The sequence below is a fragment of the Cupriavidus sp. 22TCCZM04-2 genome (assembly GCF_057798895.1).
This window is the reverse complement of record NZ_JBYOJS010000001.1, coordinates 448,629-504,714: the sequence shown is the minus strand read 5'-3', so window position 1 is coordinate 504,714 and position 56,086 is coordinate 448,629. Positions and strand designations below refer to the sequence as shown.

Sequence of the window (56,086 nt, the reverse complement as noted above, 5' to 3'; positions counted from 1 at the left end):
TCGACGTGTCGAGCTTCGAGATCGCCGACGCCGAGACCACCAAGGAAGTGAAGGGCAAGGACTGGTTCGACGCGGCGAAGTACCCGAAGGCCGTGTTCCAGTCCACCAGCATCAAGAACGGCACGCCGGGCAAGTACGAGGTGGCCGGCAAGCTGACCATCAAGGGCAAGACCCAGGACATCGTCATCCCGGCTACGTATCGCCAGGACGGCGCTGCCCAGGTGTTCGAAGGCGTGCTGCCGATCAAGCGCACGGCCTTCAATATCGGCGACGGCGAATGGAAGGATACTTCCGTGGTCGCCGACGACGTGCAGATCAAGTTCCGTATCGTGACGGCAGCAAAGAAGTGAAGCCCGGCTGCGCCGGTCTTCTCGAACTGAACAGCTGTTGCCATTCCCGTTGATGTTCCTCTCCAACCTTTTGTCGGGAGATCCCATGAAACTGCGTACTCTTATGACCGCCATGGCGGCCGTTGCTGCAACTGCCGCCTTCGGCGTGGCTTCGGCCAACACCGTGACCTATAACCTTGATCCGACCCACACCTACCCGAGCTTCGAAGCCGACCACCTCGGCGGACTGTCGACCTGGCGCGGCAAGTTCGAGAAATCCAGCGGCGTGGTCACGCTGGACCGCGCCGCCAAGAGCGGCACGGTGGACGTGAAGATCGATCCGGCCTCGATCGACTTTGGTAATTCCAAGCTGAACCAGCACGCCAAGAGCCCGGACATGTTCGATGTCGAGGCCTTCCCGGAAGCCAGCTACAAGGGCAAGTTCAGCAAGTTCAAGGGCGACGTCCCGACCGAAGTGGAGGGCATGCTGACCCTGCGCGGCGTGTCCAAGCCGGTCAAGCTGGAAATCCGCGACTTCAAGTGCATCCAGCACCCGATGCTCAAGCGCGAGGCTTGCGGCGCCGACGCGATTGGCCAGTTCAACCGTGCCGACTTCGGCCTCGACTATGGCGTGAAGATGGGCTTCAACCCGCAGGTCAAGCTGGCGATCCAGGTCGAAGGCGTCCGCGCGGAGTAATCCTGGGCGCTGCAGCCCAATTTGAAAAGGCCGGCCTTGCCGGCCTTTTTTGTTTTCCGCATGCTTGCCCACACATGTACCAGGGAGTACGGGGGACGTTTCATCCACTTGGTTGTATGGGCCGCTCTTGCCACAGTACAATGACCCGCAGCAAATTGTCTTGAATCAGATTCTTCCCGATACAGGCGGGCAACCGGAGCACCCCCGGTGACCAAGCCTCCAACAGGCATTCGCGCACCCGACATGAGCATTCGCTGTACATTCCGAAAACGGTAGGCGTCTCCGCGACCCTGTTGCCCCTCCTGTGCTGTACCTGGCCGCCCGGTCCGTCCGGCTGCATGGCCTCCAGCCTTTCTCGGATTTCCCTGGCGTAATACCGTGTATTCCAAAACGCAAATCGATCCGGTAGTCAGCTTTCGCAACTCGCAGGGCGAGCAGGTGCGGGGCACGATCATCAATCTCCAGAGAAAGTCTCTGGTGATGGAAATCTACAATCCGTATTCGATCGTGCAGGTCAGCGAGGTGCTGAGCGAACTCAGCATCCGCATGGGGCCAAAGAACGCCTATCTCGGCAAGGCCGTGGTGATGAGCCTGGTGAATACCGGCCTGACCGCGGTCGTGTCACTCACGCTGATCGACGAGTGGCTGGAGCTGAGCAACCTCGACAACGAGCCGAATTCGGTTGCGCGCGAGTCGCAGCGCTTCGTGCAGGACTGGAACGAGCGTTTCAATATCCGGCGCGACTACCAGATCGTGGTCAATGAAATGCGCGCATTCCTGTCGGAGGTGTCGCGCTGGGTCGAGCAGGTCGACATGTCCAGCGCGTTGCCCAAGGAGGGCGATACGCTGCGCATGGACGTCTTCGAGGAGCTGGCCACGCCGATCGCCCTGAAGATACGCCAGTATTCCGCCGTGCTCGATGGCGAAGCCGCGAATGTGCCGGAAGAGCAGACCGTGATGCACCGCACCTTCACGCAGGCGGCGCTGCATCCGTTGCTGCTGCGCTCGCCATTCGTGTTTCGCACCTACACCAAGCCGCTCGGCTACGCGGGCGACTATGAGATGGTGAACCAGATTCTCTCGGATCCGCGCGAGGGCCCGAACACCTATTTCCAGATCGTCAACGCGACCTTCCTGCAGTCCTCCGTGGCCGCTGCCCACCGCAACCGCATCGACCTGCTGGTCGATTTCCTGGTGCGCGTGGCCGAGCAGGCCAAGGCCGCTGGCAGGCCGTTTCGCCTGCTCAATGTCGGTTGCGGGCCCGCGGTGGAGATCCGCCGTTTCATTGCCGAGTACCCGGAACCGCAGTGGCTGTCGTTCCAGCTGCTCGACTTCAGCGAGGAAACGCTGGATTACACCCGCGCGCGCATCGAGGAAAGTTGCCGGCAGGCCGGTGTGAAGGTCGATGTCGAATACGTCCATCACTCGGTGCATGAGCTGCTCAAGCGGCGCATCGAGATAGATCCGTCGCTGCGCGAGTTCGACGGGGTCTATTGCGCCGGCCTGTTCGACTACCTCTCGGATCGCGTTTGCGCGCGCCTGCTCAATTATTTCTCGTCGCGCACGCACCCCGAGGGACGCATCCTGGCCACCAACGTTCACGTCAACAATCCGGAACGGTACAGCATGGAACATATGCTGGAGTGGTACCTGATCTATCGCGATGAGCCGGGCATGCAAGCGCTGCTGCCCTCCAACACGCGCGACGGCCGCACGTACGTCGATGTCACCGGCGTCAATGTGTTCGTCGAAGCCGTCGTGACCGATCCGGCCAAGGCCTGACTACCATGTTGAAACGGACTGCAGGGCAGTATTCCCGGTACGAGGCCGAGCTGGGCGACTTCCGCCTGATTTCGAGCCGGGCCGGCGCGCTGACGGCCATCGTGCTGGTGATGGCTGGCGTCGGTCTCGACTACGGTATCTATCCCGGCCACCAATTGCAGTTCTTCGTGGCACGCCTGGTGGTCTCGGTATTGATCGGGCTGATTTTCCTGCTGCTGGTAAAGGGGGCCGGACGGCGCTTTGTCCAGCCGCTCACGCTGGCCTGGCTGCTGCTGCCGCAGGTGATGATCGCCTGGATGATTGCCACGACCGACGGCGCCTCCTCTATCTACTATGCGGGACTGAACCTTGTCATCTTCGCGGTCGGCATAGCGATGCCCATGGGCCTGTGGCAGACCGTCGGCTTCGGCGCGGTGACCTATCTGCTGTACTTCGTGGCCTGCCTGGTCCATCCCGAAGGCCTGGCACAGAATGGGCACTTCCTCGTCAATTCGCTGTTCATCGTGTTTTCGATCGTGGCCAGCGCCGTCTACACGTTCATGAACGAGCGCGGTCACTTCCACCTGATCCGGCTCAAGCAGGAGCTGGCGGGCAAGAACGAGGAACTGGCCGACATCAACCGCCGGCTCGCGGACATCAAGGGCCAGATGCTGCAGCAGGAAAAGATGGCGGCCATCGGTACGCTCGCGGCAGGCCTGCTGCATGAGGTGAACAATCCGGTCAACTTCTGCCTGATGGCCATCGAGGTGGCCATGGAAGAGCCGCAGACCAAGGAAAATCCGTCGCTGGAGGAATGCCTGGTCGATGCCAAGCAGGGCATGCAGCGCATCCAGCATATCGTGTCGGACCTGAAGACCTTCGCCTACCGCAAGCCCGGTGCCGAGGTAGAAGGCACGCCGTTCCTGTTCGAGAAGGCGCTCGATTCCTCCGTCCGCCTCACGGCCCACGAGCTGCGCGGCGTCAAGATGACGCGCGAACTGCCCGATGACACGCTGGTGCTCGGCGACGAAGCGGCCGTCATCGGCGTGCTGATCAACCTGTTCTCCAACGCCGCGCTGGCGATGCGCAAGGCAGGCACGGTGGCGCCGGCCATCCATACCACGATCCGTTGGGTGGAAAGCCGCCTGCATGTGCGAGTCCAGGACAACGGCCCGGGCATTGCGCCGGAGAACCTGGCGCGCGTGTTCGAGCCGTTCTTTACCACGCGCGACGTAGGGCAGGGGCTGGGGCTGGGCCTGTCGATCAGCTATGCGGTGATCGAGCGGCACGGCGGCCAGCTGTTTGCCGAGAGCGAATTCGGCAAGTGGGCCGCCTTCAGTTTCGACCTGCCGCGCGCGGAGTGATCTGGCCATGAGCGAAGTCCAGCAGGCACGGCCGACCGTGCTTTACGTCGACGATGAAGACATGGCGCTCAAGTACTTTGCGCGCGCCGTGGGCAACGAGTATGAAGTCCTGACCGCAGCCGGCGCCGACGAGGCGATCGACATTCTGCGTGGCGCCGGCGCGCGCACGGCAATCCTGGTCACCGATTTCCGCATGCCGGGACGCGATGGCGGCGACCTGTTGCGCCAGGTGGCCGAGGAATTCCCGCAGATCGTCCGCATTCTCGTCACGGCGTATGCCGACAAGGACGTGCTGCTGCAGACCGTCAACAGCGGCGAAGTGTTTCGCATCCTGGAAAAGCCGCTGAGCGTCGGCGATGTGCGCAATGTCCTGCGCCTGGCCGTGGAGCGCTCGCGCGAGCGGGCCCTGCGGCAGCAGCGGTTGATGGCGATCGACGAAACGCTGGCCTTCCTGGCCCACGAGCTGAATACGCCGCTCGCGGCCATTGCCAATTTCGCGCGCGGCATCGAGGGGCGCGTGACGGCCGAATACACCGCACAGCGCCAGGGCGAGATCGGCCAGGCCGCCAGCGCCATGCGCGACAACGCCCAGTATTGCCTGGCGGTGCTGTCGTCGTTCCTGCAATCCGTGCGCAGCAGTGCGGGCAGTACGCCGGGGCGGCAGGAGCCGGGCACCGAAGTGAGCGCGGGCGCGCTGGTCGCGTCGCTGCTCGATAGCTATCCGTTCAATGCCGACCAGCGCAACTGGGTCCAGGTGGAGATGCACGGCGATTTTCCCGTGCAGACGCTGCCCAACTGCGTGGCGCTGGTGCTGTCCTCGGTCATGAGCAATGCGCTGCGCGCGCTCGGCGACGTCGGCGCGCCCCTGCTGCGCTTTGTCGTGGTGTCGAAGCCGCGTCAGGAGATCCGCATCTGCGACAACGGCCCGGGGATTCCGCCCGAGGTGATGGAGCGCCTGCTCGTGGACCCCGTCACCACCCACGCGGGGGCCGGCGGCAGCGGCCTCGGCATGATTTTCTGCAACCGCGTCATGCAGTCGTTTGGCGGCGGCATCCGGATCGCCTCAGCGTCCGGAGCCGGCACGACCGTGACGCTGGACTTCCCAAATTTCAAGAATCGAATGAACAGGAGTGACCGATGAACGAACCGAATGCCACCCAGGCACCACCCCCGGCGATTCTGTTCGTCGACGACGAAGCCACGGCCGTCAAATATTTCCAGCGCGCGATCGGCGCGCTGGCCCCTGTGGTGACCGCCGGCTCGGTGGAAGAGGGCAAGGCACAGCTCGAAGCGCACGCCGACAGCCTCGCGGTACTGGTGTCCGACCAGCGCATGCCGGGCGAGTATGGCAACGAGCTGCTGCGCCATGCGCGCGAGCGCTATCCGCATATCGTGCGGATCCTGACCACCGCGTATTCGGAACTGGACCAGACCGTCGAGGCCGTCAACCAGGGGCAGATCCACCGCTATATCAAGAAGCCGTGGGACATCACCGCGCTGCGCATGGAACTGAAGCAGGCACTGGAGATGGCCGGCCTGCGCAAGGAGCGCGACCAGCTCGTGCGCGAAAAGTTGGGCGTGCTGCAGACCCAGACCGTGGCCACGCGCATCGGCATGATCCACGCGCTGTGCGCGAGCCTGATCGGCCCGGGCCGCTTCCAACCCGTCGAGACCTACCTGGCCGGCACGGAGCTGGGCGGCGCGCGCAATGCCGAACCCGACTGGCAGCGCATGGACTATGCCGACCTGGTAGGCGCCGAGAGCGAGCGCAGCGGTACCTTCGGCCATGCCGTGGGCACGCAGCTGGCGGCCTTGCGCACGCAGCATGCCGGGCGCGGCGCCGCCGATGCGCTGCAGGTCGTGGCCGAGGCGCTGGGCGACAGCACCGTGCGCCGCGAAGGCGAGACCGTGGTATGGACCGCACCGTCCGCGCTCAGCGAATTCCTTGCCAAGCCGGTGGGCGAGGCGGTTTCCGCGCAGCATGCGGCGTGGCTGGCCAGCCTGCTGTGGCTCGAAGAAGCCGGCGGCGCGCTGCAGTTCTCGCGCGAAGGCGAGACCATTGCCTGCCGTGCCGGCACACGCACGGCCAGCTTTTCGACGGACCGGCTGGCGATCTGGATCGAGCGGTTTTCGGAACGGGGGTGAGCGGCCGCACCGGCTCAGCAACCTTGATCCGAGCAACAAAAAAGCGCACCGAAAGGTGCGCTTTTTTTGTCCGGCATCAGTCTCAGGCCTGCGCGCCGTAGTTCGGATCATCGCGATCCGTGCCCCCGGCCTTCTTGTCGCCCTTGACCAGGTCTTCGCGCTTGACGCCAAACCACATGGCCAGCGCCGCGGCAACGAACACCGACGAGTAGATACCGAACAGGATACCGACCGTCAGCGCCAGGGCGAAGTAGTGCAGGGTGGGGCCGCCGAAGAAGAACATCGACAGCACCATCATTTCGGTCGAGCCGTGGGTGATGATGGTCCGCGACATCGTGCTGGTGATCGCGTGGTCGATGACCTCGTGCGTGGTCATCTTGCGGTACTTGCGGAAGGCCTCGCGGATCCGGTCGAAGATCACGACCGACTCGTTCACCGAGTAGCCGAGCACCGCCAGGATAGCTGCCAGCACCGACAGCGAGAATTCCCACTGGAAGAACGCGAAGAAGCCCAGGATGATCACCACGTCGTGCAGGTTGGCGATGATGCCCGCCACCGCGAACTTCCACTCGAAGCGGAAAGACAGGTAGATCACGATGCCGATCACCACGCACAGCAAGGCCAGCAGGCCGTCGGTGGCCAGTTCCTTGCCGACCTGCGGGCCGACGAACTCCACGCGTTGCAGCTTGACGTCAGGCGTGGCCGCCTGCAGTGCGCCCATGACCTGCTCGCTCTGCTGGGCCGAGGTGACTGGCTTGCCGTCCGGGCCCTTCTGCAGCGGCAGGCGGATCATGACGTCGCGCGAGGTGCCGAAGTTCTGCACCTGCACGTCGGTATAGCCGAGCTTGCCCACCTGGCCGCGGATCTTTTCGAGATCGGCCGCCTGCTGGTAGTTGACCTCCATCACCGTGCCGCCGGTGAACTCGATCGACAGGTGCAGGCCCTTGTGCCACAGGAAGAATACGGCGGCGGCAAACGTCAGGAAGGACACCACGTTGAAGATCAACGCGTGCTTCATGAACGGAATGTCGCGCCGGATGCGGAAGAATTCCATGATGTTGTCCTGATGTATCCGTGCTTACTTGGCGACCGGGGTGTCCGCACCCGGCTTCCAGATCTGGCCGATGGCCACGCTCTGCAGCTTCTTCTTGCGGCCGTACCAGAGGTTGACCAGGCCGCGGTTGAAGAACACCGCCGAGAACATCGAGGTCAGGATGCCCAGGCAGTGCACCACGGCAAAGCCGCGCACCGGACCGGAGCCGAAGGCCAGCAGCGCCAGGCCCGCGATCAGCGTGGTCACGTTGGAGTCCAGGATGGTGGCCCAGGCGCGCTCGAAGCCGACGGCGATCGCCATCTGCGGCGAAGCGCCCCCGCGCAGTTCCTCGCGGATACGCTCGTTGATCAGTACGTTGGCGTCGATGGCCATGCCCAGCACCAGCGCGATAGCGGCAATGCCCGGCAGCGTCAGCGTGGCCTGCAGCATCGACAGCACCGCAATCAGCAGCAGCAGGTTGATGCCGAGCGCCGCCACCGAGAACACGCCGAACAGCATGTAGTACAGCACCATGAACACGGCGATGGCGCCGAACCCATAGGCCACCGAGTCAAAGCCCTTCTGGATGTTGTCAGCGCCCAGCGACGGGCCGATGGTGCGTTCCTCGATGATTTCCATCGGCGCGGCCAGCGAGCCGGCGCGCAGCAGCAGGGCCAGGTCGTTGGCGGCTTCGGTCGAGTAGGAGCCGGTGATCTGGAAGCTCGAACCGAGTTCGGACTGGATCGTTGCCACGGTCAGGACCTCGCCCTTGCCCTTTTCGAACAGCACGATGCCCATCGGCTTGCCGATGTTTTCGCGCGAGACGTCGCGCAGCACGCGGCCGCCCTGGGCGTCGAGCTTGATGTTGACCGACGGGCGCTGGTTCTGGTCGAAGCCGGCCGATGCGCTTTCGATGCGGTCGCCGGTGAAGATCACCTGCTTGCGCAGGATCACCGGGGCGCCGTTGCCTTGCGTGAACAGTTCGTCGCCAAACGGCACGGGGTCGCCCGGGCGCGGGTTGCGCGGCGCGTCGGGATCGGCCAGACGGGCTTCCAGCGTGGCGGTACGGCCGATGATGTCCTTGGCCTTGGCGGTGTCCTGCACGCCGGGCAGCTGCACCACGATACGATCCGCGCCTTGCTGCTGGATCACGGGCTCGGCCACGCCAAGCTCGTTCACGCGGTTGTGCAGGGTCGTGATGTTCTGCTTGACGGCGGCGTCCTGCACGGCCTTGCGGGCGGCATCCGTAAAGGTGCCGACCACGTTGTTGCCGTCCATGGCGAAGGCGAGTTCGCGCAGGTTGTCGGCCAGGATGGCGAGCGCCTTGTTGGCGTCGTCGGCATTGCTGAAGCGCACGGTCAGCTTGTCGCCGTCGCGGTCGATGCCGCCGTGGCGAACGTTCTTGTCGCGCAGCAGGGTACGGGCATCGCCCGAAAGGCTGTCGAGCTTCTTGTCGACGGCACCCTTCATGTCGACCTGCAGCAGGAAGTGCACGCCGCCGCGCAGGTCCAGGCCCAGGTACATCGGCAGCGCGTGCATGGCGGTCAGCCAGCGCGGCGAGCCCGAGAGCAGGTTCAGCGCCACCACGTAGGTCGGGTCGGCCGCGTCGGGGTTGAGCGTGCGCGTCAGGACGTCCTTGGCCTTGAGTTGGTCGTCGGTGGTGCGAAAGCGCGCCTTGACCGAGCCGGACTGGCCCGAAACATCGAAGAACACGCCGTCAGGCTTGAGCTGGTTCTGGGCCAGGATCTCTTCCACATGCTTCTGCATGGAGAGGTCCACCTTGACCGTAGCCTTGCCCGAGGAGACCTGCACGGCGGGCGCCTCGCCGAAGAAATTCGGCAGCGTGTAGGTGATGCCGATGGCCAGGGCCACCAGGATCACGACATATTTCCAAAGCGGATAACGATTCATCTCTGGCCAGTCATTCTGCGGTTGGCGGATTCGCCGGGGGCCCAAGGGGCACGCCGGCGGAGCCGGACCGGTTGGCAAACAGCCGCCTGGCCGCCACGGGAAGGCCTTTTACAGGCCCACGGGCTGATCAGGCGGCTGCCAGGGCATGCGCATGCGGCATGCCGGAAAAGACAAAGGGCAGTGTCGCGAACGGGAGTCAGAGCGACTTCAGCGAGCCCTTCGGCAGCACCGTGGTCACGGCGTTCTTCTGCACGGTGATTTCGGTGCCTGCGGCGATTTCCAGGCTGACGTACTGGTCGGTCACCTTGGTTACCTTGCCCAGGATGCCGCCGGCCGTGACGACTTCGTCGTTCTTGGCGAGGGCTTCCAGCATGGCCTTGCTTTCCTTCTGGCGCTTCATCTGCGGGCGGATCATGATGAACCACAGCACGCCGAACATCAGGATGATGGGCAGGAAGCTCATCAGGCCACCCGCTGCGCCGCCGGCACCGGCGGTCTGGGCGAATGCATTAGAAATCAGCACGTTGATTCTCCGTCACAAAAGTCATTCAAGTAATCGACCATTCTATCACCCGACTCGGTCACGCCCCGGCATTCTAGGCCGGAATTCGGGTTTGTTCGGGGTGCGTTCTGGACGACTTGCCGCTAAGGGCGGCAAGGCCGTCACAACCCCGGTATTCGACCATGCCGGGCCGGAAAGTTCTCGGCTCAGCGCGCGCCGCGCGCGCGGTCGCTGGCGAACTGCCGACGGAAGTCGCTGAAGCGGTGTTGTTCGATCGACTCGCGCACTTCGCGCATCAGCTGCAGGTAGTAGTGCAGGTTGTGGATGGTGTTCAGGCGCGCACCCAGGATCTCGCCGACGCGATGCAGGTGGTGCAGGTAAGCGCGCGAGAAGTTGCGGCAGGTGTAGCAGGCGCAGCTTTCGTCGAGCGGGCGCGGGTCGTTGCGATGCGCGGCGTTCTTGATCTTGACGTCGCCGAAACGCGTGAATAGCCAGCCGTTGCGCGCATTGCGGGTCGGCATCACGCAGTCGAACATGTCGACACCGGCGGCCACGCCTGCCACCAGGTCTTCGGGCGTGCCCACGCCCATCAGGTAATGCGGCTTGTTGGCCGGAAGGCGCGGCGCGACGTGCTCGAGCACGCGCATCATGTCCTCCTTGGGCTCGCCCACCGACAGGCCGCCGATGGCGAAACCGTGGAAGTCCAGCTCCGACAGGCCGGCCAGCGATTCATCGCGCAGGTCCTCGAACATGCCGCCCTGGACGATGCCGAACAGCGCATTCGGGTTGGCCAGGCGTTCGAATTCATCGCGCGAGCGCTTGGCCCAGCGCAGGCTCATGCGCATCGACGTGGCCGCCTCTTCGTGCGTGGCGGGACGGCCTTCGATCTCGTACGGCGTGCATTCGTCGAACTGCATGACGATGTCCGAGTTCAGCGTGCGCTGGATCTGCATCGAGATTTCGGGCGACAGGAACAGCTTGTCGCCATTGACCGGCGACGCGAACGTGACGCCATCTTCGGTGATCTTGCGCAGATCACCGAGCGAGAACACCTGGAAGCCGCCCGAGTCGGTCAGGATCGGCTTGTCCCAGCCGATGAAGCGGTGCAGGCCTTCATGCGCGTTCACCACGTCCAGCCCCGGGCGCAGCCACAGGTGGAAGGTGTTGCCCAGGATGATCTCGGCGCCGATCTCGTTCAGTTCCAGCGGCGACATGGCCTTGACCGAGCCATAGGTCCCGACCGGCATGAAGATGGGCGTCTCGACCACGCCGTGGTTCAGGGTGACGCGGCCGCGGCGCGCGTTGCCGTCGGTGGTGAGGAGTTCGAAGTTAAGCATGGCGGGATTCGGAATTCGGTTCTGGCTTCAGGGCTGGCGCGGATCTGCAAGTTTCACTGGCGGGTCAGGAACATCGCGTCGCCGTAGCTGAAGAAACGGTAGCGCGCCTCGACCGCGTGGCGGTAGGCGGCGCGGATGGCTTCCACGCCGGCCAGCGCCGACACCAGCATCAGCAGCGTCGACTTGGGCAGGTGGAAGTTGGTGATCAGGGCATCGACCAGGCGGAACTGGTAGCCCGGCGTGATGAAGATGTCGGTGTCGCCGCTGCCGGCGTCCAGCGTGCCGTCGGGCTTCGCGGCCGATTCGAGCGCGCGCAGCGAGGTCGTGCCCACCGCAATGACGCGCCCGCCACGCGCACGCGTTTCGCGCACGGCGTCCGCCAGTTCCGGCGAGATGGCGTACCACTCCGAGTGCATCTTGTGTTCGGCGATATTCTCGGTGCGCACCGGCTGGAAGGTGCCGGCGCCGACGTGCAGTGTCAGAAACGCCCGGCGCACGCCGGCGGCGTCGAGCCTGGCAAACAGCGCATCGTCGAAATGCAGCCCGGCGGTCGGCGCGGCCACCGCGCCAGGGTTGCGCGCGTAGACGGTCTGGTAGCGCGTTTCGTCGTAGGCGTCCGGGTCGTGCGTGATGTATGGCGGCAGCGGCAAGCGTCCATACTGCTCGATCAGGTCCAGCGCTGGTGCGGGGAAGCGCAGCGTGAAGAACTGGTCGACGCGCGGGCCGACCGTGACGGCGAAGGCGTCATCGGCCAGGTGCAGTTGGCTGCCCTCGGGCGGTGTCTTGGACGCGCGCACCTGGGCCAGGACGGTGTGCGAATCCAGCACGCGCTCCACCAGCACCTCGACCTTGCCACCGCTGCGCTTGTGCCCAAAGAAGCGCGCCTTGATCACGCGCGTGTCATTGAACACCAGCAGGTCGTCGGGCCGCAGGTATTCGGTGATCTCGCTGAACGCGCGGTCGACTAGCCGGACAGCGTCGGGCTGCTCGCCCGGCGCCAGGCGCTTGACTACCAGCAGCCGGCTGGCGCTGCGGTCGGGCAGGGCGCTTTGTGCAATCAGTTCGGGCGGCAGCGGGAAATCGAAATCGGACAGCGTCAGCATGAGGAAACGGCAAGACCCGGCCAGGCGCTGTACGCAGGGTACGGAGCGGCAACCGGGATAGGTACAATCGGCGAATCCGATATTGTAAGGCTTGGGCGCCAGGCGCCGCCCGGCCCTGTGTGATACCCCTTATTTCTCCGCCTGCCCGACTGCCGATGCCCGGAACCGCCACCGAACCGACCCAGGACAAAGCCGCAGCCCCTGACTCAGCGCCGTCTGCAAGGGGCAAGGCCGCGGGCAAGGACAGCAAGCCGTCGTCCGCGGTCGCGCGGCTGGCCAAGATGGGCCTGCGGCGCAGCGTCGACCTGGTGTTGCACCTGCCGATGCGCTACGAGGACGAGACCACGCTGATGCCGATCGCCGAGGCGATCCGCCGCGCGGGTCTCGGTCAGGCCGCGCAGGTCGAGGGCGAGGTCATTTCCAACGAGGTCACCTTTCGTCCGCGCCGCCAGCTCGTCGTGAAAATCGCCGATGACAGCGGCGAGCTGACGCTGCGGTTCCTGAATTTCTACGGCAGCCAGACCAAGCAGATGGAGGAAGGCGTGCGCCTGCGCGTGCGCGGCGAAGTCCGGGGCGGCTTCTTCGGTGCCGAGATGGTGCATCCGACGGTGCGCCCGGTCGCGCCCGACGAGGCCTTGCCTGACCGGCTCACGCCGGTCTATCCGGCCACGGCCGGCATTTCGCAGGCCTATCTGCGCAAAGCGATTTCCGGCGCGCTGACGCGCACGCCCATGCCGGAAACACTGCCCGCGGCCGTGCTGAAGGGGCCGCTCGCCAAGCTGAAGCTGCGCCCGCTCGCCGAATGCCTGCGCCTGCTGCACACGCCGCCACCGCAGGAAAGCGAGGCGGCGCTGGCCGACCGTTCGCATCCGGCCTGGCTGCGCATCAAGTTCGACGAACTGCTGGCCCAGCAGATCTCGCTGCGGCGCGCCCATGAGGCCCGGCGCGAAAAGAATGCGCCGTCCATGCCCCGGCGGGAGGGCGGCCTGCTGACGCAGTTCCTGGCCGCACTGCCGTTCCGCCTGACCGGCGCGCAGCAGCGCGTGGTCGAGGAAATCGCGGCCGACATGACCGCGCAGCACCCGATGCACCGCCTGCTGCAGGGCGACGTGGGCAGCGGCAAGACCATCGTGGCGGCGCTGGCGGCGTGCCAGGCGATCGACGCCGGCTACCAGGCCGCGATCATGGCGCCGACCGAAATCCTGGCCGAGCAGCACTACCGCAAGCTGTCGGCGTGGCTGGAACCGCTGGGCGTGCCGGTGGTGTGGCTGGCCGGCAGCCTCAAGGCGCGCGACAAGCGCGCGGCCGTGGCGCGCGTGGAATCGGGCGAGGCCCGGCTGGCGATCGGCACGCATGCGCTGATCCAGGACACCGTGCGCTTCGCCAAGCTCGGCCTGTCGGTGGTGGACGAGCAGCACCGCTTCGGCGTGGCGCAGCGGCTGGCGCTGCGCGGCAAGGCCGCTGCGACCGAGCCGGCGCCCGACGCGGCGCCCGCTGCAGCCCCGGCCGGGCCGGAAACCGTGCCGCACCAGCTCATGATGTCGGCCACGCCGATCCCGCGCACGCTGGCCATGACGTACTACGCGGACCTCGATGTGTCGGTGATCGACGAACTGCCGCCGGGCCGCACGCCGATCGTCACGCGGCTGGTCAACGACGAGCGCCGCGACGAGGTCATCGAGCGCATCCACCATGCTGCCGCCGAGGGCCGGCAGGTCTACTGGGTCTGCCCGCTGATCGAGGAAAGCGAGGCGCTGCAGCTGCAGACCGCCGTCGAGACCTACGAAACGCTGGTTGCCGCCTTGCCGGACCTGCGCGTCGGGCTGGTCCACGGCCGCCTGCCGCCGGCCGAGAAGGCATCCGTGATGGACGATTTCAGCGCCAACCGCCTGCAGGTGCTGGTCGCTACCACCGTGATCGAAGTCGGCGTGGACGTGCCCAACGCCTCGCTGATGGTGATCGAGCATGCCGAGCGCTTTGGGCTGGCGCAACTGCACCAGTTGCGCGGCCGCGTGGGGCGCGGCACCGCCGAGTCGGTCTGCCTGCTGATGTACCAGGCGCCGCTGTCGCCCACCGCGCGCGAGCGGCTGGCCACCATGCGCGAGACCACCGATGGCTTCGAGATCGCCCGGCGCGACCTGGATATCCGCGGACCGGGCGAATTCCTGGGCGCGCGCCAGTCGGGCGAAGCCATGCTGCGCTTTGCCGACCTGAATACCGATGCCTGGCTGGTCGAGTACGCGCAGGAAGCCGCCCAGCTCATGCTGACGCAGTTTCCGGAGGCCGTGGAGGCCCATCTATCACGCTGGCTCGGCGGCCGCGAGCATTACCTGAAGGCCTGAAAACCGGGCAAACTTCGCGTTTTGGTGTCCCATGCGCCGCATTCGCGCAGTGTTCTGACAGATTGCGGAATCGAAGGTAAAATCTATCGCCTATCGAAAATTGATAAGTCATGACGCTCACCGAACTGAAGTACATCGTCGCCGTGGCGCGGGAGCGCCATTTCGGCCGTGCTGCCGAGGCCTGCTTCGTGTCGCAGCCGACCCTGTCGGTGGCGATCAAGAAGCTGGAAGACGAACTCAACGTGCAGATCTTCGAGCGCGGCACGTCCGAAGTCTCCGTGACCTCCGTGGGCGAGCAGATCGTGGCCCAGGCCCAGCGCGTGCTCGAACAGACCATGGCCATCCGCGAGATCGCCAAGCAGGGCAAGGACCCGCTGGCCGGTCCGCTGCGCGTGGGCGTGATCTACACCATCGGGCCCTACCTGCTGCCGTCGCTGGTCAAGCAGATGATCGGAGCCGTGCCGCAAATGCCGCTGATGCTGCAGGAGAACTACACGGTCAAGCTGATCGAGCTGCTCAAGCAGGGCGAGATCGACTGCGCCATCATGGCGGAGCCGTTTGCCGACTCCGGCCTCACGGTGCGCCCGCTCTATGACGAACCGTTCGTCGTCGCGGTGCCGCGCGGGCACCAGCTTGCCGAGGTCAGCCACGTCGATCCGGACGAGCTGAAGCAGCAGACCATGCTGCTGCTCGGCAGCGGCCACTGCTTCCGCGACCACGTGCTGGGCGTTTGCCCGGAGCTGTCGCGCTTCTCGCAGGCTTCCGACGGCATCCAGAAGACCTTCGAAGGCTCGTCGCTCGAAACCATCCGCCATATGGTTGCCAGCGGCGTCGGCATTACCGTGCTGCCGCGCACCTCGGTGCCGGACATGAAGGCCAAGGGCGATATGCTGGCCTACGTGCCGTTCGCCGAGCCGGTGCCGGACCGCCGCGTGGTGCTGGCCTGGCGCAAGAGCTTCACCCGGCTGCCCGCCATGGAAGCGCTGGCGAGCGCGGTGGCGGCGTGCGAGTTGCCGGGCGTGCGCAGGCTCAACGCCAAGGAATTGGCCGAGGCCGCCTGAGTCTTTTCTGTACGTCGTGAATCAATGGCCGCCATGAGCGGCCGTTTTTGTTTTTCGACTGCGGCGGGCTGGCCCCGGGTTTGTCCGGGCTTGCAGGGTAGTGCAATAATGTCGGGGCTATGCCGCTCGGCCGGGTCCGGCCCGGTCGTTTGGCAATCCTCGTGCTTTTCCAGAATGGAGCGTACTTACCATGGCAAAGAAGAATGAGATGAGCGTGAATATCGGTATCTCGGACAAGGACCGCAAAAAGATCGCGGAAAGCCTGTCCAAGCTGCTGGCCGACACCTACACCCTCTACCTCAAGACCCACAACTTCCATTGGAACGTGACGGGCCCCATGTTCAACACGCTGCATCTGATGTTCGAGACGCAGTACACCGAACTGGCCCTGGCCGTGGACTTGATCGCCGAGCGCATCCGCGCGCTGGGCTACCCGGCTCCGGGCACCTACAAGGAATATGCGCGCCTGTCGTCGATCCAGGAAGAAGACGGCGTGCCGGAAGCCACCGAGATGATCCGCAAGCTGGTCGAAGGCCAGGAGTCCGTGATCCGCACCGCGCGCTCGATCTTCCCGCTGGTCGACGCGGCCAGCGATGAACCGTCGGCCGACCTGCTGACGCAGCGCATGCAGACGCACGAGAAGACGGCGTGGATGCTGCGCTCGATGCTGGCCTGATCGTCGCCTGACTGCCATGCCGGCACGACGCGCCGCAACCGTCTCGGGGGCGGCGCGTTTTTGTTCTGAGCGTCACTGCGCTCCCTGTCTTTCTGATTCCTTCCGCCCCCGCTGCTGCCGTGCTGATTTCCTGTCCCCGAGCTCCCATGTCTGAACGTCTTGCCCTCTATGCGCGCCTGGTGCGCATCGACAAGCCCATCGGCACGCTGCTGTTGCTGTGGCCCACGCTGTGGGCACTGTGGATGGCTGCCGGCGGGCCGCCGGCGCTGGGCGTGTTCTGCATCTTTTTTGCCGGCACGTTCCTGATGCGTTCGGCGGGCTGCGCCATCAACGACTACGCCGACCGCGACTTCGACAAGCACGTCAAGCGCACCAGGGAACGGCCGCTGACGGCGGGCAAGATTGCCGCGTGGGAAGCGCTGGCGGTGGCGGCGGTGCTGGCGCTGGCCGCATTCGCACTGATCCTGCCGCTGAACGGCCTCACCAAATGGCTGGCCGTGGTGGCCGCCGTAGTGGCCGGGACCTATCCGTTCTTCAAGCGCTTCTTTGCGATTCCGCAGGCTTACCTGGGTATCGCTTTTGGATTTGGCATTCCGATGGCGTTTGCCGCCGTGCAGGATCAGGTGCCGCTGGTGGCGTGGGTAATGCTGCTGGCCAATGTGTTCTGGGCGGTCGCCTATGACACGGCGTATGCGATGGTGGATCGCGACGATGACCTGCTGATCGGCATCAAGACATCAGCCATAACGTTCGGCCGTTTCGATGTGGCCGCGATCATGGTTTGCTACGCGGTCTTTTTGGGGATGATGGCCTGGGCAGGTGTGATGCTGTCGCTGGGATGGCCGTACTGGGCAGGGCTTGTCGCAGCGGCGATTTGCGCTGGCTATCACTACACCCTGATTCGCGACCGAGACCGTATGCGCTGTTTTGCAGCGTTCCGCCATAACAACTGGCTGGGTGCCTGTGTGTTTGCAGGAACGGCGCTGGCCTACGCGATGCGCTAGGTTTTCTCCCCTCTCCAATAAATGGGATAGGGGAGATGACCTGCGGCATGCGGAAGCCGGTGATATCGGGTAGAGCGCTCGCTCAATCCTTCCCGAACTCTTCCCCCATCTCTTTCCCACGCGCCGCCGCCGCGTGCATGGCCCGCACGAACGCATCGGCAATGCCCGCGCTCTGCATAGCCGTCACGGCGGCATACGTCGTACCGCCCTTGGACGTCACGCGTTCGCGCAGCGTGGACACCGCTTCCGGCGATTCGCCAGCCAGCGTGGCAGCGCCCAGGAAAGTCTGCACGGCAAGTTCACGACCTTGCTGGGCACTCAGTCCCAGTTCGGTAGCCGCGCGTTCCATCGCTTCGATAAAGAAGAACACATAGGCCGGCCCGCTGCCGGAAATAGCCGTGACGGCATCGATCTGGTCATCGCCATCGACCCACGCGCACTTGCCCACGGCTTCGGCCACCGCTGTGGCGATCGCGCGGTCGTGCGCCGACAAGCCCGCAGGGGAAGCCAGGCCCGTCATGCCCATGCCCGATAGCGCGGGCGTGTTCGGCATGGCACGCACCAGCCGCGAGCGGCCGCCCAGCCAGCGCTGCATGTCCTGCAGGCGGATGCCGGCGGCGACGCTGATCACCAGGTTGCCGGCACCGGTCGCGGGCAGGTGCGGCAGCAGGCTGGCCGCGGCTTCGCGGAACTGCTGCGGCTTGACGGCCAGCACCAGTACGTCAGACGCGCCGAAGGCCGCATCCGGCGCCTCGTACGCATGCACGCCCAGGTCGCGCGCCAGGCGCTGCCGGGCATCGGGAAACGGATCGACCACGCGGATCGATCCGGCGGGCACGCCGCGCGCGATCAGGCCGCCGATCAGGGCGGTGGCCATGTTGCCGCCACCAAGGAAGCCGAAGGTCAGGGTTTCGAGCATGTCAGTCTCTGGCTGGAAGGGAATCAGGGAATGCGGTGGCGGCGCTTACGCACGCGCGCCGAAGATGGCGGTGCCGATGCGCACGATGGTGGCGCCTTCGGCGATGGCGGCATCCATGTCGCCCGACATGCCCATCGACAGGGTATCGAGCGGCAGGCCTGCCGCTTGCAGCGACTGCAACAGGGCCCGCATCGCGGCAAACGGCAGGCGCTGCGCGGCCGGATCGCTCGCCGGCTCGGGAATCGCCATCAGCCCGCGCAAGCGAAGCCCCGGCAGCGCGGCCACCGCGCGCGCCAGTTCCGGCACGTCTTCAGGGGCGACGCCGCTCTTGCTGGCTTCATGGCTGATATTCACCTGGATGCAGACCTGCAGCGGCGCCATGCCGGCCGGGCGCTGCTCCGACAACCGCTGCGCGATCTTGAGCCGGTCGATCGCATGCACCCAGTCGAAATGCTCGGCCACCAGCCGCGTCTTGTTGCTTTGCAGCGGCCCGATGAAATGCCACGCGACCTGGCTGCGCAGGTCGGCCAGCGCCACGATCTTTTCCACGCCTTCCTGCACGTAGTTTTCGCCAAAATCGCGCTGTCCGGCGTCGAATGCCTCGCGCACGATGCCGGGCGCGACGGTCTTGGAAACCGCCAGCAAGGCCACGTCTTCAGGGACTCTTCCGGCTTGTTGTGCCGCCGCCGCGACGCCACGGTGCACAGCTTGCAAGTTGGCGGCAATTACAGACATAATCCGGCGGACATACAGAAGAAGTAAAAAGAAGTACGAAAAGTACAAACAATTAATCGGGTGGGGTCATTATAGATGGACATCGCGCAGCTATTGGCTTTCGCAGTCAAGAACAAGGCGTCCGATCTACACCTCTCGGCGGACATGCCGCCGATGGTGCGTATTCACGGCGACATGCGGCGCATCAACGTCGCCCCCATGGCGCACAAGGATGTCCACGCCATGGTGTATGACATCATGAGCGACTCCCAGCGCAAGAGCTACGAAGAACGCCTGGAGATCGATTTCTCGTTTGAAATTGCCGGCCTGTCGCGTTTCCGGGTCAATGCCTACAACACGCAGCGCGGCGCTGCCGCGGTGTTCCGTACGATTCCCTCCAAGGTTCTCACGCTCGAAGAGCTGCGCGCGCCGGCGGTGTTCGCCGACCTGTGCATGAAGCCGCGTGGCCTGGTGCTGGTGACCGGGCCGACCGGCTCGGGCAAGTCGACCACGCTGGCGGCGATGGTGGACCACCGCAACGACAACGACATGGGCCACATCCTCACGGTGGAGGACCCGATCGAATTCGTTCACCAGTCCAAGAAGAGCCTGATCAACCAGCGCGAACTTGGCCCGCATACGCACTCGTTCGCCAACGCGTTGCGCTCGGCACTGCGCGAAGATCCGGACGTGGTGCTGGTCGGCGAATTGCGCGACCTCGAAACCATCCGCCTGGCGCTGACCGCGGCCGAAACCGGCCACCTGGTTTTCGGCACGCTGCACACCAGCTCCGCGGCCAAGACCATCGACCGCGTGGTCGACGTGTTCCCGCCTGAAGAGAAGGACATGGTGCGCACCATGCTGTCCGAATCGCTGGAGGCGGTGATCTCGCAGACGCTGCTGAAGACGCGTGACGGCAACGGCCGCACCGCCGCGCACGAGATCATGATCGCCACGCCGGCGATCCGCCACCTGATCCGCGAGAACAAGATCGCGCAGATGTACTCGATGATGCAGACCAGCAGCGGGCTGGGCATGCAGACTCTGGACCAGTGCCTGTCGGACCTGATCAAGCGCAGCATGATCAGCTACAGCGACGCACGGGCCATTGCCAAGAACCCCGACGCCTTCATGGGCTGAGGCCCGCGCCTCGCCCGCCGGCCGCGCCTTTGGGGCGGCCGCTTCTTCGCAGGACCATGCCATGCTCGACCGCGAATCCGCCGCCAAGTACATCAACGACCTGCTCGAGCTGATGGTGAGCAACCGCGGGTCGGACCTGTTCATCACCTCCGACTTTCCGCCGGCCATCAAGGTGGACGGCAAGGTCACGCCGGTCTCGCAGCAGCCGCTCAACCCGACGCAGGCGCTGGGCCTGGTGCGCTCGATCATGAACGAGCGCCAGGTCAAGGAGTTCGACGACACCCGCGAATGCAACTTCGCCATCTCGGCGCCCAAGGCCGGGCGCTTCCGCGTCTCGGCCTTCATCCAGCAGGGCAAGGCCGGCATGGTGGTGCGGACCATCAACACGCGCATTCCGTCGGTGGCGGACCTGGACCTGCCGCCAACGCTGCATGAGATCGTCATGTCCAAGCGCGGCCTGGTGATCGTGACCGGCGCCACGGGCTCGGGCAAGTCGACCACGCTGGCGGCGATGCTCGACCACCGCAATGCGCATTCCTACGGCCACATCATCACGATCGAGGACCCGATCGAATACGTGCACGCGCACCAGAACTGCGTCGTCACGCAGCGCGAGGTCGGCATCGATACCGAGTCCTGGCACATCGCGCTGAAGAACACGCTGCGCCAGGCGCCCGACGTGATCCTGATCGGCGAAATCCGGGACCGCGAGACCATGGAATACGCGATGCAGTACGCGGAAACCGGGCACCTGTGCCTGGCCACGCTGCACGCCAACAACGCCAACCAGGCCATCGACCGCATCGTCAACTTCTTCCCCGAGGAAAAGCGCCAGCAGTTGCTGATCGACCTGTCGCTGAACCTGAAGGGCATGATCTCGCAGCGCCTGCTGCCGCGTGCCGGGCGCAAGGGACGCGTGCCGGCCGTCGAGATCATGATCGGCACGCCGCTGGTGGCCGACCTGATCTTCAAGGGCGAGATCCACGAACTCAAGGAAGTGATCAAGAAATCGCGCGAGCAGGGCATGATCTCCTTCGACCAGGCATTGTTCGACCTGCACGAAAGCGGGAAGATCACGTACGAGGACGCGCTGCGCAATGCCGATTCGCTCAACGACCTGCGGCTGATGATCAAACTGCACAGTGCCACCAGGAAGGACGCCGACCTGGGCGCGGGTACCGAGCACCTGAACGTGATCTGATGCGCAGCCTGCAAACGCCAGATCCGGGAGCCAAGTCGCCGTGAGCAATGTCTACCAGTTCGAAGCCAATTCCCTCGCCGGGCAGCCGGTGCCGCTGTCGCAGTTCCGCGGCAAGGTGCTGCTGATCGTCAACACCGCCAGCGAGTGCGGCTTTACCCCGCAATACGCCGGCCTGCAGGCGCTGCACGATGCGTATGCCGCGCGCGGGCTCGAAGTGCTGGGCTTTCCGTGCAACCAGTTCGGCAAGCAGGAGCCCGGCGATGCGCAGCAGATCGGCCAGTTCTGCGAATCGCGCTTCAGCGTGACGTTCCCGATGTTCGCCAAGATCGACGTGAAGGGGCCCGACGCGCATCCGCTGTACCAGTGGCTGACCAGCGAGAAGCGCGGGGTGCTGGGCACGCAAGCCATCAAGTGGAATTTCACCAAGTTCCTGCTGCGCCGCGACGGCACGGTCTACAAGCGCTACGGGTCGATGACCAAGCCGGAGGAGATCCGCGCGGACATCGAGAGGCTGATCGCCGATCCTGCCGCCTGAGGCTTAGGCGCCGCTGGCCCGTACCGCGCGCAGGAAGCCATTGAGCGAGCGGTCCGGCGTTTCGTGGAAACGGTCGTCGAGCATGCTGATCGCGCGGCAGCGGTCCAGGCGGAAGCTGCGGTAGTCGGTGCGCGTCGTGCACCATGCCGCCAGCAGCCACGCATTGCCCCAGAAAAACAATCCCAGCGGCTGCACCACGCGTTCGGTGACGCGCTGCTCCGCATCGCAATAGTCGAGCAGCAGCAGCTTCTGCGCGCCCAGCGCACCATGCACGACATCGAACGCCTCGCGCACCTGCGCGCGGTTGACGTACTCGGGGGCGAACACGCGGCTTTGCTGCGCGGCCAGCCGGCGTGGCGGCGGCAGCGCGGCCATCAGTTTTTCCAGCGCGGGATCGGCCGCGGCCGCCAGCGCGCCGCCACCCCAGGCCTTCAGCAGGCGCAGGCCGGCTACCAGCGCTTCGACTTCGAGAGCGGTGAACATCAGCGGCGGTACATCGAAATCGGCGCGCAGCCGGTAGCCGATGCCGGCCTCGCCTTCGACCGGCACGCCTGACAGCGACAGCGCCTGGATGTCACGGTAGACCGTGCGCTCGGACACCCCGAGCCGCTGCGCGAGCAGCGCAGCCGTGGTCAGGCGGCGTCCGCGCAGGACCTGGACGATCTGGAACAGGCGATCGGCGCGGCGGCTCATCGGTCCTCAGCCCGCGATCGGCTCGTGCAGGCCGATGCGGTTGCCTTCGCTGTCGGCGATATGCGCAATGCGGCCGATGTCGCCGGGCAGCTGCAGCGGGCCGAACACGGTCTTGCCGCCGGCATGGGCCACGCGCTGGAGCAGGGCGTCAAGCCCCGGCGCATGCAGGTAGGGCACCGGGCCATAGTGCTGGCTGGGCCGGTAGCCTTCGCCGGCTACCAGCGCGCCGCCGGGGTCGGGATTCGGGAACACCGCCATGTCGACCTGGCTCATGGTTTCGCGGCGCAGCGTCGTTTCGAACACCTGTTCGTAGAAGTGGATCGCACGCTTCATATCGTCGACGGGGATCTCAAGCCAGTTGATCAGGCCATTGCTCATGATGGACTCCTGGGTCACGGGGAAAGGAGTCCGCATCATGCGCGCGGGCTGCTGACAGCGTCCTGTCAGGAGCCTGGCAGCAGGGTCAATGCGGCATCCACGCCGCCAGCACCGGCACCATGATGGCGGTCAGCACGCCATTCAGGCCCATGCCCAGCGCGGCGAACGCGCCGGCCTCCTGGTTCACCTGGAACGCGCGCGCGGTGCCGATGCCGTGCGCCGCCACGCCGGTGGCGAAGCCACGCACGGTGTAGTCGCGGATGCGCAGCAGGTTCAGCAGGCTGGTCGCGCTGACGGCGCCGATGATGCCGGTGGCCATCACCAGCACGGCAGTCAGCGAGGGCAGGCCGCCGATCTTCTCGGCCACGCCCATTGCGATCGGGATCGTCACCGACTTGGGCGCGAGCGACAGCACCGTCTCGCGCGAGGCGCCGAGCAACCATGCGATGCCAACGGCCGATACCACTGCCACCAGCGATCCGGCCACCAGCCCGATCAGCAGCGGGAACACATGCGTGCGCAGCTTGGGCAGCTGCAGGTAGAGCGGCACGGCCAGCGCCACGGTGGCGGGGCCGAGCAGGAAGTGCACGAACTGCGCGCCATCGAAGTAGGTCTTGTACGGCGTGCCGGTAACCGTCAGCACGGTGACCAGCAGTGCGACGGCGATCATCACCGGATTGGCGAGCGGCGAGAAGCGTGAGCGCTCATAGATGCGGAACGCGAAGACGTAGGCCAGCAGCGTGGCGGTCAGCCCCACCAGCGGGCTTGCGGCCAGGTAGACCCAGATCTCGTTGAGGCGGGGCGTCATCATGCCTGTTCTCCGCTGTTGTTCTCGGCGCTGGTCGCCTTGCGCATCAGCATGCGCGTGACCACGGCGGTGGTGGCGATGGCGAGCCACGTCGATACCACCAGCGCGACCAGGATCGGAAACCATTCGCCTTCGATGCGACTGGCGTGGACCATGATGCCGACGCCGGCCGGTACGAACAGCAGCGACAGGTGCTTGAGCAGTTCGCTGGTGGTGCCCTGGATGATGGGCAGCAGGCGGTCGTCGAAGACCAGCCAGCCGAACAGCAGGATCATGCCCAGCACGGGGCCGGGCACCGGCAGGTGCAGCGCGTAGCTGATCACCTCGCCGACGGATTGGAAAACCAGGAGGATGGCAAAGGTCTGGAGCATGGGGCGTCTTGGGTTGTACTGTTTTCCCCTCTTCCGCAGGCGGGAGAGGGGCGACAACCACACCGCCCCGATTCCGGGGCGGTTCAGCCCAGCATCTTGTCCACCAGTTCGATCCAGTGCATGACCGGCGTTTCGGTACCGCCCTGCAGGTGGGTGATGCAGCCGATATTGGCCGACACGATGGCTTCGGGCTGGGTCGCCTGCAGTTTGGCGAGCTTGTCGTCGCGCAGGCGGTAGGCCAGTTCCGGCTGCAGCACCGAATACGTGCCCGCCGAACCGCAGCACAGGTGGCTGTCAGCGCAGAGTTTGACTTCCACGCCGAGGCCGGTCAAGAGCGCTTCGACCTTGCCGCGGATCTGCTGGCCGTGCTGCAGCGTGCACGGCGGGTGGTAGGCCACGCGGCGGCCGTCGCGCGGCACCGCGCCGGCGCGCGCATGCAGCGCATCGGCAAAGTCGGGCAGGATCTCCGACAGGTCGCGCGTCAGCGCCGAGATGCGGCGCGCGCGCTCGGCATACGCCGGATCGTTGCGCAGCAGGTGGCCGTAGTCCTTCACCATCGCGCCGCAGCCCGATGCGGTCATGACGATCGCTTCCGCGCCCGCTTCGATATGCGGCCACCATGCATCGATATTGCGGCGCATATTGTCGAGCCCGCCATCGTGGTCGCCAGTGTGGAAGCGGATGGCGCCACAACAACCGGCTTCGCGCGCCACCACCAGTTGTACGCCGACACGATCGAACACTCGGGCCGTCGCGGCATTGATGTTGGGCGACATCGCAGGCTGCACGCAACCGTCGAGCAACAGCATCTTGCGCGCGTGCGCCGTGCGCGGCCATTGCCCGGGATCGGCGGTCTTGCTCAGTTCCGGCACCTTGTTGCGCAGCGTGGCCGGCAGCATCGGGCGCACCATCTGCCCGAGCTTCAGTGCCGTGCCGAACAGCGCCGGACGCGTCAGGCCTTCGCGCAGCACCCAGCGCGTCACGCGTTCGCGTGCGGGGCGGCGGATGCCGCGCGCTTCGAGCTGGTCGTCCACCACCTGCCGGCCGATATCGACCAGCCGCCCGTAGCGCACGCCCGACGGGCAGGTCGATTCGCAGTTGCGGCAGGTCAGGCAGCGGTCCAGGTGCAGCCGCGTGCTTTCACTGACGGCATTGCCTTCGAGCACCTGCTTCATCAGGTAGATACGTCCGCGCGGGCCGTCGAGTTCGTCGCCGAGCAACTGATAGGTCGGGCACGTGGCGGTGCAGAAGCCGCAATGCACGCATTTGCCGACGATGGACTTGGCTTCTTCGCCTTCGGGCGTATTGCGCAGAAAATCGGCCAGGGTCGTTTGCATGGTGTGGGGTGTGGTTGCCTTGGCGTTGAACGGGGCGCGCGGCTCAGAGGCCGGGGTACATGCGCTGCGGGTTGAAGATGCCGGCCGGGTCGAAGCTGGCCTTCAGCCGCGTATGGATCGCGGCCAGCGGCGAGGCCAGCGGCGTAAACACGCCCGCCGACTTGTCGCCGTTGCGGAACAGCGTCGCGTGGCCGCCGACCGCCTGCGCAATGCCGCGCACGAGTCCGGCATGGTTGCCGTCGGGACCCGCTTCGGGCAGCCACCAGCGCTGTCCGCCGCCCCATTCGACCAGTTGCGAGCCGGGCAGGTCCAGCGGCGCCGAGGTCGGCGGTACTGCCAGGCGCCACAGCGCGCGTCCCTGCAGCGCCGGGGTGAAGAACGCATGCGTCTGCTCGCGCAGCGATTGCCAGAACGCCACGCCTTCGTCCTGCGCGACGGTCTCGCCGCCGAGCCGTGCGCGTGCGGCCTGCACCGCGGCGGTGGCGCCGGACAGGCGTACATGCAGCACGCCTTCGTGCCACGCCGATGCCGCGATCGGCAACGGCTGGCCACCCCACTGGTTCAGGCGGTCGATGGCCTCGGCCTGGCTCATCGCGAAGCGCAGTGTGGCATCGCCGAACGGGATCGGCAGCACCTTGACGGAGACTTCCAGGATCAGCCCGAGCGTGCCGAGCGAGCCCGCCAGCAGCCTCGACACGTCATAGCCCGCGACGTTCTTCATGACCTGGCCGCCGAAGTTCATCACCTCGCCGTGGCCGTCCATCAGTTGCGCGCCGAGGACGAAATCGCGCAGCGCACCGACCGACTGCCGGCGCGGGCCGGAGAGGCCGGCGGCCACGGCGCCGCCGAAGGTGGCTGCACCGGGCTGTCCTGCAGCCGCGAAGTGCGGCGGCTCGAAGGCCAGCATCTGGCGCTTTTCCGCGAGCGCGGCTTCGATCTCGGCCAGCGCCGTGCCGCAGCGCGCGGTGATGACAAGCTCGGCCGGATCGTATTCGACGATGCCTCGATACGCGCGCGTATCCAGCAGCTGGCCGTCCATGGCCTGGCCGTAGAAGTCCTTGCTGCCACCGCCGCGCAGGCGCAGCGGCGTGCGGGTCTCGGTGGCATGCCGCACGGCATCGCGGAAGGAGTCGAGAGTGGCTTGCATGTGGGTCCGGTTCGGTCAGGTATCTTTGCGGCGTTGGCCGGCGGGGCCGCCCGGGACCTCCGGGCGATCATTCTGGTATTCGGGCAACTCGCTGCCGCAATGCTTGCAGTGCGCCGCGTCCGGGTCATGCCCTTCGGTCAGGCAGTGGGTGCAGCTGCGCGTGGTGAGCGGGCGCTTCATGATGCTGGCCGCCAGCTCGGCGCCGACGATGCCGGTCGGGAAGGCGATGATGCCGTAGCCCAGCAGGATCGTCAGCGACGTAATGAACTGCCCCAGCGGCGTCTTGGGCACCATGTCGCCGAAGCCGGTGGTGGTCAGCGTCACCACGGCCCAGTACATGCTTACGGGAATGCTGGTAAAGCCATGCTGCGGGCCTTCCACCACATACATGATGGTGCCCAGGATCACGGTGATGATGAACACCGTGCCGAGGAACACGAAGATCTTGCGGCGGCTGTTGGCGAGCGCGCGGTACAGGATCTCGGCTTCCTCGAAGTACACCGTGAGCTTGAGGATCCGGAACACGCGCAGCAGCCGCAGCAGCCGCACGTCGATCAGGAACGCCAGCTCTGGCGAGAAGAACGCCAGCCAGGTCGGCATGATCGAGATGAAGTCGATGACGCCGAAGAAGCTGAAGACATAGCGCAACGGCCGCCGCACCACCAGGATGCGCATCACGTACTCGGCCGTGAACAGCAGTGTGAACATCCACTCGAGCACGGTGAACAGCATGCGCAGGTGTGCGTTGATACCCTGCAGGCTGTCGGCCATCACGATCAGCACGCTGGCGACAATGGCGACGAGCAGCGTGATATCGAACGCGCGCCCCTCGCGGGTGTCGGCTTCGAAGATGATCGTGTACCAGCGCTCGCGCCAGCCGGCTTCGGGCCGGCCCAGGCGCTGGCGCAGGGTCTCGTTGGTCTGGCGTGGCGGCATGGTTGGCGTGCCGTTCAGAAGCGGGGCAGGTCGGGGTGGGGCAGCAAGCCCTTCTTCACGTGCAGCTTGCCGTATTCGGCGCAGCGCGCGAGCGTGGGAATCGCCTTGTCCGGGTTCAGCAGGCGCGCCGGGTCGAACGCGGCCTTGACGCCGAAGAAGGCTTCGCACTCGGCGCGCGAGAACTGCACGCACATCGAGTTGAGCTTCTCGACGCCCACGCCGTGCTCGCCGGTGACGGTGCCGCCGAGTTCCACGCAGGCTTCCAGGATGTCCGAGCCGAACAGCTCCGCGCGGTGCCATTCGTCCTGGTCCGCACCATCGAACAGGATCAGCGGATGCATATTGCCGTCGCCGGCATGGAACACGTTGATGCAACGCAGCGCGTACTTGCGCTCCATTTCCTCGATGCGCCGCAGCAGCGTGCCGATGTGCTTGCGCGGAATGGTGCCGTCCATGCAGTAGTAGTCGGGCGAGATGCGGCCCGCCGCCGGGAACGCGTTCTTGCGCCCGCTCCAGAAGCGCAGGCGCTCGGCCTCGTTCTGCGACACCACGATGCGCGTGCAGCCGGAGGCGGTAAGTACGTCGCTCATGCGCTGGATTTCCTCCGCCACTTCCTCGGGCGTGCCGTCGGACTCGCACAGCAGGATGGCGGCGGCGTCGAGGTCATAGCCGGCATGCACGAATTCCTCCACGGCGGCCGTGGCGGGCTTGTCCATCATCTCCAGGCCGGCCGGGATAATGCCGGCCGCGATGATCGCGGCCACCGCGTTGCCACCTTTCTCCACGTCGTCGAAGCAGGCCATGATCACCTGCGCGAGTTGCGGCTTGGGGATCAGCCGCACGGTCACTTCGGTCACTACGCCGAGCATGCCTTCGGAGCCGATCATCGCGGCCAGCAGGTCAAGGCCTGGGGCGTCCGGCGCTTCGGAGCCGAACACCACGATTTCGCCTTCCATCGTTACCGCGCGCACGCGCAGCACGTTATGTACGGTCAGGCCGTACTTCAGGCAGTGAACGCCGCCGGAGTTTTCGCTGACGTTGCCGCCGATGGTGCAGGCGATCTGCGACGACGGGTCCGGCGCGTAGTACAGGTTATGCGGCGCGGCCGCGTCGGAGATGGCCAGGTTGCGCACGCCGGGCTGGACCACGGCGGTGCGCGAAAGCGGGTCCATCTTCAGGATGCGCTTGAACTTGGCCAGCGACAGCACCAGGCCTTCGGCGATCGGCATGGCGCCGCCGGACAGGCTGGTGCCGGCGCCGCGCGGCACTACGGGAACGCGCAGCTTGTGGCACAGGCGCAGGATCGCGCAGACCTGTTCCTCAGTGTCGGGCAGCGCCACGGCCATCGGCACCTGGCGGTAGGCGGCCAGGCCATCGCATTCATAGGGGACGGTGTCTTCCGGCTTCCACAGCAGCGCGGCATCCGGAAGGATCTGCGCCAGGCCCGCCAGCAGCGCGCTGCGGCGGCCGTCGTCGGCGCCGTGATTGCCGGGGCTGGCGCTCAGTGGGGCTTCGTGCGGGGCATTCATGGCAACTCCTGTGGGGGCCTGTCGGCGAGGCCGGCGCGGGCCGGAGGGGACGGGTGACTATAGCGCAGCGCCTGCGCCGCGAGCATATCGGGGTACGTGAATTCGGCGAGGCAGGCCGATCAAAAATGCTCATCATGCGGGCCGACCAATGCACTGGCCGTGGCCGGGGACTGGTTGGCGTGCTTGGCGAGCGCTGAGCACGACACCCCATCCATCCACCCCAACCCTAATCCCCACACTCCAGTGAAGCCAGACAAATCGCACCGATGCCAACGCATCCTTACCAGTCCAGACTCAACAGCCAGTCGACAAAATAACGCGCCTCAGGCTTGAGCGGCGCATGTTCGCGCTCGACGATGTAATACCCATGCGGCGAGACCGATTCGACATCGAGCAGCCGCACCATCTGCCCCAGCGACAGCCAGTGCCGCGCCATGCGCTGGCGCACCAGCGCCACGCCCTGGTTCGAGGCGATCGCTTCCAGCATCAGGCCGATATCGTTGAACTGCGGGCCGGTCTGCGGCTCGGGCCAATCCAGCCCGGCAGTCTCGAACCATGGCTTCCACGGCTCCAGCGGGCTGCGCAGCAGCACCAGGCCGTGCAGGTGCTCGGGCCTGGTGATGGCGCGGCCGTTGACGCGCTCGTAGTACTCGCGCCCGCAAGCCGGGAACACGGGTTCGACCAGCAACCTGGTGGTCTTCAGGTCCGGGTAGCGGCCGGTGCCATAGCGGATCTCGACGTCGCTGTCCTCGGCCTTCACGTCCAGGAACGGGATGGCCAGGTGCAGCTCGATGTCGATATGCGGATACAGCGCGCCGAACTCGGGCAGGCGCGGCACCAGGTGCTGGCGGCCGAAGGTCGGCGGGATCGCCACGCGCAGGCGCGTGCGCAGCTTGTTGTACTCAGGCCGCGCCAGTTCGTTGAGCGACTTGAGCGCGTCCTGCACATTGCGCAGGTAGCGCGTGCCGGCCGCCGTCAGGCGCAGCGCGGCGTTGGAGCGCACGAACAGGTCTTCGCCCCAGAGTTCTTCCAGGTTCTTGATGCGGTGCGATACCGCACTTGGCGTGACCGACAGCTCCTCGGCCGCGCGCGCGAAACTGCCCAGGCGCGCCGCGGCCTCGAAGGCGACCAGCAGGTGCAGCGGAGGAACGCGGTTGAACATCGATGCCATCCCGCTCAGCCGCCCGGGCCGCGCACGGAGTGGAAGATCTTGCCCGGGTTCAGAATGCCGTTGGGATCGAGCGCTTGCTTGATCACGCGCATCAGGTCGAGTGCGTCTTCGCCGTGCTCGCGCACCAGGAAATCCATCTTGTGCAGGCCCACGCCGTGCTCGCCGGTGCACGTGCCGCCCATCGACAATGCGCGCTCGACGATGCGGCGGTTGATGTCCTCGGCCTCGGCCATCTCTTCCGGCTTGTCGGGATCGACCAGGATCGCCACGTGGAAATTGCCGTCGCCGACATGGCCGACGATCGGGCAGGGCAGCGTGGAGGCGATCAGGTCCTGCTCGGTCTCGGCCACGCAGTCGGCCAGGCGCGAGATCGGCACGCACACGTCGGTGGTGACTGCCCGGCAGCCGGGCTTGAGCTGCAGCATGGCGAAGTACGCGGTATGGCGCGCGTTCCACAGCCGGCTGCGGTCTTCGGGCCGCGTGGCCCATTCGAAGTCCTGGCCGCCATGCTCGGCCGTGATCTGCTGCACGGTCTCGGCCTGCTCGCGCACGCCGGCCTCGGTGCCGTGGAACTCGAAGAACAGGTGCGGCATTTCCGGCAGCGTCAGGTTGTCGTGCCGGTTGATCGCTCGGATGGCCAGCGCATCGACGAACTCCACGCGCGCGATCGGCACGCCAAGCTGGATGGTCTGGATCACGGCCTGCACGGCGCTGCTCATGCTGGGGAACGCGCAAACCGCGGCGGAAATCGCCTCGGGCTGCGGGTACAGGCGTACGGTGACCTCGGTGATGATGCCGAGCGTCCCCTCGCTGCCGACGAACAGGCGCGTCAAGTCATAGCCCGCCGACGACTTGCGCGCATGCGTGCCGGTGCGGATCACGCGCCCGTCGGCCGTCACCACGGTCAGGGCCAGCACGTTTTCGCGCATGGTGCCGTAGCGCACCGCATTGGTCCCGGACGCCCGCGTGGCGCACATGCCGCCCAGCGACGCATCGGCGCCCGGGTCGATCGGGAAGAACAGGCCCGTGTCCTTGATCTCCTGGTTGAGCTGCTTGCGCGTGACGCCGGGCTGCACGGTCACGGTCAGGTCTTCCGGCTGGATCGCCAGCACCCGGTTCATCTGCGACAGGTCCAGGCTGATGCCGCCGGCCACGGCCAGCAGGTGCCCTTCGAGCGATGAGCCTGCCCCGTAGGGAATCAGCGGCACGCCGTGCGCGTTGCACAGGCGCGCGACTTCGGCCACTTCCTCGGTGCTGTGGGCGAACACGACGCCGTCCGGCAGGGCCGGCGGGAACGGCGATTCGTCGCGGCCATGGTGTTCGCAGACGCCGGCGGAGGTCGAGAAGCGGTCGCCGAAGCGCGCCTGCAGCGCATCACGCAGGGCGTGCGGCAAGGGGCGGCGTGCCAGGGCGGCGTGTGGCGTGGGGTGGTTCATGCAGGTCTCCGGCGGGTCGCTGCGGCGTGCGGCCAGTCTCCGGAACCGTCGGCGGGTGTCGGCGGCGGAATGGGGCGCGACCCGATTGTTGATTGGGGAATGCCGCCATTCTACGCCGCGCGGCGGCTGATGCACCCCTTCCCCTGGACCGGGACGAGCGGACGCGCGGCGCTCGCGCGGGCGGCAAAGCACGCCATAATGCGCGCCATCCCCAAGACTTCCAGAGGAGACCGGCATGGGCCACCGCCTGTCCAAGATAGCCACCCGCACCGGCGACGCCGGCACCACCGGCCTCGGCGACGGCAGCCGCACGGGCAAGGACAGCCTGCGCATCGCCGCCATCGGCGACGTCGACGAGACCAATTCGCAGATCGGCGTGCTGCTCACCGAAACGCTGCCGGCCGACGTGCGTGACGCGCTGCTGCATATCCAGCATGACCTGTTCGACCTTGGTGGCGAACTCTCCATCCCCGGCTACACCTTGCTCAAGCCCGAGCAGGTGGCGCAGCTCGACGCGTGGCTGGCTCACTACAACGCGGGGCTGCCGCGCCTGGCCGAATTCATCCTCCCGGGCGGCAGCCGGGCCGCCGCGCAGGCCCATATCTGCCGCACCGTGTGCCGGCGCGCCGAGCGGGCGCTGGTCGCGCTGGGCGCCACGGAGGCGCTCAATGAAGCACCACGCCAGTACCTGAACCGGCTGTCGGACCTGATGTTCGTGTTGGCCCGGGTGCTGAACCGTGTCGATGGGGGAAGCGACGTTTTGTGGCAGCGCGGACGGGATACGGCGAATTCTTCGAGTAAAAGTGACTGAAAAATTGCTTTTTGCCGTCGAAAATCGCTTGCCGCACGGGTTGTTCAAGGCCGGACGCGGGCGCGCCGTTGACCGGATGGAAGTAACCGAGAAAATTACTCGGATTTGCAGATTCCGCCCTTGAAATGGCCTCGGACGGCCACATTTCGCACTCAGGATGAATTGCGGCCGCGCGGATAGCGATGGCTCAATAGGAGAGAACAAATGGGAAAGATCATCGGTATCGACCTCGGTACCACCAATAGCTGCGTGGCGATCCTGGAAGGCAGCACGCCCAAGGTCATCGAAAATTCGGAAGGCACCCGCACCACGCCTTCGATCATCGCCTACATGGAAGACGGCGAGATCCTGGTCGGTGCGCCGGCCAAGCGCCAGGCCGTGACCAATCCGCGCAACACGCTGTATGCCGTGAAGCGCCTGATCGGCCGCAAGTTCGAAGAGAAGGAAGTCCAGAAGGACATCGGCCTGATGCCGTATTCCATCGTCAAGGCCGACAACGGCGACGCATGGGTGGGCGTGCGCGACCAGAAGCTGGCGCCGCCGCAGGTGTCCGCCGAAGTGCTGCGCAAGATGAAGAAGACCGCCGAGGACTACCTGGGCGAGCCGGTGACCGAGGCCGTGATCACGGTGCCCGCGTACTTCAACGACTCGCAGCGCCAGGCCACCAAGGACGCCGGCCGCATCGCCGGCCTGGACGTCAAGCGCATCATCAACGAGCCGACCGCGGCCGCGCTGGCCTTCGGCCTGGACAAGAACGAGAAGGGCGACCGCAAGATCGCCGTGTATGACCTCGGCGGCGGTACCTTCGACATCTCGATCATCGAGATCGCGGACGTGGACGGCGAGAAGCAGTTCGAAGTGCTGTCGACCAACGGCGATACGTTCCTGGGCGGCGAAGACTTCGACCAGCGCATCATCGACTACATCATCGCCGAGTTCAAGAAGGACCAGGGCGTCGACCTGTCGAAGGACGTGCTGGCCCTGCAGCGCCTGAAGGAAGCCGCTGAAAAGGCCAAGATCGAACTGTCGAGCTCGCAGCAGACCGAGATCAACCTGCCGTACATCACGGCCGATGCATCGGGTCCGAAGCACCTGAACCTGAAGATGACCCGCGCCAAGCTCGAATCCCTGGTGGAAGAGCTGATCACGCGCACCATCGAGCCGTGCCGCACCGCGATCAAGGATGCGGGCGTCAAGGTCAGCGATATCGACGACGTGATCCTGGTCGGCGGCATGACCCGCATGCCCAAGGTGCAGGAACAGGTCAAGGAGTTCTTCGGCAAGGAAGCGCGCAAGGACGTGAACCCGGACGAAGCCGTGGCCGTCGGTGCCGCGATCCAGGGCTCGGTGCTGTCGGGCGACCGCAAGGACGTGCTGCTGCTGGACGTGACGCCGCTGTCGCTGGGTATCGAGACCCTGGGCGGCGTGATGACCAAGATGATCACCAAGAACACCACCATCCCGACCAAGCATGCGCAGGTGTTCTCGACCGCCGACGACAACCAGCCGGCGGTGACCATCAAGGTGTACCAGGGCGAGCGCGAAATGGCGACCGGCAACAAGCTGCTGGGCGAGTTCAACCTCGAAGGCATTCCGCCGGCACCGCGCGGCACGCCGCAGATCGAGGTGTCGTTCGACATCGATGCCAACGGTATCCTGCACGTGGGCGCCAAGGACAAGGCGTCCGGCAAGGAAAACCGAATCACCATCAAGGCGAATTCGGGCCTGTCGGAAGACGAGATCCAGCGCATGGTGAAGGACGCCGAGGCCAACGCCGAGGAAGACAAGAAGGCCCGCGAGCTGGCTGACGCCCGCAACCAGGCCGACGCGCTGATCCACTCGACCAAGAAGGCTGTCACCGAATACGGCGACAAGCTGGAAGCCGGCGAGAAGGAAAAGATCGAAGCTGCGGTCAAGGAACTGGAAGACGCCGCACGCGGTGGCGACAAGGCCGAGATCGACGCCAAGGTTGCCGCGCTGTCGGAAGTCAGCCAGAAGCTGGGCGAGAAGGTCTACGCCGACATGCAGGCCAAGGCCGGCGAGCAGGGCGCGGCGGGTGCCGCAGGCGCCGGTGCCCAGCAGCAGGCCCAGCCGCAGGACGATAACGTGGTCGACGCCGAGTTCAAGGAAGTCAACGACAAGAAGTAATCGGGAAGGGCGGCGCGGGCATGCGCCGGCGCCGCCCCTGTCCCGACGCCGGGCGACGGACATCGGACCCAGCGGGAAACCGCCGTCGGATGCCTCGCTCGGCTTTTTTGCTATTCGCCGGGAGCCGCAGTAGCGGCGGTTCCGGGCCAAAAGGTAATGAGCCACCATGGCAAAACGTGACTACTACGAAGTGCTCGGGGTAGGCAAGAACGCGAGCGACGACGAGATCAAGAAGGCTTATCGCAAGCTCGCGATGAAATACCACCCGGACCGCAATCCGGACAGCAAGGAATCCGAGGAAAAATTCAAAGAGGTCAAAGAGGCCTACGAGATGCTTTCCGATGCGGAGAAGAAGGCAGCATACGACCAATATGGCCATGCCGGCGTGGATCCGAACATGGCCGGCGGTTTCGGCGGCGGCCAGGGCTACGGCGGCTTTGCCGAGGCCTTTGGCGATATCTTCGGCGACATCTTCGGCCAGCAGGGCGCGGGCGGGCGCCGCGGCGGCGGCGGCCCGCAGGCCTATCGCGGCGCCGACCTGCGCTACAGCATGGAAATCTCGCTGGAGCAGGCCGCGCACGGCCACGAGGCACAGATCCGCGTGCCCCACTGGGACGAGTGCGACCACTGCCACGGCAATGGCGCCGAGCCCGGCTCGAGCGTGGAAACCTGTCCGACCTGCCACGGCGCCGGCCAGGTGCGCGTATCGCAGGGCTTCTTCAGCATGCAGCAGACCTGCCCGAAGTGCCACGGCAGCGGCAAGTTCATCCCGAAGCCGTGCACCAAGTGCCACGGCCAGGGCAAGCTGAAGTCGCAGAAGACGCTGGAAGTGAAGATTCCGGCCGGCATCGACGAAGGCATGCGCATCCGCTCGTCCGGCAACGGCGAGCCGGGCATCAACGGCGGCCCGCCGGGCGACCTGTATGTGGAAGTCCACATCAAGGCGCACCCGGTGTTCGAGCGCGACGGCGACGACCTGCACTGCCAGATGCCGATCTCCTTCGCCACGGCGGCGCTGGGCGGCGACCTGGAAGTGCCGACGCTGAACGGCAAGGCCACCTTCCCGGTGCCCGAGGCGACGCAGTCCGGCAAGACCTTCCGCCTGCGCGGCAAGGGCATCAAGGGCGTGCGTTCGGGCTATCCGGGCGACCTCTACGTGCATGTGGCCGTGGAGACGCCGGTCAAGCTGACCGACGCCCAGAAGGACATGCTGCGCCAGTTCGACCGCTCGGTCCATGAAGGCGGCTCGCGCCACAGTCCGCAGGAGCAGTCCTGGCTGGACAAGGTGAAGAGCTTCTTTAGCTGATCCGCCCCGCAAACCGGCCACGCACGCGCGTGGCCGGTTTGCTTTTGTGCCCGCAATGCGGGCCGGCAGCGCATAATGCAGGCGCTGTGTTTTTCCCCGCTTTCCGCTGTGCCTTTCCCGCATCCCTGCTCCAATTCCGAACCCTTCGTGCTGCTGGACGATGCAACTGCGTTGCCTGGCGAAGCGGCCTCGCGCCTATACACTGGCCTGATCCACGAAGACCTGCTGCCAGCCGGCAGTGACGTCACCCAGCTCGACATCCTGCTCGCCGAAGGCTGGCGCCACGGCTGGCATGCCACGCTGTTCGCGCCGTACGAATTCGGGGGCGCGCTGGTCGGTGCGCCTGCGCATACGGACAACCGGCTGCCGTTCCATGACGGTGCCGTGCATTTGCTGTGGTTCCGCGAAATGCAACGCCTGGACGGCGATGCCGTGCGCGCGTGGCTTCCGGCGCCGGATGCGCAAGCGCCCGCGGGGCTCATGGATATCACCGCCGACACCCCACGCGAAGCCTTCGATGCCGCGATCGCGCGCATCCATGCATGGATCGAGGCTGGCGACACCTACCAGGTCAACTTCACGCAGCGGCTCGCGTTCTCCGCCTTCGGCGATCCGCGTGCCCTGTATGCGGCGCTGCGCGCTGCACAGCCAGTTCCATTCGGCGTGCTGGCCTGCCTGCCGGGCGATGCCTGGGTGTTGTCGCTGTCGCCTGAGCTGTTCGTCCGGCACGACGGCGAAGGCGGCCTTGTGACGCGCCCGATGAAGGGCACCGCGCCGCGTTCCGGTGATCGGGCAAAGGACGCGCAAGCCTCGGCCGCTCTTGCTGCCGATGCCAAGAACCGCGCCGAGAACGTCATGATCGTCGACCTGCTGCGCAATGACCTGGGCCGCATCGCGCAGCCGGGCAGCGTGGCGGTGCCCGACCGCTTCGTCGTGCAGCCATTCGGCGCCGTGCTGCAGATGACTTCGACCGTCACGGCGACCGCGCGGCCGGATACGCGCTTTGGCGAGCTGTTCGGCGCACTGTTTCCGTGCGGCTCGATCACCGGCGCGCCCAAGCGGCGCACCATGCAGATCATTGCCGAACTGGAATCCGCCCCGCGCGGACTCTATACGGGCGCAATCGGCTGGCTCGACGCGCCGGCTGCCGGCGATCACGGCCTGTGCCGCTTCGCCATGTCGGTGGCCATCCGCACGCTGGCGCTGTCGCCAAGGGCGGCTGACAGGCTACGTGCCGGCGAGATGGGCGTGGGTGGCGGCATCGTGCATGACAGCGTGGCGTCGGACGAGTTTGCCGAGTGCGGCTGGAAGGCGCGCTTCGTGACCCGCCATGATCCGGGCTTCACGCTGTTCGAAACCCTGCGAGTCGAGGACGGCCATTGCCTGCGTCTTGATCGGCATCTTGCGCGCCTGGCCTCATCGGTGGCGACGTTCGGGTTTGCCTTCGACCGCGCGGCAGCGAGAGCCGCTATCGACGGGGAGGCCGCACGTCTTGGCGCCGGCGACTGGCGCTTGCGCATGAGCGTCGACAAGGCCGGCAAGCTTGTATTCGCCAGCGGAGCACTGCAGCCGCTGGCTGCGCAGACGGTCATGCTCGACTGCGCTGTGGAACCGCTGCCGGATGCCGATCCGCTGCGCCGGCACAAGACCAGCGTGCGCGCCGTCTACGACGCCGCCTGGCAGGCGGCGGAACGGGAAGGCTGCTTCGACCGGCTGTTCTTCAACACGCGTGGCGAACTGCTGGAAGGCGGCCGCAGCTCGGTGTTCGTCAAGGTCGAAGGCGAATGGCTGACGCCGCCGCTGGCCGCCGATATCCTGCCCGGTGTGATGCGTGCCGTCGTGCTGGAGGAGGGCGATGCAGTGCTCGATGGCCCGGCCCGCGAGTCCATCGTGACGCGTGCGATGCTGATGCGCGCGCAGGCGATCGTGGCGGTCAATTCGCTGCGCGGGGCGATGCGGGCCACGTTGCGTTAGCAACTGATGGCGGTCGCACCACTACCTATGGTGCGTATCCAGAACCCCGTCGCCGAGCTTCCAGCGCACCACTCCCGGCAGGTTGATCAGGTCGCGGTCGTGGCAGATCATCACCACGGTGCGGCCCTCGGCCGCCAGTTCGCGCACCAGCGCAATGACCTGTTCGCGCGCCTGTCCGTCCAGGCTCGAAGTCGGCTCATCGAGCAGCATCAGTTCCGGCTCCAGCACCTTGGCGCGCGCCAGCGCGACGCGCTGGACTTCTCCGCCGGACAGGCGCTCGGGCGCGGTGTCCTGCAGGTGCGCGACGCCGGCCCACGCCAGCGCCTCGTTCACCCGCTGCGCGATCTCCGGCTGCGGCAGCCCGCGCGCGTGCAGGCCGTAGGCGATGTTCTCGCGCACGGAAGTGCGGAACAGGTAGGGGTGCTGATGCAGATACGCAATGCGTTCGCGCAGTTCGCGCGGCAGCGGATCGAGCGGAGCGCTGCGTGCCGCGGCGTTGCCGCCGGTCCAGTGCACCGTAGCGCCGGGCGCAGGTTCCAGGCCGGCCACCATGCGCAGCAGCGTGGTCTTGCCCGCGCCGTTCTGCCCCGTCAGCACGATAGCCGCGGCGCGCGGAAAGACCAGTTCGCCGATCTCGAACAGCCGGCGCGCGCCGATGCTGCGTGACAGTCCGCGCACGGTCAGCAATGGCGTGGGCGAAGCGTTCATCGGCGGAAGCCTCCGGCGCCCTGCAGCCACGCCAGGGCAATGTTCACCAGCAGCGCCAGCGCTACCAGCACGATGCCGAGCGCGATCCCCTGCGCGAATTCGCCTTTGCTGGTCTCCAGCGCGATCGCCGTGGTGATGGTGCGCGTCGAGCCTTCGATATTCCCGCCGATCATCAACGCAGATCCGACTTCGGCAATCACGCGGCCGAAGCCGGCAACGATGGCCGCCATCAGCCCGAAACGCAGTTCCCGGATGACCGTGACGAACGTGCGCCAGCGTCCCGCGCCGAGCACGCGTGCAGTTTCGTGCAGGCGCGGATCGGCACCCTGCAGCGTCGACAGCGAAAACGCGAGGATCACGGGAAAGCCGATCACCGCCTGCCCGAGCACCATGCCGGCCGGCGTGAACAGCAGCGCCAGGCTGCCGAGCGGTCCCTGGCGCGTCAGCAGCAGGTAGAGGATGAGCCCGACCAGCACGGTCGGAAACGAGAGGAAGGCCTGCGCCACCACGACCACCGCGCGGCGGCCCGGAAACTGATGCGTGGCGATCAGCCAGGCCGCGCCCACCGCGGGGGCGGTAGCGATGGCGAGCCCCAGCACCGCCACCATCAGCGAGGTCCAGACAATGAACCAGAGTGCCGCGTCGCCGCTGGCGAGCAGGCGGAACGCGGCCAGCGTGGCGGCGCCGATCTCCACCGGTCAGGCGGAGAAGGTGTGCTCGGCTGCGGGGAAGCTGCCGTCCTTCACGGCGGCCACGTAGGCGCGGATGGCGCCTTCGATCGTGGTCTGGCCTTCCATGAAGTTGCGCACGAACTTGGCCTTGCGCCCCGGGTAGACGTTGATCATGTCCTGCAGCACCAGCACCTGGCCGGAGCATTCGGCACCGGCGCCGATGCCGATGGTCGGCACCTTGAGCTGCCGCGTGATCTCGCCGGCCAGCGTGGCCGGCACGGCTTCCATCAGCACGATCTGGGCGCCGGCGTCCTGCATCGCGAGCGCATCGCGCTTGAGCTGGGCCGCGCCTTCATCAGTCTTGCCCTGCACCTTGAAGCCGCCGAAGGCGTGCACCGACTGCGGCGTCAAACCGATGTGGGCGCACACCGGGATGCTGCGCTCGACCAGGAACCTGACCGTCGGGGCGAGCCAGTCGCCGCCTTCGAGCTTGACCATGTGGGCGCCGGCGCGCATCAGCGCAACGGCGCTGGCAAAGGCCATTTCGGGCGTGCCGTAGGTGCCGAAGGGCAGGTCGGTCACCAGCAGCGCGGTCTGGTTGGCGCGCGCCACGCATTCGGTGTGGTAGGCCATGTGCTCAAGCGTCACGGGCAGCGTGGTCTGCTGGCCTTGTATCACGTTGCCCAGGGAGTCGCCCACAAGGATGACTTCCACGCCGCAGAAATCCAGCAGTGCGCCGAAACTGGAGTCGTAGGCGGTCAGCATGGCGATCTTTTCACCGGCGTCGCGCATGGCCTGCAGACGGGGGATGGTGACGGTCTTGCGGGTGGGATCGAGGAGGTAGCTCATGGCAGTGACGAATCAGGAGAGAGGCGCTCGGCGTGTAGCGGCCGGCGCGGCTGTCGTTATGGTTATGTACCGCCCCGGGCATTGCTCGGCTGCCCGGCTGCGGTCAGGGCGCAGCCAGGTTGAGAAAGGCCCTGCGACCGCGCATGTTCTCGATGCGCGTCAGTAGTGTACGGAAATCCCCATCGTTGTCCACCGGATTGAAATGGGCGGTATCCACGATCAGCACCGGGGCGTCGTCGTAGCGATGGAACAGTTCGCCGTAGGCGTCCGTGAGCCGTTGCAGGTATGACTCGTCGATGCCGGTGGCCTCGCCGGGCGCGCCACGGCGGGCGATGCGCTCGCGCAGCAATGACGGCGTCGCTTGCAGCATGATGACCAGGTCGGTGCGCTGCGGCGGCAGCTGCAGCCGTGCGGCAATCGCGTCATAGAGCGCCAGTTCGTCTTCGGGCAGCGTCAGGGAAGCGTACAGGCGGTCCCGGGCGAAGAGGAAATTGGCCACCATGCGCTGCGTGGCCAGCAGGGCGTTCTGCCATTGCTGGAGCTGGTCGGCGCGCTTGTTCAGGCAGGCCAGCTGCAGCGGCAACGCGTAGCGGGCCGGTTCGCGGTAGAAGCGTTCCAGGAAGGGGGTGGCGCGGGCGCTATCGAGGAGCGCCGTTGCGTGCAGCGTGTGCGCGAGGCGTTGGGCCAGTGCGGTCTTGCCGGAGCCGACCGGACCTTCCACCACGATGCGACGCAGATGTTCGAGCATATCGTTGACAGCGCGGGCGTGCGGCCCCGCGGCTCAGCCGCCGCTGCCGGCTGCAAGTGCCCGCAGGCACTTGCAGGAGGAAACCTTCTCGATGCGCTGGTCGCCGACACCGGCGAGGTAGTCGATCGCGGGGCCCATGCCGGGGATCACGAGATCCGGGGCCAATTCGAGCAGCGGCACGAGCGTGAAGGCACGTACGGTGACACGCGGATGCGGCACGGTGAGCTGTTCGTCGTTGTGCTGCTCGTCACCGAACACCAGCAGGTCGAGGTCCAGCGTCCGCGGCGCGTTGCGGAACGGGCGTTCGCGGCCGAACTGGTCTTCGATGTGGTGGCAGATGCGCAGCAGTTGCGCGGCGGTGAACGAGGTCTGCACCTTGACCACCGCGTTGTAGTAATCGTCGCCACCGGCATCGACAGGCGCAGTCCGGTACAGCGAGGACCGTGCCAGCACCGTGATGCCGACCTGCTGGGCCAGGCACACGATGGCGTCTTTCAGCGCCTGGCGGGCATCGCCCAGGTTGGCGCCGATGCCGATGAAGGCGAGTTTCATTGATGTTCCTCCGGCTGGTCGCGGCCGGCATGGACTTCCGGCCCCGCTTCCGTGTCGCTCCGGGAAGAAACTTTATCCGATTTCCGCGGACTGCGTCGGCGGCGCTTCTTGCGTGCCGGGGCGTCGCCCTCGGCCGCCGGACTACGCGGCGTGCGGGCGCCATCGATCAGGCCTTCGCGCTCGTCGGGATCGGCGTCCTGGAAATCTTGCCACCAGCGCGCCAGGTCCTCCGGCATTTCGCCGGACTGGCAGCGCAGGTGGAGGAAGTCGAAACCGGCGCGGAAGCGCGGCGACTCCAGCAGGCGGAACGGCATGCGGCCCACGCGCTTCTCGAAGCGCGGCTGCATGCCCCAGATGTCGCGCATGTCGGTGACGAAGCGGCGCTGGATTGCCAGCTGGCCGGTCTGCTTTTCCAGCACGGCGTCCATGGCCGTGTTGAGCGCCGCGATCGGGTGCTCGCCGCGTGCGCGCTCGGCATTCCAGCGCTGCAGCACGTGGTGCCACAGCAGCGCGGCGAACAGGAAGCCCGGCGACACCGGCTTGCCCGATTGCACGCGGCGATCGGTGTTGTCTAGCGCCAGCTGCACGAAGCGCTGGCCCATGGGCTGCTCCAGCGCCACGTCCAGCAGCGGCAGCAGGCCCTGGTGCAGGCCGGCCTTGCGCAGTTCCTGCAGCGATGCCCAGGCGTGGCCGGACATCAGCAGCTTGAGCATCTCGTCAAACAGGCGCGCGCTGGGCACGTTGTGGATCAGCGTGGCCAGGCCTTCGATCGGCTCGCGCGTGGCCTCGTCGATGCCGAAGCCGGTCTTGGCAGCGAATCGCACCACGCGCAACATGCGCACCGGGTCCTCGCGGTAGCGCGTGACCGGGTCGCCGATCATGCGCAGCGTGCGCGCGCGGATGTCTTCCATGCCGTGATGGTAGTCATGCACGGTCTGCGCGGCCGGATCGTAGTACATCGCGTTGATGGTGAAGTCGCGGCGTTCCGCGTCTTCGGCCTGCGAGCCCCACACGTTGTCGCGCAGCACGCGGCCCGAGGCATCGATGGCGTGGGTCTTGCTGTCGAGTTCGGAGCGCTTGAGGCGCCGGCCTTCGGGCAGCGTCTCGCTGGCCACGGCATCGACCAGCGCGCGGAACGTGGAGACTTCGATGATCTCCTGCTCGCGACCGCCATAGAACGTGACGTGGACGATCTGGAAGCGCCGGCCGATGATGCGCGAGCGCCGGAACAGCGCCTGCACCTGCTCGGGCGTGGCGTTGGTGGCGACATCGAAATCCTTGGGCTTGATGCCCAGCAGCAGGTCGCGCACCGCGCCGCCGACGATAAACGCCTGGTAGCCTGCCTGTTGCAGCGTGGAAGTGACTTTAACGGCATTGCGCGACAGCAGGGTCGGGTCAATGCGGTGCTCTTCCACGGTAACGATGCGCGGCGTGTGGGCGCGGCCGATGCGGCGCTGCTTGGGGCCAGGATTGCCCAGTAGGCGGTTGATGAGCTTCTTGATCACGTCAGAACAGATCCATGATGCGCCAGCCCGCGGCGGCGGCATGCTCGCGCAGGCGATCATCCGGGTTGGTGGCGATGGGCTCGCTGGCCTTTTCCAGCAGCGGCAGGTCGTTGGCCGAGTCGCTGTAGAAGTAGGTGGTGCTGAAATCGTTCCAGTGCGCGCCCTGGCTCTTCAGCCAGGCGTCGACGCGGGTAATCTTGCCTTCTCGGAAACTCGGCACGCCGTCGACCTCGCCGGTGAACTGGCTTTCCGGCTTGCCGTCGACCGTTGCCGGTTCGGTGGCGATCAGGTGCTTGATGCCAAACGCCGCCACGATCGGCGCCGTGACGAAGCTGTTGGTGGCCGTGACCACAGCGCACAGGTCGCCGGCTTCCAGGTGCTTGTAGACCAGCGCGCGGGCCTGCGGCGTCATGACGGGGTCGATCACTTCATGCATGAAGCGCTGGCGCAGGGCGTCGAGCCGGTCGCGCGAGTTGGCGGCCAGCGGCGCCAGCGCAAAGCGCAGGAAAGCCTGGATATCCAGGGTGCCGGCCTTGTAGTGGCCATAGAACTCGTCGTTCTTGCTGCGGTAGGATTCCTCGTCCACAACGCCCTGGCGCACCAGGAAGCGGCCCCATTCGTGGTCGCTGTCAGTCGGGATCAGGGTATGGTCGAGATCAAAGAGTGCCAGATTCATGGGGCGCGATTTTACCTTAAGGGAGGAGACCGGTCGGCAACGTGGCCCGCGCGACCGCTCCGGCCGGAACGAAGCAAATGGCGATTATTCCCGGAACTCCGCGAACATCTCGCGAAGCAGGGGCAAGGTCACCGGGCGCTTGCGCTCCAGCGAGTACGTATCGAGCGCATCGAGCAGCGCCATCAGGCTGGGCATGTCGCGGTAATGGCGGGTCACCAGCCAGTGGGTGATCTCCGGTGAAAGCTGCAGTCCGCGTTCGCGTGCCGCTTGCAGCACAGCTGACATCTTGTCTTCGTCCGACAACGGCTGCACCTGGTAGACCAGGCCCCAGCCCAGCCGGGTGCGCAGGTCTTCACGGACCGGCATGGCACGCGGCGCCAGGCCCCCGGCCACCACCAGCGCGGTGCGCACGTGCGCGCGGACTTCGTTGTAGAGCGAAAACACCGCGATCTGGCGCGCTTCGTCGAGCAGGTCGACATCGTCCACCGTATAGAGCTGGCAGGACGGATCGAACAGGAAATCCGACAGCGGGTGGTGCGGGCTCAGGTAGCGGCAGTTGATGCCGGTCTGCGGCGTGGCTTCGCATACGGCGTGCAGCAGGTGCGTGCGGCCGCAGCCCACTTCGCCCCACAGGTAGACCAGCCGGTCCACGGCGCGCTCCTGCGCGACCGCATTGGGCAGGTCGTGCAGGCGCTGCACCGCCTCGCGGTTCGAAGCCACGACGAAATTGTCGAAGGTCGAAGGCGGGGGGCTGCCAAGCTCGAGCGAAAGTTGCTTGGGACGCGGGGACATGACGTATGGCTTGCTTGCTGGGGACAGCTCGCGCGGTGCGCTTGGAATCGGCTCAAGCCGACTATTGTCCGTCATTTTTCCCGTTGCTTCCGTTATTTCCGATAAAGGTCGCTGGCCAGGTACGCGCGGCGCAGTTGCCTGGCGCCGACCAGCAATACGGCGGACGTGGGCAGCGCCAGCAGCACGCCGAAGAAGCCGAACAGCTGGCCAAAGGCGAGCAGGGCGAAGATCACCACCAGCGGGTGCAGCCCGATGCGCTCGCCGACCAGGCGCGGCGTGAGGTAGAAGCTCTCGACGAACTGGCCGATGCCATACACGACCGCGACTGCCGCCAGCCCATACCAGTCGCCGAACTGCAGCAGCGCGGCCAGGATCGCCAGCACCAGGCCGACGCCGAAGCCGATATAGGGAATGAAGACCGCCAGGCCCGTGAACACGCCCACGGGTACGCCAACGTCAAAGCCGGCAACGGTCAGCCCGATCGAATAGATCGAGGCCAGGATCACCATCACCAGGATCTGGCCGCGCAGGTACTGCGACAGCAGCACGTCGGTCTCGCCGGTGAGTTCGCGCACCTTGGGCACCCAGCGGCGCGGCACCAGGCCTTCGATGCGCCGCATCACCATGTGCCAGTCCATCATCAGGTAGAACATGACGATGGGAACGATGAACAGCATGCCGGCCACTTCGATCAGGGCCGAGCCCGAGACCTTGGCATAGTTCAGGAACACCGCCAGCAGGTCTTCGGGACTGGCCGAGAAACGATCCGACAGCATGCTGCGCAGGCCCGGGAAATCGAAGCGCACGCGCACGCCGAAGTCCGCCAGGCGCGGCGCGACCACGGCGTTGAGCTTCTTCAGCAGCACCGGCAACTGTTCGCGGACCTGGGGGATTTCCCGCTGGAGCACGGCGATCAGCAGCAGTACCAGCACCACGCCGATCACCAGCAGCAGCAGGATCATCAGCGTCACGCCGACGGCACGCGGTATGCGCCGGCGTTGGAGCCAGTCGACGCCCGGGGTCAGGATGTACGCAAAGATGAACGCGAGCAGGAACGGCGTCAGAATCGGCGCAAGCGCGACGATGGCCGCAAACAGGCCAGCGGCAACCACAATCCACAGCAGGACGCGCTTGGTCTCTTGGTTCAGCAGGGGAGCGTTCATCGGTGGGCGCATAGGATGGAATGGCGAAACTGGTAGCCGGGCGCCTGTATCCGTTAAAATCGCGATTCTACTGGACTCGCGCCCGCCCCCTGCTGCTGCTGGGGCCGCCGGAGCGGCGAATTCACCACTTTATCTCCTCTGACACAAGCAGGTTCCCATGAGCGCTTCCCCGACCGCCGGCCAGGCAGGCCTTTCCTACCGCGATGCCGGTGTTGACATCGATGCCGGCGATGCCCTGGTCGACCGCATCAAGCCGTTTGCCAAGCGGACCATGCGCGAAGGCGTAATGGCTGGCATCGGCGGTTTTGGCGCGTTGTTCGAGCTGTCGAAGAAGTACCAGGAGCCCGTGCTGGTGTCGGGCACCGACGGCGTGGGCACCAAGCTCAAGCTGGCGTTCCAGCTGAACCGCCACGACACCGTGGGCCAGGACCTGGTGGCCATGAGCGTGAACGACATCCTGGTGCAGGGCGCCGAGCCGCTGTTCTTCCTCGATTACTTCGCCTGCGGCAAGCTCGACGTGGACACCGCCGCCACCGTGATCCAGGGCATCGCCCGCGGCTGCGAACTGTCGGGCTGCGCGCTGATCGGCGGCGAGACCGCCGAAATGCCGAGCATGTACCCGGACGGCGAATACGACCTGGCCGGCTTCGCGGTCGGCGCGGTGGAAAAGCGCAAGATCATCGACGGCACCACCATTGTCCCGGGCGACGTGGTGCTGGGCCTGGCTTCGTCGGGCGCGCACTCGAACGGCTATTCGCTGGTGCGCAAGATCATCGAAGTGGCCAAGCCGGACCTGAACGCGGACTTCCACGGCCAGCGCCTGCAGGACGCCATCATGGCGCCGACGCATATCTACGTGAAGCCGCTGCTGTCGCTGATCGAAACGCTGCCGGTCAAGGGCATGGCCCACATTACCGGCGGCGGCCTGACCGAAAACGTGCCGCGCGTGCTGCCGCAGAACACCACGGCCGTGCTCCACCGCGACGCCTGGACGCTGCCGCCGCTGTTCCAGTGGCTGCAGGCGCAAGGCCGCGTGGCGGACGACGAAATGCATCGCGTGTTCAACTGCGGTATCGGCATGGTGGTGATCGTCGCGAAGGAAGATGCCGAACGCGCGATCCGTCACCTGCAGGCTGCCGGCGAAGCCGTGTGGCAGATCGGCGAGATCCGCGAGCGCGCGGAAGGCCAGGCGCAGACCGTGGTGGTCTGACGGTCCGAAGGCCGGCCTTGCGGCCGGCAGCCGGTGATCGAACAGGAAGTTGAAGAGGGCACATGCATGGCATGTGCCCTTTTTGATTTTCAGGCGAGGGGCACCGGACATCCCGGCAACAAGCCCGGGGCCGAAACGCTATCCCTTCAGCCGGGTCAGCAGATTCATCAGCTTCAGGGCCCTTCCTGCATACGGTGGCTGAAACAGCTTCTGCACTAGCGACACCGGCCCCTGATAAAACACCGGCCGCAGCTTGGAGAAGGTATTGAACCCCTCCCGGCCGTGGTAGTGCCCCATCCCGCTCGGCCCGACACCGCCAAATGGCAGGTCATGCTGCGCCACGTGCAGCAGCGCGTCATTCACCGATACGCCACCGGACATCACGTGCGTGATGTAGTACCGCTGCAGCGCCTTGTCATGCGTGAACGGGTAGATCGCCAGCGGCCGGTCATGCGCGTTGATGTAGTCGGCCACTTCCTGATGGTCGCGATAGGTGCGGATGGGCAGGATCGGCCCGAAGATCTCGCGTTGCGACACCAGCATGTCCTCGCGGGGATCGAGCACCAGGCAAGGCGCGAACTTGCGCGCCGCGGCGTCGCCGGTGGCCAGCTCGACGATCGTTGCGCCCTTTGCCCTGGCATCCTCCAGCGTCGCATGCAGGCGGTCATAGGCGCGCTGGTCGATGATGGCGGTGTAGTCGTTGCTGGTCAGGTCGGGGAAGCGCTCGGCAACCAGCCGCCTGGCATGCGCGACGAACGCGTCCACCGCGCCCTCGGGCAGGAAGACGTAGTCGACATTGGTGCAAATCTGCCCGGCATTGAACAGCTTGACCCACAGGATGCGCTCGGCGGCGGCCTGGATTGGAAAGTCCGATGCCACGATCGCCGGGGCCTTGCCGCCCAGTTCGAGCGTGACCGGCGTGAGATGGCGCGCCGCATTGGCCATGACCGCGCGGCCCGTGGCGCCCGACCCGGTGAACAGCAGGTGGTCGAAGGGCAGCGAAGAAAAGGCCGGTCCGCGCCCGCCGCCGTCCTCGAAGAACTTCAACTTGTCTTCTGGGAAGTAGCGCGGGCTGATGCGCGCCAGCAACTGCGCCAGGTGGCGCGAGTTCTCCGACATCTTGACCATGGCGCGGTTGCCAGCCGCGAAAATTGCCGCAAGCGGGCAGAAGGCTAGGTTGAGCGGAAAATTCCACGGCACGATGACCCCGACCACGCCCAGCGGCTGCGGGATGACGCGGTTGCGCGCACCCGGGTACATCAGCCTGTCGATATGGCGCCGTTGCGGCTTTATCCACTTGCGCAACTGCTTGCGGGCGTCGCGGATCGATTCGAGCGCGACGAAGAACTCCGCGAACAGGGTCTCGAATTCGGAGCGGCTGCCGTAGTCGCGCGCGATCGCTTCGACGATGTGCGCGCGGTTTTCCTTCAGCATGCGCGACAGCATGGTCAGGTCGGCAATCCGTTGCGCATGGCCTGGCTCGGGGTCGGCGAGATAGGCCTGCCGCTGACGCGCAAAACAGGCCTGGAATTCTTCCGGCATCACCACGTGATCGGCTGGCAGGTCAATGGCACCCACGGGGTCTCCTGTTGATTGGTTCCGGTTGAGGCGTGAAGGCGTCCCGATGCGTTGTCCGCGTCAGGGATTGCCAGCGGCCGTGGCGTCGGAGGCGGCGTCCTGGTCGCCGTAAGCCTTTCCGCCGAAGCGCAGCGCCGTATGCTGGCGCTGCGAGTGGCGCAACGGGTAGAACATCTGCGCGGCCCAGTGCTCGGCGCCGAAGCGGCGGTCATCCTCCAGCCCGACCTTCGCGGGGTACTGGCGGGTGATGTGCGCCGTGCCGAACAGCATATCCCAGATGAACAGCAGGTTGCCGAAGTTGCCCTTGTAGTGGCCGATGCCGTCGGCATTGGTCAGCGCATGGTGGGCCCAGTGCGTGGCCGGCGTGGAGATGGTTCTTTCCACCACCCACATCAGCGGGCGCAGCGCACGGATGCGGTACAGCGGCTCGTCCCAGCGCCAGGCACAGTGCGCGCCGAGGATCACGAGCATCTTGACCACGATGTACACGGCATAGACCTTGCCGAAGCCCAGGTACAGCAGCACGCCCGCGCTCCACAGCCCCGGCATCATCAGGTAATAGAAGAAGTTGTTCCGGTACGTGACGCGGATGCTCATGTACGACGCCGAGTGGTGCGCGCGATGCAGCGGCCACAACCACGGCGAATGGGATGCGCGATGCCACCAGTACTGCGTCATGTCGTCGGCGACCAGCAGGATCGCCGTCATCGCCCACCACGGCAGATGGGACCATGCACCGCGCATGTCGGGCATGAGCCAGTTGCACAGCCAGTTGGCGCCCAGCAGCGCGAACGGCTGCGTCACGGCGACCAGGCTGACGAACATCAGCACTTCGAGCTTGGTGTCGTTGGCGTCGGCGCGCACGCCTTGCTGGTAGCGCCGCGTGGCAAATTCCATGACGGCAAAGCCAAGGATGATGCTGCCGATCAGCAGGTTCTGTAGCTGCAGGTTCATGCGGGCTGTCTCCGATCTCTTCGATGCTGGTTGTGCGGAAACTCTAGGTTGGCGCTGCCGATGCGTCCAATGCATAATGGACATTATCCCAATGTGTCTTGCGCAATGAGGTTGCCCATGGATCTCCGCCGGCTCAGCCATGTGGTCGCGCTTGCCGATACGCTGCACTTCGCCCGCGCGGCGGAGCAGGTTCACCTCAGCCAGCCCGCGTTCAGCCGCAGCATCCAGGCCATTGAAAGTGATCTCGGCGTGCGGCTGTTCGAGCGCGAAGCGGGCGATATCCGGCCCACGCCGGCCGGGGAATTCGTGCTCGAGCGCGCGCGCCGGCTGCTGTTCGAGGCACGTTGCATGCAGCGCGATGTCGAGCTTTACCGGGACACCCAGCTTGGCGACACGGCGTTCGGCGTCGGACCGTTTCCGGCCGCGACGCTGCTGCCGCGCGTGCTGTCGGAGCTTCGGCACCAGCATCCGCAGGTCTCGCTGCGGGTCGAGGAGAGCAACTGGGTCCTGTTGCTGGAGCGCTTGCGCGCGGAGGACATCGAGTTCTTCGTCGCCGACGTGCGCGACCTGCCGGAGGACGCGGCGCTGGAAGTGCGTCCGCTGCCGGCCCAGTCCGGGCGCTTCTTTGTCCGCGCGGGGCATCCACTGGCCGGTACGGCTTGCACGATCGGCGAGGCCTGGCAGTATGGGGTCGCGAGCGTCAAGGCGCCGCGCGTGGTGACGGCGGCGTTCTCCCGGGCGCTTGGACTGCCGCCCGGCCACGACGCCGTGCTGGCGCTTGAGTGCGACGACTTTGCCGTGATCCGGGCGGTCACCTTGTCCACCGACATGGTGCTTGGCGCGACCGATGCCTCGGTCAGGGCGGAGCTGGCTTCCGGCCAACTGGTCGCGCTGGCGGTGGAGGGATTTCCCGCGTTGCAGGCCGGCATGGGTATTGTGAACCTGCGCCACCGCACGCCGTCGCCGATGGCGGTGAAAGCGATCCGCTGCATCGAGCGGGTGGCAGCGCAGATCAGCGGCGAGGGCGAAGCCTTGCCGCAATAGGCCGGGTCAGTCCGGTACGCCGAGGCGGGCCAGTGCATCGCCGGTGACGCGGCAGATGCGCCAGTCCGGCATGACGTCCGCGCCCATGGCCTTGTAGAACTCGATCGACGGTGTGTTCCAGTCGAGCACCGACCATTCGAAGCGGCCGCAGCCGCGCTCCACCGCCAGCGCCGCCAGGTGCCTGAGCAGCGCCTTGCCAAGGCCATGGCCGCGCCAGGCCGGTTCGACGAACAGGTCTTCGAGATACAGGCCGGGTTTGGCCAGGAAGGTCGAGAAATTGTGGAAGAACAGCGCGAAGCCGACGGGCCGTGTGCCATCTGGTGTATGGGCTTCGACCAGCACGGCCTCGGCTTGCGGCTGCGCGCCAAACAACGCGTGTTCAAGCTTCTGCGGCGTGGCTTCGACCAGATGGGTCAGCTTTTCGTACTCGGCCAGGTCCGAGATCAGGCGGAACAGCGTGGTGCAGTCGGCAGGCGCGGCGGGGCGGATGGCAAAGTAAGGAGACGGCATGGGGCAGGGCATGGTGCGGGACAGACGACGATTATCGCCGCTGCGTCACATCCCGGCCAGCCGCGCAACCTGCGCGACGTAGTCGGGCGCGAGGCAATCGACGGACAAGCGTTCCGGCGTGCTGCGCAGCCATGTGAGCTGGCGCTTGCAAAGCTGGCGCGTGGCCGCGATGCCGCGTTCGCGCATGGCCGGGTAGTTGCAATCGCCGTCCAGGTATTCCCAGATCTGCCGGTAGCCCACGCAGCGGATCGACGGCAGGCCCGGGTGCAGATCGCCGCGCCGGCGCAGGCGTTCGACTTCCTCGATCAGGCCGCCGGCCAGCATGGCGTCGTAGCGCGCGGCAATGCGCGCGTGCAGCACGGCGCGGTCCGACGGCTCCAGCGCGATCACGCGGTAGCGCTGGTCGGCCGCGCCCGTGAAGGCGCGGCCGTCTGCCTGGCGCGCCAGCAGTTCGGACATCGGTTGCCCGGACAAACGGTGGATCTCCAGCGCGCGCTGGATGCGCTGGGCATCGTTGGGCGCGAGCCGCGCCGCCGTGACCGGATCGACTTCCGCCAGCATGGCATGCAGCGCTGGCCAGCCGCGTGCGGCGGCGAGTTCGTCGAGTTCGGCGCGCACGGCCGGATCGGCCTGGGGCAGGTCGTTCAGGCCCTGCGTCAGCGCCTTGTAGTAGAGCATGGTGCCGCCGACGATCAGCGGCTGGCGCCCGCGCGCGCGGATCTCGCCGATCAGCCGTTCAGCGTCGGCGACGAACTGCGCGGCGGAGTAGCTGTCGGCCGGATCGATGATGTCGATCAGATGGTGCGGCACCGCGGCCAGCTCGTCGGGCGTGGGCTTGGCGGTGCCGATATCCATCTCGCGATAGACCAGCGCCGAATCCAGGCTGATGATTTCCACGGCTGCCTCCTGTGCCAGGGCCAGCGCGGCGGCGGTCTTGCCGGAGGCGGTCGGGCCGAGCAGGCAGACGATGGGCGGGTGTGCGGACGACGGCAAGGCGGACATCAGGTCAGGACTCAGGCAGGGCAGGACGTGGTGCGGGAGGGCGGCCTTACTGGCCGCGCAGGAACAGCCGGTCCAGCTCGGCCACGCTGAGCTGGACCCAGGTCGGGCGGCCGTGGTTGCACTGGTCGGCGCGCTCGGTCTGCTCCATCTGGCGCAGCAGCGCGTTCATCTCTTCTATCGTGAGCTTGCGGTTGGCGCGCACCGCGCTGTGGCAGGCCAGCGTGGCCAGCAGTTCGTTGCGACGCTCGGCCAGCACGCGGGAGCCGCCGTAGGCGTTCAGGTCGCGCAGCACGTCGCGCGCCAGCGCCTCGGCGTCGGCCTGCTGCAGCAAAGCCGGCACGGCGCGCACGGCGAGCGTGGTCGGCGATACCGGCGCGATGTCGAAACCGAGCAACGCCAGCGTATCGCGATGCTCCTCGGCCGTGCCGATCTCCACCGGGTTTGCCGGCAGGGTCACGGGCAGCAACAGCGGTTGCACGGCGAGATCGCGCGCATCAAGCGCGTCCTTGATCTGCTCGTACAGGATGCGCTCGTGCGCCGCGTGCATGTCGACGAGCACCAGGCCGCGCGCATTCTGCGCGAGCACGTAGACGCCATGCAGCTGGGCGATCGCATAGCCGAGCGGGTGATCGTCGGTGTCCTGCGCGGCGTCGTCCGCGGCGGGCGGGAGTGGCCGGGCCACGGCGATGCCGTCGAGCAGGCCGGGCGGCTCATCGGCCCGCGCGGCCTGCGCATCGGCCAGCCATGCGGGAGGCTGGGACGACGGCATATAAGGCCGCGGCGCCGTGGCGCCACGCACCATCCCCAGATAGGCCTGGCGTGGCTGAGCGATGCCAAGTTCGGTCTGGCGCGCCGCCGAATAGTTGATCCACTGGCTGCCGCTGCCCGCTGCACCGTAGGGCGCGCGTGGCTCTTGCAGCCGGATGGCGCCCGGCGCGGGCACCGGCTCGTCGTCCGTGCCGCTGTGCAGGCTGTCGCCATTCTCTCCGGCCTGGCGCGCCAGGCAGCGCTGCACGGCGTGATAGACGAACTGGTGCACGGCGCGCGATTCGCGGAAGCGCACCTCGATCTTCGACGGGTGGACGTTCACATCCACCATCTCGGGCGGCAGGTCCAGGCACAGCACGTAGGACGGGAAACGGTCGCCATGCAGCACGTCCTGGTAGGCGCTGCGCACCGCGTGGTTCAGCAGCTTGTCGCGCACGAAGCGGCCGTTCACGAAGAAGTACTGCTGGTCCGGCCGCCCGCGCGAGGCCGTGGGCAATCCGGCAAAACCATAGAGATGGAGATCGCCGGCCGCTTCATCGAGCGGTAACCGGGCCCGGGCAAAATCGCTGCCGAGCACCTGCGCCGTGCGCGTGGCCACATCGCCGGCGTTCCAGTGTTCGAGCGGCTTGCCATTGTGGTGGACCGAGATCGCCACGTCGGGACGAGCCAGCGCCGCGCGCCGGACCATTTCCAGGCAATGCCCCAGCTCGGTCTGTTCCGACTTGAGGAACTTTCGGCGCGCCGGAGTGTTGAAGTAGAGATGCTGGACGTCCACCGTTGTGCCGACTCCGCCAGATGCCGGCTGCAAGGCGCCGGTATCGGCACTGACCAGCGTGGCGTGCGGGTCATTTGCGGTACGGCTGGTCAGCGACAGCTGGGACACGGAAGCGATCGAGGCCAGGGCCTCGCCGCGGAAGCCGAGGGTCAGCACGGCCTCGAGTTCATCGAGTGAAGCGATCTTGCTGGTGGCGTGGCGCATCAGGGCCACGGGCAGTTCGGATGCGGGGATGCCGCAACCGTTGTCCGAGATGACGATGCGCCGCACGCCGCCTTCCTCAAGCCGGATGCCGAGCTGGCTGGAGCCGGCGTCGAGCGCGTTCTCGAGCAGTTCCTTCACCACGGAGGCCGGGCGTTCCACGACTTCACCCGCGGCGATCTGGCTGATGAGCTGGTCGGGCAGGGGGCGGATCGGGCGCGGCGGCTGCGCGGTTCGGGAGGCGGAGGCTGGCATGCGGCGATTATACGTGCCGTGCCACACGCGGGATGACCGCTTCCGGGCCGCCGGGTGACCGAAGCGTCGGGCGGCTCTTGTATGATGTCGCGCTTGTTGGATCAACCTACAACACAACGGGGAAAGACTTGGATCTCGCTCTGCAGCTCATCGACATGCTGTTGCACGTCGACAAATACCTCGGCACGGTCATCCAGCAGTATGGCGTCTGGGTCTACGCCATCCTGTTCGCGATCGTGTTTGCCGAAACCGGGCTGGTGGTGCTGCCATTCCTGCCGGGCGACTCGCTGCTGTTCATTGCGGGTGCGTTCTGCGCCACGGGCGCCATGAACGAATGGGCGCTGATCGGGCTGCTGCTGACCGCGGCGATCTCGGGCAACACCGTGAACTACTGGGTCGGGAGCTGGATCGGTCCGAAGGTGTTCGACCATCAATGGCGCTTCCTAGACCAGAAGGCGCTGCGCCGCACGCACGACTTCTACGAGCGTCACGGTGGCAAGACCCTGGTGATGGCGCGCTTTGTCCCGATCGTGCGTACGTTCGCGCCGTTCGTGGCCGGCGTCTCGCAGATGACGTTCGGGCGCTTCCAGCTCTTCAACGTGATCGGCGCGCTGGCGTGGGTCGCGGGACTGGTGTTCGCGGGCTACTTCTTCGGCAACCTGCCGTTCATCAAGCAGTACCTGAACCTGATCGTGCTGGCTGGCATTGGCGCGGCCGTCGTGCCGCTGGTGCTGGGCGGGATGTGGAAGCTCGTGCGCGGCAACAAGCGCAGCACGTCGAGCGTCGAGCGCTGAGCCCAGCGCTGCCGCGGTCCTAGTTCAGGCTGCGGCTCATCATGCGCAGGGCCGGCATTCGGTCGCGGATTTGGGCGATATCCGCGGCATCCGGGCGTGCCTTTACGTAGGCCTCCAGATCCTCCAGCGCCGGCCGGAAGCATTCCATGTTGGCATAGGCGAGGCCCCGGTCGCGCACTTCCTCGATCGATCCGGGAAGCAGGATCACCAGGCGGTTCTGCACCGCCAGCAGCCGCTGCCAGCGTGATTCCTGCAGGTAGATCGCCTTCAGGTTGCGCAGCATGCGCGCAATGATCTCGCGGTGGCTGGCGGCCTGCAGGAACAGGCCAAGCGGCACCTGGCCGGGATCGGAAATCCCCTCGCGCTCCAGGTACGGGTCAAGCATTTCCTGCAGCTGCTCCTTCGACAGGGTCTCGCCGCTCAGGGGGTCAAGGATGACTTCCCCGGCCGGGATCGTCATGCGCACCAGGAAATGGTTCGGGAAGGACACGCCCTTGAGCGGCAAGCCGATCTGCTGGCCAAGCTCCATGTACAGCACGGCCAGTGAAATCGGGATGCCGCGCCGCTGCTTCAGCACCACGTTCAGGTACGAGTTGTCGGGATCGTAGTAGTCGTTGGCGTTGGCGCCAAAACCGAGATCGCGATAGAAGAAGTGGTTCAGCAGGCGCAGCCGCTGGATGGCCGGAGTACCTTCGGCAATCCTGCGTTTGAGGCGCAGCGCCAGCACATCCAGCGCGGCCAGTTCGGCTTGAAGATCCAGGTCGGGGAAGGCGTCCTGCGCGATGGAAAGTGCGGTTTCAGTCAGGGGGATGCCGTTCTCGTCCGCCACCAGGCTGGCGAAGTAATCAAGGACTTTCGTACTTGTCATTGCGGATTCCTGATGCGGCACGGCCGTGCCGTGCCCTGGCGCTCACTTGGGTGCTACGGCCCGTTCCGTCGGTGAACGAGCCCTAGACCGTCCGGCGCTTGAAGGCGGCGTATCGCAGTCCCATGAGCCACAGTGTACCGAAGTAGACCACCGCTGCAAGTACCAGGCAGGAAGCCAGCAGCGCGATGCGCAGCAGCGGCGTGGCCCCCAGCCCGACCCAGTCGAAGTTGCGCACGAACCAGAGCAGCAGGCCCGACAGCAGCAGCACCGCGGTGAACAACTGGGCCAGGAACAGTCCCCATCCGGGCGCGGGCCGGTAGTAGCCGCGCCGGACCAGGCCGGCAAAGAGCAACAGGGCGTTGATGGTGGCACCGACGCTGATCGACAGCGCCAGGCCCGCATGGCCCAGCCACGGCACGAACACGTAGTTGCAGGCCTGCGTAATGACCAGTACCACCAGGGCGATCTTCACCGGCGTGCGGATGTCCTGGCGCGCATAGAACCCCGGCGCGAGGATCTTGATGACAATGAGGCCAAGCAGGCCGGTGCCGTAGGACACCAGCGCCTGCCGTGTCATCTCGACGGCGTGCGCGTCGAACTTGCCATAGTTGAACAGGACCGACGTCAGCGGCGCGCCGAAGACA

Annotated in this window: 53 protein-coding genes (2 of these 53 only partly in view); 20 read left to right on the top strand and 33 right to left on the bottom strand. The window is 66.2% G+C overall.

All coding sequences use genetic code 11. From position 1 onward, the window contains the following. The 6 genes from AC3FKG_RS02320 to AC3FKG_RS02295 form a co-directional block, all read left to right on the top strand. Positions 1-350 carry the 3' portion of a YceI family protein gene (locus tag AC3FKG_RS02320; RefSeq protein ID WP_483709226.1) on the top strand. It extends 223 nt beyond the left edge of the window, so 350 of the gene's 573 nt are visible here — the last part of the coding sequence; the start codon falls outside the window, past its left edge; its stop codon occupies positions 348-350. Positions 351-435: 85 nt separating this feature from the next. Continuing rightward, positions 436-1,026 (top strand): YceI family protein, encoded by a 591-nt coding sequence (locus AC3FKG_RS02315; protein WP_488742321.1) that lies wholly within the window; start codon positions 436-438, stop codon positions 1,024-1,026. 378 nt (positions 1,027-1,404) lie between these two features. Next, positions 1,405-2,808: a class I SAM-dependent methyltransferase gene (locus AC3FKG_RS02310; RefSeq protein WP_483709223.1), complete on the top strand. Its 1,404-nt coding sequence runs from the start codon at positions 1,405-1,407 to the stop codon at positions 2,806-2,808. Positions 2,809-2,813: 5 nt separating this feature from the next. Continuing rightward, positions 2,814-4,151: a sensor histidine kinase gene (locus AC3FKG_RS02305; protein ID WP_483709221.1), complete on the top strand. Its 1,338-nt coding sequence runs from the start codon at positions 2,814-2,816 to the stop codon at positions 4,149-4,151. Positions 4,152-4,158: 7 nt separating this feature from the next. After that, the gene (locus AC3FKG_RS02300; RefSeq protein WP_483709220.1) at positions 4,159-5,292 is read left to right on the top strand and encodes a hybrid sensor histidine kinase/response regulator; all 1,134 of its coding nucleotides are present in this window, start codon (positions 4,159-4,161) and stop codon (positions 5,290-5,292) included. Then, the gene (locus AC3FKG_RS02295) at positions 5,289-6,296 is read left to right on the top strand and encodes a response regulator (protein ID WP_488742320.1); all 1,008 of its coding nucleotides are present in this window, start codon (positions 5,289-5,291) and stop codon (positions 6,294-6,296) included. The genes AC3FKG_RS02300 and AC3FKG_RS02295 overlap by 4 nt, the downstream gene beginning before the upstream one ends. A gap of 82 nt (positions 6,297-6,378) precedes the next feature. On the opposite strand, the gene secF is transcribed toward AC3FKG_RS02295, so the two are convergent. The 5 genes from secF to queA form a co-directional block, all read right to left on the bottom strand. Beyond that, positions 6,379-7,350: a protein translocase subunit SecF gene (gene secF / locus AC3FKG_RS02290; protein ID WP_483709217.1), complete on the bottom strand. Its 972-nt coding sequence runs from the start codon at positions 7,348-7,350 to the stop codon at positions 6,379-6,381. Between the two features lie 24 nt (positions 7,351-7,374). Beyond that, positions 7,375-9,240 (bottom strand): protein translocase subunit SecD, encoded by a 1,866-nt coding sequence (gene secD, locus AC3FKG_RS02285; RefSeq protein ID WP_483709216.1) that lies wholly within the window; start codon positions 9,238-9,240, stop codon positions 7,375-7,377. Between the two features lie 196 nt (positions 9,241-9,436). Further along, the gene (gene yajC / locus AC3FKG_RS02280) at positions 9,437-9,763 is read right to left on the bottom strand and encodes a preprotein translocase subunit YajC (protein ID WP_483709215.1); all 327 of its coding nucleotides are present in this window, start codon (positions 9,761-9,763) and stop codon (positions 9,437-9,439) included. A 185-nt stretch (positions 9,764-9,948) separates the two neighbouring features. Further along, positions 9,949-11,079 (bottom strand): tRNA guanosine(34) transglycosylase Tgt, encoded by a 1,131-nt coding sequence (gene tgt, locus AC3FKG_RS02275; RefSeq protein ID WP_483709214.1) that lies wholly within the window; start codon positions 11,077-11,079, stop codon positions 9,949-9,951. 53 nt (positions 11,080-11,132) lie between these two features. Beyond that, positions 11,133-12,182, bottom strand: coding sequence for a tRNA preQ1(34) S-adenosylmethionine ribosyltransferase-isomerase QueA (queA, locus tag AC3FKG_RS02270; RefSeq protein WP_483709213.1), 1,050 nt, complete (start codon positions 12,180-12,182; stop codon positions 11,133-11,135). Between the two features lie 155 nt (positions 12,183-12,337). Here queA and recG point away from each other — a divergent pair, with 155 nt between their 5' ends. The 4 genes from recG (at position 12,338) to ubiA (ending at position 17,265) form a co-directional block, all read left to right on the top strand. Next, on the top strand, positions 12,338-14,524 hold the full coding sequence (gene recG / locus AC3FKG_RS02265; protein ID WP_488742319.1) for an ATP-dependent DNA helicase RecG: 2,187 nt from the start codon (positions 12,338-12,340) through the stop codon (positions 14,522-14,524). Positions 14,525-14,634: 110 nt separating this feature from the next. Beyond that, positions 14,635-15,585 carry a LysR substrate-binding domain-containing protein gene (locus AC3FKG_RS02260; protein WP_483709211.1) on the top strand — a complete coding sequence of 317 codons (951 nt, stop codon included), beginning with the start codon at positions 14,635-14,637 and terminating at the stop codon, positions 15,583-15,585. Between the two features lie 190 nt (positions 15,586-15,775). Then, the gene (locus tag AC3FKG_RS02255) at positions 15,776-16,261 is read left to right on the top strand and encodes a Dps family protein (protein WP_483709209.1); all 486 of its coding nucleotides are present in this window, start codon (positions 15,776-15,778) and stop codon (positions 16,259-16,261) included. A 146-nt stretch (positions 16,262-16,407) separates the two neighbouring features. Next, positions 16,408-17,265: a 4-hydroxybenzoate octaprenyltransferase gene (gene ubiA, locus AC3FKG_RS02250; protein ID WP_488742318.1), complete on the top strand. Its 858-nt coding sequence runs from the start codon at positions 16,408-16,410 to the stop codon at positions 17,263-17,265. A gap of 82 nt (positions 17,266-17,347) precedes the next feature. Here the strand turns inward: ubiA and proC are convergent, their stop codons facing one another. Together proC and AC3FKG_RS02240 are read right to left on the bottom strand one after the other, a co-directional pair. Beyond that, positions 17,348-18,184: a pyrroline-5-carboxylate reductase gene (gene proC / locus AC3FKG_RS02245; protein WP_488742317.1), complete on the bottom strand. Its 837-nt coding sequence runs from the start codon at positions 18,182-18,184 to the stop codon at positions 17,348-17,350. A 45-nt stretch (positions 18,185-18,229) separates the two neighbouring features. Next, a complete protein-coding gene (locus AC3FKG_RS02240) occupies positions 18,230-18,919 on the bottom strand; it encodes a YggS family pyridoxal phosphate-dependent enzyme (protein WP_488742316.1) in 690 nt (229 codons plus the stop codon). Between the two features lie 75 nt (positions 18,920-18,994). Here AC3FKG_RS02240 and AC3FKG_RS02235 point away from each other — a divergent pair, with 75 nt between their 5' ends. From AC3FKG_RS02235 to AC3FKG_RS02225, 3 genes are all read left to right on the top strand, one after another. Continuing rightward, positions 18,995-20,038 carry a type IV pilus twitching motility protein PilT gene (locus AC3FKG_RS02235; protein WP_483709204.1) on the top strand — a complete coding sequence of 348 codons (1,044 nt, stop codon included), beginning with the start codon at positions 18,995-18,997 and terminating at the stop codon, positions 20,036-20,038. A 61-nt stretch (positions 20,039-20,099) separates the two neighbouring features. After that, a complete protein-coding gene (locus AC3FKG_RS02230) occupies positions 20,100-21,239 on the top strand; it encodes a PilT/PilU family type 4a pilus ATPase (RefSeq protein ID WP_483709203.1) in 1,140 nt (379 codons plus the stop codon). Between the two features lie 40 nt (positions 21,240-21,279). Beyond that, positions 21,280-21,774, top strand: a complete 495-nt coding sequence (locus tag AC3FKG_RS02225; RefSeq protein WP_483709202.1) for a glutathione peroxidase — start codon at positions 21,280-21,282, stop codon at positions 21,772-21,774. A gap of 3 nt (positions 21,775-21,777) precedes the next feature. Here the strand turns inward: AC3FKG_RS02225 and AC3FKG_RS02220 are convergent, their stop codons facing one another. The 10 genes from AC3FKG_RS02220 to AC3FKG_RS02175 all read right to left on the bottom strand — a co-directional run bounded on the left by AC3FKG_RS02220 (position 21,778) and on the right by AC3FKG_RS02175 (position 31,580). After that, complete coding sequence (locus AC3FKG_RS02220) at positions 21,778-22,467, bottom strand: helix-turn-helix transcriptional regulator (protein WP_483709201.1); 690 nt, start codon at positions 22,465-22,467, stop codon at positions 21,778-21,780. 6 nt (positions 22,468-22,473) lie between these two features. After that, entirely contained in the window at positions 22,474-22,845 is a 372-nt protein-coding gene (locus AC3FKG_RS02215) for a VOC family protein (protein ID WP_211945710.1), read from the bottom strand. An 85-nt stretch (positions 22,846-22,930) separates the two neighbouring features. Next, on the bottom strand, positions 22,931-23,656 hold the full coding sequence (locus AC3FKG_RS02210) for an LrgB family protein (RefSeq protein WP_483709199.1): 726 nt from the start codon (positions 23,654-23,656) through the stop codon (positions 22,931-22,933). Beyond that, positions 23,653-24,024, bottom strand: coding sequence for a CidA/LrgA family protein (locus tag AC3FKG_RS02205; RefSeq protein ID WP_483709198.1), 372 nt, complete (start codon positions 24,022-24,024; stop codon positions 23,653-23,655). The genes AC3FKG_RS02210 and AC3FKG_RS02205 overlap by 4 nt, the downstream gene beginning before the upstream one ends. 83 nt (positions 24,025-24,107) lie before the next feature. Beyond that, positions 24,108-25,361 carry a glycolate oxidase subunit GlcF gene (glcF, locus tag AC3FKG_RS02200; RefSeq protein ID WP_483709197.1) on the bottom strand — a complete coding sequence of 418 codons (1,254 nt, stop codon included), beginning with the start codon at positions 25,359-25,361 and terminating at the stop codon, positions 24,108-24,110. Positions 25,362-25,404: 43 nt separating this feature from the next. Continuing rightward, a complete protein-coding gene (gene glcE / locus AC3FKG_RS02195; protein WP_483709195.1) occupies positions 25,405-26,508 on the bottom strand; it encodes a glycolate oxidase subunit GlcE in 1,104 nt (367 codons plus the stop codon). A gap of 15 nt (positions 26,509-26,523) precedes the next feature. Then, positions 26,524-27,444 (bottom strand): ion transporter, encoded by a 921-nt coding sequence (locus tag AC3FKG_RS02190; RefSeq protein WP_488742315.1) that lies wholly within the window; start codon positions 27,442-27,444, stop codon positions 26,524-26,526. Positions 27,445-27,458: 14 nt separating this feature from the next. Beyond that, positions 27,459-28,973: an FAD-linked oxidase C-terminal domain-containing protein gene (locus tag AC3FKG_RS02185; protein WP_483709193.1), complete on the bottom strand. Its 1,515-nt coding sequence runs from the start codon at positions 28,971-28,973 to the stop codon at positions 27,459-27,461. Between the two features lie 280 nt (positions 28,974-29,253). Then, positions 29,254-30,144: a LysR substrate-binding domain-containing protein gene (locus AC3FKG_RS02180; RefSeq protein ID WP_211945704.1), complete on the bottom strand. Its 891-nt coding sequence runs from the start codon at positions 30,142-30,144 to the stop codon at positions 29,254-29,256. A 5-nt stretch (positions 30,145-30,149) separates the two neighbouring features. Continuing rightward, positions 30,150-31,580 (bottom strand): FAD-binding oxidoreductase, encoded by a 1,431-nt coding sequence (locus AC3FKG_RS02175; RefSeq protein ID WP_488742314.1) that lies wholly within the window; start codon positions 31,578-31,580, stop codon positions 30,150-30,152. Positions 31,581-31,815: 235 nt separating this feature from the next. On the opposite strand from AC3FKG_RS02175, the gene AC3FKG_RS02170 reads away from it, so the two are divergent. The 4 genes from AC3FKG_RS02170 (at position 31,816) to AC3FKG_RS02155 (ending at position 37,819) form a co-directional block, all read left to right on the top strand. Continuing rightward, positions 31,816-32,391: a cob(I)yrinic acid a,c-diamide adenosyltransferase gene (locus AC3FKG_RS02170; protein ID WP_488742313.1), complete on the top strand. Its 576-nt coding sequence runs from the start codon at positions 31,816-31,818 to the stop codon at positions 32,389-32,391. A gap of 204 nt (positions 32,392-32,595) precedes the next feature. Next, positions 32,596-34,539 (top strand): molecular chaperone DnaK, encoded by a 1,944-nt coding sequence (gene dnaK / locus AC3FKG_RS02165; RefSeq protein WP_483709190.1) that lies wholly within the window; start codon positions 32,596-32,598, stop codon positions 34,537-34,539. 166 nt (positions 34,540-34,705) lie between these two features. Next, entirely contained in the window at positions 34,706-35,845 is a 1,140-nt protein-coding gene (dnaJ, locus tag AC3FKG_RS02160; RefSeq protein ID WP_483709188.1) for a molecular chaperone DnaJ, read from the top strand. Between the two features lie 75 nt (positions 35,846-35,920). Beyond that, positions 35,921-37,819: a chorismate-binding protein gene (locus AC3FKG_RS02155; protein ID WP_488742312.1), complete on the top strand. Its 1,899-nt coding sequence runs from the start codon at positions 35,921-35,923 to the stop codon at positions 37,817-37,819. A gap of 21 nt (positions 37,820-37,840) precedes the next feature. Here AC3FKG_RS02155 and AC3FKG_RS02150 read toward each other — a convergent pair whose 3' ends face one another. The 9 genes from AC3FKG_RS02150 to AC3FKG_RS02110 form a co-directional block, all read right to left on the bottom strand. Continuing rightward, positions 37,841-38,527: an energy-coupling factor ABC transporter ATP-binding protein gene (locus tag AC3FKG_RS02150; protein ID WP_483709186.1), complete on the bottom strand. Its 687-nt coding sequence runs from the start codon at positions 38,525-38,527 to the stop codon at positions 37,841-37,843. Beyond that, a complete protein-coding gene (locus AC3FKG_RS02145; protein ID WP_483709185.1) occupies positions 38,524-39,222 on the bottom strand; it encodes an ABC transporter permease in 699 nt (232 codons plus the stop codon). The genes AC3FKG_RS02150 and AC3FKG_RS02145 overlap by 4 nt, the downstream gene beginning before the upstream one ends. Positions 39,223-39,225: 3 nt before the next feature. Then, positions 39,226-40,047 carry a 3-methyl-2-oxobutanoate hydroxymethyltransferase gene (gene panB, locus AC3FKG_RS02140; protein WP_488742311.1) on the bottom strand — a complete coding sequence of 274 codons (822 nt, stop codon included), beginning with the start codon at positions 40,045-40,047 and terminating at the stop codon, positions 39,226-39,228. A gap of 103 nt (positions 40,048-40,150) precedes the next feature. After that, a complete protein-coding gene (locus tag AC3FKG_RS02135; protein ID WP_488742310.1) occupies positions 40,151-40,795 on the bottom strand; it encodes a deoxynucleoside kinase in 645 nt (214 codons plus the stop codon). A 33-nt stretch (positions 40,796-40,828) separates the two neighbouring features. After that, entirely contained in the window at positions 40,829-41,347 is a 519-nt protein-coding gene (gene folK / locus AC3FKG_RS02130; protein WP_483709181.1) for a 2-amino-4-hydroxy-6-hydroxymethyldihydropteridine diphosphokinase, read from the bottom strand. After that, the gene (gene pcnB, locus AC3FKG_RS02125; protein ID WP_483709180.1) at positions 41,344-42,852 is read right to left on the bottom strand and encodes a polynucleotide adenylyltransferase PcnB; all 1,509 of its coding nucleotides are present in this window, start codon (positions 42,850-42,852) and stop codon (positions 41,344-41,346) included. Before pcnB ends, folK begins: the two co-directional genes overlap by 4 nt. 1 nt (position 42,853) lies before the next feature. After that, the gene (locus tag AC3FKG_RS02120; protein ID WP_483709179.1) at positions 42,854-43,528 is read right to left on the bottom strand and encodes a histidinol-phosphatase; all 675 of its coding nucleotides are present in this window, start codon (positions 43,526-43,528) and stop codon (positions 42,854-42,856) included. An 84-nt stretch (positions 43,529-43,612) separates the two neighbouring features. Beyond that, positions 43,613-44,320, bottom strand: coding sequence for a DnaA regulatory inactivator Hda (gene hda, locus AC3FKG_RS02115; protein WP_483709178.1), 708 nt, complete (start codon positions 44,318-44,320; stop codon positions 43,613-43,615). A gap of 92 nt (positions 44,321-44,412) precedes the next feature. Beyond that, positions 44,413-45,483 carry an AI-2E family transporter gene (locus AC3FKG_RS02110; RefSeq protein ID WP_483709177.1) on the bottom strand — a complete coding sequence of 357 codons (1,071 nt, stop codon included), beginning with the start codon at positions 45,481-45,483 and terminating at the stop codon, positions 44,413-44,415. A gap of 157 nt (positions 45,484-45,640) precedes the next feature. Here AC3FKG_RS02110 and purM point away from each other — a divergent pair, with 157 nt between their 5' ends. After that, positions 45,641-46,693, top strand: a complete 1,053-nt coding sequence (gene purM, locus AC3FKG_RS02105; protein WP_483709176.1) for a phosphoribosylformylglycinamidine cyclo-ligase — start codon at positions 45,641-45,643, stop codon at positions 46,691-46,693. Positions 46,694-46,831: 138 nt separating this feature from the next. Here the strand turns inward: purM and AC3FKG_RS02100 are convergent, their stop codons facing one another. Continuing rightward, positions 46,832-48,271, bottom strand: coding sequence for a coniferyl aldehyde dehydrogenase (locus tag AC3FKG_RS02100; RefSeq protein WP_488742309.1), 1,440 nt, complete (start codon positions 48,269-48,271; stop codon positions 46,832-46,834). A gap of 60 nt (positions 48,272-48,331) precedes the next feature. After that, on the bottom strand, positions 48,332-49,225 hold the full coding sequence (locus AC3FKG_RS02095; protein ID WP_483709173.1) for a sterol desaturase family protein: 894 nt from the start codon (positions 49,223-49,225) through the stop codon (positions 48,332-48,334). A 117-nt stretch (positions 49,226-49,342) separates the two neighbouring features. On the opposite strand from AC3FKG_RS02095, the gene AC3FKG_RS02090 reads away from it, so the two are divergent. Beyond that, a complete protein-coding gene (locus AC3FKG_RS02090) occupies positions 49,343-50,269 on the top strand; it encodes a LysR family transcriptional regulator (protein WP_483709172.1) in 927 nt (308 codons plus the stop codon). A 6-nt stretch (positions 50,270-50,275) separates the two neighbouring features. On the opposite strand, the gene AC3FKG_RS02085 is transcribed toward AC3FKG_RS02090, so the two are convergent. From AC3FKG_RS02085 to mutL, 3 genes are read right to left on the bottom strand one after another with little or no spacing between them, the layout of a single operon-like run. Next, positions 50,276-50,779, bottom strand: a complete 504-nt coding sequence (locus tag AC3FKG_RS02085; RefSeq protein WP_488742308.1) for a GNAT family N-acetyltransferase — start codon at positions 50,777-50,779, stop codon at positions 50,276-50,278. 45 nt (positions 50,780-50,824) lie between these two features. Next, the gene (gene miaA, locus AC3FKG_RS02080; RefSeq protein WP_488742307.1) at positions 50,825-51,781 is read right to left on the bottom strand and encodes a tRNA (adenosine(37)-N6)-dimethylallyltransferase MiaA; all 957 of its coding nucleotides are present in this window, start codon (positions 51,779-51,781) and stop codon (positions 50,825-50,827) included. 46 nt (positions 51,782-51,827) lie between these two features. Then, positions 51,828-53,780: a DNA mismatch repair endonuclease MutL gene (gene mutL, locus AC3FKG_RS02075; RefSeq protein ID WP_488742306.1), complete on the bottom strand. Its 1,953-nt coding sequence runs from the start codon at positions 53,778-53,780 to the stop codon at positions 51,828-51,830. Between the two features lie 140 nt (positions 53,781-53,920). Between mutL and AC3FKG_RS02070 the strand changes: the two genes are divergently transcribed. Beyond that, entirely contained in the window at positions 53,921-54,574 is a 654-nt protein-coding gene (locus AC3FKG_RS02070; protein WP_483711533.1) for a VTT domain-containing protein, read from the top strand. 19 nt (positions 54,575-54,593) lie between these two features. On the opposite strand, the gene AC3FKG_RS02065 is transcribed toward AC3FKG_RS02070, so the two are convergent. Beyond that, positions 54,594-55,442 carry a SirB1 family protein gene (locus AC3FKG_RS02065; protein WP_483709167.1) on the bottom strand — a complete coding sequence of 283 codons (849 nt, stop codon included), beginning with the start codon at positions 55,440-55,442 and terminating at the stop codon, positions 54,594-54,596. A gap of 82 nt (positions 55,443-55,524) precedes the next feature. Further along, positions 55,525-56,086: the final stretch of a murein biosynthesis integral membrane protein MurJ gene (gene murJ / locus AC3FKG_RS02060; RefSeq protein ID WP_488742305.1), read on the bottom strand. 989 nt of this gene lie beyond the right edge of the window; 562 of the gene's 1,551 nt are visible here — the last part of the coding sequence; its start codon lies off the right edge, out of view; its stop codon occupies positions 55,525-55,527.

What these genes read in the sequence shown, in the direction of transcription:
- AC3FKG_RS02315 (WP_488742321.1), top strand. Translation starts at nt 436, where the DNA reads ATGAAACTGCGTACTCTTATGACCGCCATGGCGGCCGTTGCTGCAACT.
- AC3FKG_RS02305 (WP_483709221.1), top strand. Translation starts at nt 2,814, where the DNA reads ATGTTGAAACGGACTGCAGGGCAGTATTCCCGGTACGAGGCCGAGCTG.
- AC3FKG_RS02300 (WP_483709220.1), top strand. Translation starts at nt 4,159, where the DNA reads ATGAGCGAAGTCCAGCAGGCACGGCCGACCGTGCTTTACGTCGACGAT.
- AC3FKG_RS02295 (WP_488742320.1), top strand. Translation starts at nt 5,289, where the DNA reads ATGAACGAACCGAATGCCACCCAGGCACCACCCCCGGCGATTCTGTTC.
- secF (WP_483709217.1), bottom strand. Translation starts at nt 7,350, where the DNA reads ATGGAATTCTTCCGCATCCGGCGCGACATTCCGTTCATGAAGCACGCG.
- secD (WP_483709216.1), bottom strand. Translation starts at nt 9,240, where the DNA reads ATGAATCGTTATCCGCTTTGGAAATATGTCGTGATCCTGGTGGCCCTG.
- tgt (WP_483709214.1), bottom strand. Translation starts at nt 11,079, where the DNA reads ATGCTTAACTTCGAACTCCTCACCACCGACGGCAACGCGCGCCGCGGC.
- queA (WP_483709213.1), bottom strand. Translation starts at nt 12,182, where the DNA reads ATGCTGACGCTGTCCGATTTCGATTTCCCGCTGCCGCCCGAACTGATT.
- recG (WP_488742319.1), top strand. Translation starts at nt 12,338, where the DNA reads ATGCCCGGAACCGCCACCGAACCGACCCAGGACAAAGCCGCAGCCCCT.
- AC3FKG_RS02260 (WP_483709211.1), top strand. Translation starts at nt 14,635, where the DNA reads ATGACGCTCACCGAACTGAAGTACATCGTCGCCGTGGCGCGGGAGCGC.
- AC3FKG_RS02255 (WP_483709209.1), top strand. Translation starts at nt 15,776, where the DNA reads ATGGCAAAGAAGAATGAGATGAGCGTGAATATCGGTATCTCGGACAAG.
- ubiA (WP_488742318.1), top strand. Translation starts at nt 16,408, where the DNA reads ATGTCTGAACGTCTTGCCCTCTATGCGCGCCTGGTGCGCATCGACAAG.
- proC (WP_488742317.1), bottom strand. Translation starts at nt 18,184, where the DNA reads ATGCTCGAAACCCTGACCTTCGGCTTCCTTGGTGGCGGCAACATGGCC.
- AC3FKG_RS02240 (WP_488742316.1), bottom strand. Translation starts at nt 18,919, where the DNA reads ATGTCTGTAATTGCCGCCAACTTGCAAGCTGTGCACCGTGGCGTCGCG.
- AC3FKG_RS02235 (WP_483709204.1), top strand. Translation starts at nt 18,995, where the DNA reads ATGGACATCGCGCAGCTATTGGCTTTCGCAGTCAAGAACAAGGCGTCC.
- AC3FKG_RS02230 (WP_483709203.1), top strand. Translation starts at nt 20,100, where the DNA reads ATGCTCGACCGCGAATCCGCCGCCAAGTACATCAACGACCTGCTCGAG.
- AC3FKG_RS02220 (WP_483709201.1), bottom strand. Translation starts at nt 22,467, where the DNA reads ATGAGCCGCCGCGCCGATCGCCTGTTCCAGATCGTCCAGGTCCTGCGC.
- AC3FKG_RS02215 (WP_211945710.1), bottom strand. Translation starts at nt 22,845, where the DNA reads ATGAGCAATGGCCTGATCAACTGGCTTGAGATCCCCGTCGACGATATG.
- AC3FKG_RS02210 (WP_483709199.1), bottom strand. Translation starts at nt 23,656, where the DNA reads ATGATGACGCCCCGCCTCAACGAGATCTGGGTCTACCTGGCCGCAAGC.
- AC3FKG_RS02205 (WP_483709198.1), bottom strand. Translation starts at nt 24,024, where the DNA reads ATGCTCCAGACCTTTGCCATCCTCCTGGTTTTCCAATCCGTCGGCGAG.
- glcF (WP_483709197.1), bottom strand. Translation starts at nt 25,361, where the DNA reads ATGCAAACGACCCTGGCCGATTTTCTGCGCAATACGCCCGAAGGCGAA.
- glcE (WP_483709195.1), bottom strand. Translation starts at nt 26,508, where the DNA reads ATGCAAGCCACTCTCGACTCCTTCCGCGATGCCGTGCGGCATGCCACC.
- AC3FKG_RS02190 (WP_488742315.1), bottom strand. Translation starts at nt 27,444, where the DNA reads ATGCCGCCACGCCAGACCAACGAGACCCTGCGCCAGCGCCTGGGCCGG.
- AC3FKG_RS02185 (WP_483709193.1), bottom strand. Translation starts at nt 28,973, where the DNA reads ATGAATGCCCCGCACGAAGCCCCACTGAGCGCCAGCCCCGGCAATCAC.
- AC3FKG_RS02180 (WP_211945704.1), bottom strand. Translation starts at nt 30,144, where the DNA reads ATGGCATCGATGTTCAACCGCGTTCCTCCGCTGCACCTGCTGGTCGCC.
- AC3FKG_RS02175 (WP_488742314.1), bottom strand. Translation starts at nt 31,580, where the DNA reads ATGAACCACCCCACGCCACACGCCGCCCTGGCACGCCGCCCCTTGCCG.
- AC3FKG_RS02170 (WP_488742313.1), top strand. Translation starts at nt 31,816, where the DNA reads ATGGGCCACCGCCTGTCCAAGATAGCCACCCGCACCGGCGACGCCGGC.
- dnaK (WP_483709190.1), top strand. Translation starts at nt 32,596, where the DNA reads ATGGGAAAGATCATCGGTATCGACCTCGGTACCACCAATAGCTGCGTG.
- dnaJ (WP_483709188.1), top strand. Translation starts at nt 34,706, where the DNA reads ATGGCAAAACGTGACTACTACGAAGTGCTCGGGGTAGGCAAGAACGCG.
- AC3FKG_RS02155 (WP_488742312.1), top strand. Translation starts at nt 35,921, where the DNA reads ATGCAGGCGCTGTGTTTTTCCCCGCTTTCCGCTGTGCCTTTCCCGCAT.
- AC3FKG_RS02150 (WP_483709186.1), bottom strand. Translation starts at nt 38,527, where the DNA reads ATGAACGCTTCGCCCACGCCATTGCTGACCGTGCGCGGACTGTCACGC.
- panB (WP_488742311.1), bottom strand. Translation starts at nt 40,047, where the DNA reads ATGAGCTACCTCCTCGATCCCACCCGCAAGACCGTCACCATCCCCCGT.
- AC3FKG_RS02135 (WP_488742310.1), bottom strand. Translation starts at nt 40,795, where the DNA reads ATGCTCGAACATCTGCGTCGCATCGTGGTGGAAGGTCCGGTCGGCTCC.
- folK (WP_483709181.1), bottom strand. Translation starts at nt 41,347, where the DNA reads ATGAAACTCGCCTTCATCGGCATCGGCGCCAACCTGGGCGATGCCCGC.
- AC3FKG_RS02120 (WP_483709179.1), bottom strand. Translation starts at nt 43,528, where the DNA reads ATGAATCTGGCACTCTTTGATCTCGACCATACCCTGATCCCGACTGAC.
- hda (WP_483709178.1), bottom strand. Translation starts at nt 44,320, where the DNA reads ATGTCCCCGCGTCCCAAGCAACTTTCGCTCGAGCTTGGCAGCCCCCCG.
- AC3FKG_RS02110 (WP_483709177.1), bottom strand. Translation starts at nt 45,483, where the DNA reads ATGAACGCTCCCCTGCTGAACCAAGAGACCAAGCGCGTCCTGCTGTGG.
- purM (WP_483709176.1), top strand. Translation starts at nt 45,641, where the DNA reads ATGAGCGCTTCCCCGACCGCCGGCCAGGCAGGCCTTTCCTACCGCGAT.
- AC3FKG_RS02095 (WP_483709173.1), bottom strand. Translation starts at nt 49,225, where the DNA reads ATGAACCTGCAGCTACAGAACCTGCTGATCGGCAGCATCATCCTTGGC.
- AC3FKG_RS02090 (WP_483709172.1), top strand. Translation starts at nt 49,343, where the DNA reads ATGGATCTCCGCCGGCTCAGCCATGTGGTCGCGCTTGCCGATACGCTG.
- AC3FKG_RS02085 (WP_488742308.1), bottom strand. Translation starts at nt 50,779, where the DNA reads ATGCCGTCTCCTTACTTTGCCATCCGCCCCGCCGCGCCTGCCGACTGC.
- miaA (WP_488742307.1), bottom strand. Translation starts at nt 51,781, where the DNA reads ATGTCCGCCTTGCCGTCGTCCGCACACCCGCCCATCGTCTGCCTGCTC.
- mutL (WP_488742306.1), bottom strand. Translation starts at nt 53,780, where the DNA reads ATGCCAGCCTCCGCCTCCCGAACCGCGCAGCCGCCGCGCCCGATCCGC.
- AC3FKG_RS02065 (WP_483709167.1), bottom strand. Translation starts at nt 55,442, where the DNA reads ATGACAAGTACGAAAGTCCTTGATTACTTCGCCAGCCTGGTGGCGGAC.